The organism is Burkholderia sp. BCC0097, assembly GCF_902832985.1.
Classification (GTDB): Bacteria; Pseudomonadota; Gammaproteobacteria; order Burkholderiales; family Burkholderiaceae; genus Burkholderia; species Burkholderia orbicola.
Window position 1 is genome coordinate 114,437 of record NZ_CADFDM010000001.1, and the last position, 43,551, is coordinate 157,987.

The window sequence follows — 43,551 nt, forward strand, 5'->3', positions numbered from 1 at the left end:
CTGCCGGGCGCCGCGCCGCTGTCGTTCGACACGTTCGCGCGCCGGGCGCTGACCGAGCCATTCGATCTATGCCAGTTCGAATTCGAATCGCAGCCGTGGCGCTTCGACCGCGCGACGGTAAAGCGCCTGCGCGTGCCGATCGCGCTGGCCGCGGCGACGCTCGGCGTCGCGGTGATCGGGATGAACCTGCACTGGTGGAAGCTGTCGCGCGAGCGCGATGCGCTGTCCGCGCAGATCACCGAGACGCTGCTGTCTGCCTTCCCGAAGACGACCACCGTGCTTGATCCGCCCGCGCAGATGCAGCGCCAGCTCGACCAGCTTCGGCTCGCGGCCGGCGAGCTGTCGCCGAACGATTTCCTCGCGCTGTCGAGCGGCTTGTCGCGCTCGATGGGCGCGCTGCCGCTGAACGGCATCGCGTCGCTCGACTATCACGACCGGCGGCTCGACGTCGGCTTCAAGCCGGAAGTCAAGGTCGATCCCGATTTCACGCAGCGCCTCGCGCGTAACGGACTGTCCGGCGAAGTCGACAGCAACACGGGCAAATGGACGATCCGGAGCCGCTCATGAAAACCGAACAACTGAACCAGACGCTGGCCCAGTTCTGGGGCGAGCGCACGCCGCGCGAGAAGACGCTGCTCGGTTGGGGCGGCGCCGTGCTGGCGGTCGCGATCGCGTATTCGGTGCTGTGGTCGCCCGCGCAGGAAGGCCGCGCGCGGATTCAGCGCGAGCTGCCGGCGATGCGTCACGAACTCGCGCAGATGACCGCGCAGGCGAACGAAGCGAAGTCGCTGGCCGCCGCCGCGCAGGGTGTCGCGCCGACCGGCCTCGCGCTGAAGGATGCGCTGACCGCGTCGCTGTCCGATCACGGGCTGCAGGGCGCGCAGGTGCAGATCGTCGGCAACGGCGTGCAGATCCAGATGAAGAACGTGTCGTTCCCGGCATGGACCCAGTGGCTCGACGATGCGCGCCGGCAGTTCAAGGTGCAGGTCGGCGAAGCGCATGCGACGGCGCTGAAGGAAGACGGCCAGGTGGACCTGACGGCCGTGATGCAACCTTCCGTCCAGAAATAGATGACGGCAGTGGATGACGCAAACGAAGGCCGGCCGATGCGGCCGTGGGTGAGACGGCTCGTCACCGTGTTGCCGTGGGTGCTGGCAGGCGGCCTGGCGACGGCGGTGACGCTCGTCGCGCTCGCGCCGGCCGCGTGGATCGCGCCGCAGTTCGCGCGTGCGACCGGCGGCCACGTGAATCTCGCCGATCCGGACGGGTCGCTGTGGCACGGCTCCGGCACGTTGATGCTCGCGCCGGGCGCCGACCAGAGCGCGGCGACGCTGCTGCCGGGCCGGGTCGAATGGACCACGCGCTTCTGGCCGTTGCTGACCGGGCGTGTGCAGATGCGCATGCGGCAGACCGAAGCGATGCCCGATGCGGTCACGCTCGATGCGACGTGGCGCGGCGCGGTGCTGTCGGCGGGCACGATGGCCGTGCCTGCGTCGCTGCTCACCGGGCTCGGCACGCCGTTCAACACGCTCGACCTGCAGGGCGACGTGCGGCTCGGCTGGAGCGACTGGCGGCTCATCGGCAACAACGCGTTCGGCCAGCTGACGGTGACGATCGATTCGATGAGTTCGCGCGTGTCGCGCGTGAAGCCGCTCGGTTCGTACCGTGCGGTATTGCAGGCGAAGGGCGCGGGCGCCGATCTCGACCTGTCGACGACGCAGGGCCCGCTGTTCCTCGACGGGCACGGCAGCTTCGGCCCGGGCCAGGGATCGTTCCGCGGGACCGCGCATGCGGCGCCGGAGCAGCAGGCGAACCTCGCCGGGCTGCTGAACCTGCTCGGCCACCCGATCGGCAACAACCAGGTGTCGCTGATCTTCGGCGACGCGCAGCGCTGATTCTGAACGCGCGCGTCGCCGGCTTCCCTTCCTACTTCTGCGCGAGCGGCGAGGCGACCGACGGTGCGGTAGCCGCGGGCGCGGCCGCACCGGACGCCGGCAAAGGCGCCGGCGCCGCCATGTCGCCGTTCTCGCGCGCCATCTCCGATACGTTCCAGCCGCCGCCGAGCGCCTTCACGAGGCCGACCGACGACACCATCCGCTGCCCGGCGATCGTCGCGAGCTTCTGCTGCGCGGTGAACGCGGTGGTCTGCGCGGTCAGCACGTTCAGATATGCGACCGTGCCGGCCTTGTACTGATTCGTGACGATCGCGAGCGAGTGCTCGGCGCTGTCGACGGCCTGCCGCTGCACGTCGATTTCCTGCGCGAGAATGCGCTGCGACGCGAGATTGTCCTCGACGTCCTGGAACGCGGTGAGCACCGCGAGGCGATAGGCGGCGACGTCCTGGTCGTAGGTGGCGCGCGCGGCATCGGTCTGCGCGGCGCGCAGACCTGCGTCGAACAGCGTGGCCGCGAGTTGCGGGCCGACCGTCCAGAAGCGCGCCGGGAGCGTAAACAGCTGCGACCACACCGAGCTCTGGAAGCCGCCGGAGGCCGACAGCGTGAGCGTCGGGAAGAACGCGGCGATCGCGACGCCGATCTGCTCGTTCGCGGCCGCCGCGCGGCGCTCGGCCGCCGCGACGTCGGGCCGGCGCTCGAGGATCGCGGACGGCACGTCGACCGGCGTGACCGGCGGCTCGGCCGCGAGCGGATTCGGCGGCAGCGAGAAGGTCGACGCGGGCTCGCCGATCAGCGTCGCGATCGCATGCTCGTACTGCGCGCGAGCGACGCCGTTGTCGATCTGCGCGGCCTGCGCGCTCTGCAGCTGCGTTTGCGCCTGGATCACGTCGGCGCGCGCGGCGACGCCCTGCGCGTACTGGTTCTGCGTGAGCTGCAGCGAGCGTTCATACGACTTCACGGTGTCGTCGAGCAGCTTTTGCAGCGCATCGGACGTACGCAACTGGAAATAGGTCTGCGCGAGCAGCGCCTGCTGCGACAGCCGCGCGTTCGCGAGGTCGGCCGCGGCGGCCGCTTCGCCGGCGCGCTGCGCGCTGACGGTGCGGCTCACCTTGCCCCACAGGTCGGGTTCCCAACTGGCGTCGAGGCCGACGCTGTAGCTGTTGTTGATCGACCCGGTCGACCCGCTGCCGAAACTCGACGACGAACCCGACGACAGCGACGTGCGCGGCGTCCGTGCGCGCGAGCCCGAGGCGGTCAGCCCGACGGTCGGGAAATACGCGGCGCGTGCCTCGGTGACGAGCGCGCGCGCCTGCCGGTAGGCGGCCGCCGATTGCGCGATGGTCTGGTTCGACGCGTTGAGCTTGCCGATCAGCGCATCGAGCTGCGGATCGTTGTAGACCGTCCACCACGCGCCGCGGTCGGCGCGATCGGCGGGCTGCGCGACTTTCCAGCCGGCCGGCGCTTCCTTGAACGCGGCGGGGATCGACGTGTCGGGGCGGTGATAGTCGGGCCCGACGGCGCAGCCGGCGAGCAGCACGGCCGTCGCAATGGCGACGGCGGCGCTCAGCGGGCGAACGGCGCGCGGGAGGGAGGCGTACGGCATGGTGGTTTTCCTGTCTGGGCGTGACGGCCGGCGAGCGGCGCCGCGCGATGCGGGCGTCATGCCGCTGGCGGACAAATGGTAACTGACGGCGGGAAAGCTGCGCAGCCCTAAGGGTACGGTGCGCGGCAGCCGGAATGTGTTACCGGCGCGGCCGGCCGGTTTACCGGCCATTACGGCCAGCTTGCGGGAAAGCGGGCGTACGAATGGACGTACAGCACCGGCCGCGCGTGACGCGGCCGGCGATCAGGCGGGATCGTGCGGAGAGCGGCGGGAGTGCTGCGGCGTCAGTGGCAGCGCACGGGCACCGGGACGGGTTCGGCGGCGGCAGCCCGCCATGTCGACGGCTCCGTCGCGGCCGGCTGGCTCGTGCGGCGGGCGGCATTTTTCGCGTTGCGCTGCCGGCGATGATCGAACCAGGCGAACCCGAGTGCCGCGAGCGAGCCGCCAGGCACGACCAGCATCGTCACGTACAGCGCGATCTTCCAGCCGCGGTGCGGCCCGGAGAACACATGATGAGCGGTATCGGTCAGGTTGCGGCGCAGCGCGCCGGCGGCATTTTTCAGGAACAGCATCGCGAACATCCTCGGGTGCCCGGCAGCGCGGGCCAATCGGTCAGAACATAGTCTCCGGCAGTGCAACATGCACGTCGTAACTGGTTGACTTAAATAATATTGACTAAGCAATCATTTTTCAAGATACTGGGCGCGTTTTAATCCGAAACGCACTATTGCTGCGCGCGCAATCGTATGACCGGCGGCCTTTACGATCCCGAGAACATCGCGCTGGAAACGAGCCTCGGCTATTACCTGTCGAAGGCGAAGCAGGCGCTCGTCGAGCGGATGGATCGCGCGCTCGAGCCGTTCGACCTCACCGCGCAGCAGATCGGCGTGATCCTGCTGCTGTCGCGCGGCTACGCGCGCACGCCGTTCGAACTCTCGCGCAAGATGTCGTACGACAGCGGCTCGATGACGCGCATGCTCGACCGGCTCGAACGCAAGGGGCTGATCGCACGGGCGCGCAGCGAGCAGGACCGCCGGATGATCGAGCTGACGCTGACCGAGCGCGGCATCGAAGCCGCCCGCGCGCTGCCGTCGCTGGTCGCGACCGTGCTCAACGCGCAGCTCGAAGGCTTCTCGGCCGACGAACTCGCGACGCTCACCGGCCTGCTGCAACGCTTCATCGCCAACGGGCCCGGTTCGACCGGCTGCCCGAAGTCCGACGAACCCGACTGCTGAGGCGCACGGGGCTCCCATGTCTAGGTTAAACACTCGCTTATTTCTCTGTCTGGGCAGAAGATGACAAGGCACCCGCTCCGCTTTTTCCCTTTTTCATTCCACCCGGCCGGGCCGCACTGCGTCGCGCGCCCGTGCGTTGTGCCGGCGCGTCGCGCGCGCCGCGTCTAGGAGATTCCGATGTCCGCCACCACGGCATCCGCCCCCTCCCCCGCTGCCGAACCGGCGCCGCTGACCGGCGGCGCGCTCGCGCTGCTGACCGTCGGGCTCGCGCTCGGCACCTTCATGGAAGTGCTCGACACGTCGATCGCGAACGTCGCGGTGCCGACCATCTCGGGTAGCCTCGGCGTCGCGACGAGCGAAGGCACGTGGGTGATTTCGTCGTACTCGGTCGCGTCCGCGATCGCGGTGCCACTCACCGGCTGGCTCGCGCGCCGGGTCGGCGAGGTGCGCCTCTTCACGCTGTCGGTGCTCGCGTTCACGATCGCGTCGGCGCTGTGCGGCTTCGCGACCAACTTCGAGACGCTGATCGCGTTCCGGCTGCTGCAGGGCCTCGTGTCCGGGCCGATGGTGCCGCTGTCGCAGACGATCCTGATGCGCAGCTACCCACCCGCGAAACGCGGGCTCGCGCTCGGGCTATGGGCGATGACGGTGATCGTCGCGCCGATCTTCGGCCCGTTGCTGGGCGGCTGGATCAGCGACAACTACACGTGGCCGTGGATCTTCTACATCAACTTGCCGATCGGCGTGTTCTCGGCGACCTGCGCGTATTTCCTGCTGCGCGGCCGCGAGACGAAGACGTCGAAGCAGCGGATCGACGCGATCGGCCTCGCGCTGCTCGTGATCGGCGTGTCGTGCCTGCAGATGATGCTCGACCTCGGCAAGGACCGCGACTGGTTCAACTCGACCTTCATCGTCGCGCTCGCGCTGATCGCGGTCGTGTCGCTCGCGTTCATGCTCGTATGGGAGGCGACCGAGAAGGAGCCGGTGGTCGACCTGTCGCTCTTCAAGGACCGCAACTTCGCGCTCGGCGCGCTGATCATCTCGTTCGGCTTCATGGCGTTCTTCGGCTCGGTGGTGATCTTCCCGCTATGGCTGCAGACGGTGATGGGCTACACGGCCGGCAAGGCCGGCCTCGCGACCGCGCCGGTCGGGCTGCTCGCGCTGGTGCTGTCGCCGCTGATCGGCCGCAACATGCACCGGCTCGACCTGCGGATGGTCGCGAGTTTCGCGTTCATCGTGTTCGCGGGCGTGTCGCTGTGGAACGCGACGTTTACGCTCGACGTGCCGTTCAACCACGTGATCCTGCCGCGGCTCGTGCAGGGCATCGGCGTCGCGTGCTTCTTCGTGCCGATGACGACGATCACGCTGTCGAGCATCTCCGACGAGCGGCTCGCGAGCGCGTCGGGGCTGTCGAACTTCCTGCGCACGCTGTCCGGCGCGATCGGCACCGCGGCCAGCTCGACGTTCTGGGAGAACGACGCGATCTACCATCATGCGCGGCTGTCGGAATCGGTGAGCATCTACGCGCAGAACACGACCGACTACCAGGGTGCGCTCGCGCAACTCGGCATCGTCGGCCAGACGGCCAATGCGCAACTCAACCAGCTCGTCACGCAGCAGGGCTTCATGATGGCGACCAACGACTTCTTCCATCTATCGGCGGGCGTGTTCGTCGCACTCGCGGCGCTCGTGTGGATCACGAAGCCGAAGAAGGGCGCGGGGCCCGCGATGGGGCATTGAGGGCACGACGGGCGGCCATCACGGCCGCCCTTTTCGTTTCGCCGTTCGCCTCATCGCCCGGCGGCCCCCGCCCTCACTGCCTCGCCCGCAATCCCCCGAACGCCAGATCGTCGCTCGGCGCGAGCGGCAGCGTCGCCCGCGCGACGTCGAGCCATGCGCGCGCCGCATGCGACAGGTAGCCCTTCTTCAGCCAGCCGAGCGCGATCGCCCACGTGATTTCCGGCTCGACGATCGGCCGGCACGTGAACTGGCCCGCATCGAGCCGCCGGCAATACGGCTCGGGCAGCAGCGCGATGCCGACGCCCGCATGCACGAGCGCGGCCATGAAATCCCAGTGGCCGCTGCGGCTCACGATCGACGGCGTGAAGCCGGCCTGCCGGCACGCATCGAGCACCGCGTCGTGCAGCGCGAGGCTTTCCGCGTAGAACACGAATGATTCACGCGCGAGATCCGCCAGCGGCACGGCCGTCTGGTCCTCCCAGCGCGACTCGCGCGGTGCGACGAGCCACAGCGGCGCGCGCACCATCGGCAGCCGCTCGAACGTGCCCGGATCGACCGGCTCGAGCAGCCCGCCGAGCTCCAGCTCGCCCGACATCAGCGCGGCCTCGATCATCCGTGCGCCCTGCTCGAACAGCTTCAGCTCGATGTTCGGGTAGCGCTGCTTGTATGCGGCGATGATCGGCGTGAACAGCGAACCGCCGAGCGGCGGGATGCCGATCGTCAGCTCGCCGCGCCCGAGCGTGCCGAGATCGTTCAGCTCCGACTGCAGTTGCGCCTGCGCGGCGAGCACGTCCTGGCCGCGCTGGAACACGATCCGCCCGGCGTCGGTCAGCACCATCTGCCGGCCGTCGCGCAGCAGCAGCGGCGAACCGATCTCGTCCTCCAACGCCTTCACCATCTTGCTGATGGTCGGCTGCGTGACGAACAGCCTGTCGGCCGCCGCGGTGAAGCTCTGCTGGCGAACCACCTCGACGAAGTACCGCAACGCGCGCAATTCCATCGATCACTCCCCAGATTGGTGCGGCTGAATGCAAGCGAATTCCGAATTGGAATGACAAGGATAGAGACAAGTCATTTTATTTATGGTTAGGGGAAACCCTATACTTGCTCCATTGACAGAAACATCTGTATGGAGCCCGACATGAACAAGCCGACCGCCACTGCCGCCGCCCGCCCCGCCGCTTCGGGCAGCCTCGCGCACACGGGCCGGATCGTGCTGCAGGCCACCGCGCTCGGCGTGCTGTGGATGGCGGTCGACTGGGCCGTGCGCACGGTCGGGCTGCCGATTCCGTCCGGCGTGATCGGCCTCGCGGTGCTCCTCGTGCTTTTGTTCTCGGGCCGCGTCGCCCCGGCATGGGTGAAGGACGGCGCGAACTGGCTCTTGTCCGACATGCTGCTGTTCTTCGTGCCGGCCGCCGTCGCGGCCGTGCAGTACGGCGGGCTGTTCCGCGAGGACGGCTGGCGCATCGCGCTGGTGATGCTCGCCGGCACCGCGTTCGTGATGGTTGCGGTGGCCGTCGCGGTCGATCTCGCCGCGAAGCTCGAACGCCGGCTCGCCGCGCAGCGCGTGTTCGCCGAGCGCCGCCGCGCGCGCCTGAGCGCCGTCGCTCACTGAGCGGGAGCCTGCCATGCTCGCCGCGCTATCGAACCTGCCCGCCGACCGGGTGAATACCGCGATCTCCGTCGGCTGCTTCGTGCTGACGATCGTGCTGTATTTCGCGTCGAAGCGGCTCTACGCGTACAAGAAGACGCTGCTGTTCTCGCCGCTGGTGTTCGTGCCGGGCGTGCTGGTGCTGCTCGTGCTGCTGACCGGCATCCCGTATTCGGTCTATTTCCGCGATACGCGCTGGCTGATGTGGCTGCTCGGCCCGGCGACGATCGCGTTCGCGGTGCCGATCTACGACTATCGTGACCTGATCCGCCGCCACTGGCTGTCGTTGTCGGTCGGCGTCGCGGTCGGGATCGCCGCGGGCGTGTGCGGGTCGCTGCTGCTCGCGAAGCTGCTGCACCTGTCGCCCGAGCTGCAGCGCTCGCTGATGACGCGCTCGGTGTCGACGCCGTTCGCGCTCGCCGTGTCGGACAAGATCCACGCGCCGAAGGATCTCACCGCCCTGTTCGTGATCGCGACCGGCATCTGCGGGATGCTGCTCGGCGAACTGGTGCTGGCGCTCGTGCCGATGCGCACGCGGCTCGCGCGCGGCGCGCTGTTCGGCGCGGCCGCCCATGGCGTGGGCACCGCGAAGGCGCGAGAGATCGGCAACGAGGAAGGCGTCGTATCGAGCCTGACGATGATGATCGCGGGCGTCGCGATGGTGCTGATCGCGCCGTTGCTCACGCTGCTGCCGATCTGACGGAAGTGCGGGCGGGCGCCGCTGGCCGCCCTGCCGCGCTTTCCGCCTGATGGCCCGGTTCCCGCCGGCCGCCCCCCGCCTGAGCTTTCCCCCTCTGCGTTCCTGCGCGGCATCGAGCCGGCACCCGGCCGGCCATCGGCTGAGATAGCCGCAATTCCCCCCTCTTTTCCGCCCATCGGCCTCGGCCCGGATGCCGAACAATGCATGCTACGAGACATCACGCACGCATTCACATGGCCACGACTGCAACCCCGACCGCCGACAAGCCGGCTTCGTCCGGCAAGTTCAAGCGCATCGCGCTCATCGCCGTCATCGCGCTGGGCGCGGCTGCCGCCGCCGCCGGCGGCATGTACGTGTTCCTGAACAAGGCGGGCGTCGGCCATCCGAGCGCGCCCGCCGAGCCGGCGCCGCTTGCCGCGCCGGTGTTCTTCCCGCTCGACCCGCTGACCGTGAACCTGCAGTCCGACGATGGCGCGCAGCACTACCTGCGCGTCGGCCTGTCGCTGAAGCTCACCGATCCGAAGGCGCAGGAGCAACTGACCGCGCGGATGCCGGAAATCCGCAGCCGGATCCTGCTCGCGCTGTCGAACAAGCATCCCGAGGAGCTCGCGACGCCGGAGGGCAAGCGTTCGCTCGCGACGGAGCTGCGGGAGCTGATCGAACAGCCGACGCAGCCGGGCAACCAGCGCGCGAAGGTCGACGACGTCCTGTTCACCGAGTTCGTCGTCCAGTAACGCGGCCGAGAAAGGAGCGCGTATGGGTCACCAGGAGTTCATGTCCCAGGAGGAGGTCGATGCCCTCCTCAAGGGCGTCACGGGCGAAACCGATGCAGTCGACGAGCAGCGCGACACATCGGGCGTCCGCCCCTACAACATCGCGACGCAGGAGCGGATCGTCCGCGGCCGGATGCCCGGCCTCGAGATCATCAACGACCGCTTCGCGCGCCTGTTGCGGATCGGCATCTTCAACTTCATGCGGCGCACGGCGGAAATTTCCGTCAGCCAGGTGAAGGTGCAGAAGTACAGCGAATTCACCCGCAACCTGCCGATCCCGACCAACCTGAACCTGGTGCACGTGAAGCCGCTGCGCGGCACGTCGCTGTTCGTGTTCGACCCGAACCTCGTGTTCTTCGTCGTCGACAACCTGTTCGGCGGCGACGGGCGCTTTCACACGCGCGTCGAGGGCCGCGACTTCACGGCCACCGAGCAGCGGATCATCGGCAAGCTGCTGAACCTCGTGTTCGAGCACTACACGACCGCATGGAAGAGCGTGCGGCCGCTGCAATTCGAATTCGTGCGCTCGGAGATGCACACGCAGTTCGCGAACGTCGCGACGCCGAACGAGATCGTGATCGTCACGCAGTTCTCGATCGAGTTCGGGCCGACCGGCGGCACGCTGCACATCTGCATGCCGTACTCGATGATCGAGCCGATCCGCGACGTGCTCAGCTCGCCGATCCAGGGCGAGGCGCTCGAAGTCGACCGCCGCTGGGTGCGCGTGCTGTCGCAGCAGGTGCAGGCCGCGGAAGTCGAGCTGACCGCGAATCTCGCCGAGATCTCGTCGACGTTCGAGAAGATCCTGAACCTGCGCGCGGGCGACGTGCTGCCGCTGGAGATCGAGGACACGATCACCGCGAAGGTCGACGGCGTGCCGGTGATGGAGTGCGGCTACGGAATTTTCAATGGTCAATATGCGTTGCGCGTGCAGAAGATGATCGGCGCGAGCGATTCGATGAAGGAAGGTGGATATGAGTGAGCTGAACCAGACGCCCGACGACGACATCCAGGCGATGGCCGATGCGGCCCTCGCGGCGTCGGCCGCCGACGCGAAGGCGCCGGCCGCGGCCGAGGAAGATCCGGGCATGGACGACTGGGCGGCCGCGCTCGCCGAGCAGAACGAGCAGCCGGTGCAGGCGGGCGCGACAGGCGCCGGCGTGTTCCAGCCGCTGTCGAAGGCCGCGGCCAGCTCGACGCACAACGACATCGAGATGATCCTCGACATCCCGGTCAAGATGACCGTGGAGCTCGGCCGCACGAAGATCGCGATCCGCAACCTGCTGCAACTCGCGCAAGGGTCGGTCGTCGAGCTCGACGGCATGGCCGGCGAGCCGATGGACGTGCTCGTGAACGGCTGCCTGATCGCGCAGGGTGAAGTCGTGGTCGTCAACGACAAGTTCGGTATTCGCCTCACCGACATCATCACGCCGGCCGAACGCATCCGGAAACTGAACCGATGAACGTCGTGATGCCCGGCCGGCGCGCGTGCCGCGCGATTGCGGCGGCGGCGCTGGCCGTCGCCGCGTCGCTCGCGTGCGCGCCGGCCGGCGCCGCCGACATGAACGCGGTGAACCACCCCGGTTCGATCGCGTCGAGCGTGATGGTCGGTTCGGCCGCACCGTCGCTCGGCATCGGCGCGGTGCTGCAGACGCTCGTCGGGCTCGCGGTCGTGATCGGCCTCGTGTTCGCGTGCGCGTGGCTCGCCCGCCGCTTCGGGTTTCAGCCCGCGCGGCGCGGCGGCCCGCTGAAGGTCGTGTCGAGCGTCGGGCTCGGCGCGAAGGAAAGCGCGACGATCGTCGAGATCGGCCACACCTGGCTCGTGCTCGGCGTCGCGCCGGGCAACGTGCGATTGCTGCATACGCTGCCGGCCGGTTCGGCGGCGGCCACCGCGACGGCGACCGCGGGCTCGGCCTCGGCCGACGCGTCCGTCGCCGGCACTTCGTCCGACGCGGGCCTGCCCGGCACGTTCGGCTCGCGGTTTCGCGACGCGCTCGCGGGTGAAGCCGCGAAACGCCTCGGTCGCGGCAAGGACCGCTGACATGGCGCCGCGCCCTCTTCCAGTATCCGCATTCCGATGAAACACGCATTCCTGCGTCACGCGGCGCGCGTCGCGCCCGTGCTGATCCTCGCTCTCGCCCCCGCGCTCGCGTATGCGCAGGCGAACGGCCTGCCCGCGTTCAACGCGAGCCCGGGCCCGCACGGCGGCACCACCTATTCGCTGAGCGTGCAGACGATGCTGCTGCTCACGATGCTGTCGTTCCTGCCGGCGATGCTGCTGATGATGACGAGCTTCACGCGCATCATCATCGTGCTGTCGCTGCTGCGCCAGGCGCTCGGCACCGCGACGACGCCGCCGAACCAGGTGCTCGTCGGCCTCGCGATGTTCCTCACCTTCTTCGTGATGTCGCCGGTGCTCGACCGCGCGTACAACGACGGCTACAAGCCGTTCTCCGACGGCTCGATGCCGATGGAGCAGGCCGTGCAGCGCGGCGTCGCGCCGTTCAAGACCTTCATGCTGAAGCAGACCCGCGAGACCGATCTCGCGCTGTTCGCGAAGATCTCGAAGGCCGCGCCGATGCAGGGCCCCGAGGACGTGCCGCTGTCGCTGCTGGTGCCCGCGTTCGTCACGAGCGAGCTGAAGACCGGTTTCCAGATCGGCTTCACGGTCTTCATCCCGTTCCTGATCATCGACATGGTCGTCGCGAGCGTGCTGATGTCGATGGGGATGATGATGGTGTCGCCGTCCACCGTGTCGCTGCCGTTCAAGCTGATGCTGTTCGTGCTGGTCGACGGCTGGCAGCTGCTGATCGGCTCGCTCGCGCAGAGCTTCAGTTAAGCGGAGGAACACGCGCGATGACGCCCGAACAAGTAATGACGCTGGCGCACCAGGCGATGATGGTCGGCCTGCTGCTCGCGGCCCCGCTGCTGCTGGTCGCGCTCGCGGTCGGCCTCGTCGTGAGCCTGTTCCAGGCCGCGACGCAGATCAACGAAGCGACGCTGTCGTTCATCCCGAAGCTGCTCGCGGTCGCCGCGACGCTCGTGATCGCCGGCCCGTGGATGCTGACGACGATGCTCGACTACCTGCGGCAGACGCTGCTGCACGTCGCGACGCTCGGCGTCGGCTGAGCCGCGCGGCCGGCTCCGGTTCCACGATGTTCTCGGTCACCTATGCGCAGCTCAACGGCTGGCTGACGGCGTTCCTGTGGCCGTTCGTGCGGATGCTCGCGCTCGTCGCGACGGCGCCCGTCGTCGGCCACGCGGCGGTGCCGGTGCGCGCGAAGATCGGCCTGGCCGCGTTCATGGCGCTGGTCGTCGCGCCGACGCTCGGCGCGATGCCGGACGTCACCGTGTTCTCCGCGCAGGGCATCTGGATCCTCGTCACGCAATTCCTGATCGGCGTCGCGATGGGCTTCACGATGCAGATCGTGTTCGCGGCCGTGGAAGCGGCCGGCGACTTCATCGGGCTCTCGATGGGCCTGGGCTTCGCCACCTTCTTCGATCCGCACACGAGCGGCGCGACGCCGGCGATGGGCCGCTTCCTGAACGCGGTCGCGATGCTCGCGTTCCTCGCGGTGGACGGCCACCTGCAGGTGTTCGCGGCGCTCGCCGCATCGTTTCAGTCGCTGCCGGTGTCGGGCGAGCTGCTGCACGCGCCCGGCTGGCGCACGCTGGCCGCGTTCGGCGCGACCGTGATCGAGATGGGGCTGCTGCTCGCGCTGCCGGTGGTCGCGGCGCTCTTGATCGCGAACCTCGCGCTCGGCATCCTGAACCGCGCGGCGCCGCAGATCGGCGTGTTCCAGGTCGGTTTTCCGGTGACGATGCTCGTCGGGCTGTTGCTCGTGCAACTGATGATCCCGAACCTCGTGCCGTTCGTGTCGCACCTGTTCGACATGGGGCTCGATGCGATGGGGCGGGTGTTGATCGGCTGGCGCTAGACGCGCGGCCGGCCGCTGTCGACCCGCTTCGGCGCCTGTCGCCCCGTTCCGGCCCTCCGTTGCTGGAAAACCCCTAAACGAACCGCCACCCCGCGAAAGGTTGCAGAAGGTTTCGCCTCCCTATACTCGTGATGACGATGCGGCAAGCATCGCGCCATACGAATACAACGAAGGAGACGACCCCGATGCGACCCATCCTGCGCACCCTCGCCGTGGCAGCCAGCCTGAGCTGCGCGCTCGCCGCTCACCCCGCTTTCGCCGACGACGGCGGCAAGATCACGATCATGGTCGGCGGAATCGCGAAGCTGATCTACCTGCCCGCGCGGCTCACGCAGGAGCTCGGCAACTTCAAGGCCGAAGGGCTCGACGTCGAGCTGCTGTCGCAGCCGGCCGGCGTCGACGCCGAGAACGAGCTGCTCGCGGGCGCCGTGCAGGGTGTCGTGGGCTTTTACGACCACACGGTCGACCTGCAGAGCAAGGGCAAGGACGTGAAGGCGATCGCCGTGCTCTGCCAGGTGCCGGGCGAAGTCGAGATGGTGTCGACCAAGGCCGCGCCGACCTTCAAGTCGATGGCCGACGCGAAGGGCAAGACGCTCGGCGTGACGGGCCTCGGCTCGTCGACGAGCTTCCTCACCCAATACCTCGCACTGCAGCACGGCGTGCCGTCGACGCAGTACACGATGCTGCCGGTCGGCGCCGACGCGAGCTTCATCGCCGCGATCAAGCAGGGCCGTATCGACGCGGGGATGACGACCGAGCCGACCGTATCTGCACTCGAGAAGATGGGCGACGCGAAGGTGCTGGTCGACCTGCGCACGCTGGAAGGCACGCGCGCCGCGCTCGGCGGCACCTACCCGGCCGCGAGCCTGTACGTGCAGTCGGCGTGGGCCGATGCGCACAAGGCGGAGGCGACCAAGCTCGCGCACGCGTTCGCCAGGACGATGCAGTTCATCCACACGCACAGCGCCGAGGAAATCGCCGCGAAGATGCCGGCCGACTACCAGAAGGACAAGGCGCTGTACGTGGCCGCGCTGAAGGCGTCGCTGCCGATGTATACCGCCGACGCGAAGATGCCGGCCGACGGCCCGGCGCTCGTGCTGAAGGTGCTGTCGGCGTTCAACCCGTCGGTGAAGGGCAAGCACATCGACCTGGCGCGCACCTACACCAACGATTTCGTGAACGCGAAGTAATCGAGCTCGGCAGTCGCGCCGGCGGCGGCGATCCGCCGCCGTGCGTTCCCCGTTCCGGCCCGGCGCCGCCCCGTCGCGACGCCCTCCTCACCCGCAGGATCAATGCGATGAACCAGGCAGTTTCCCCGAGCACGCCGGCGATCGAGTTTCGCAATGTGTCGTGCCGCTTCATTTCGCCGGAAGGCAAGGCCACCGTCGCGCTGCGCGACTTCAGCATGAGCGTCGCGCGCGGCGAGTTCATCGCGATCGTCGGCCCGACCGGCTGCGGCAAGTCGACCACGCTGAACCTGATCACCGGGCTGCTCAAGCCCGCATCGGGCGAAGTCCGCGTGATGGGCCGCCCGGTCGACGGGATCGACCCGCGCATCGGCTTCGTGTTCCAGGCGGACGCCGTGTTCCCGTGGCGCAACGTGATCGACAACGTCGCGGCCGGCCCGCTGTTTCGCGGCCGCTCGAAGGACGTCGCGTACGCGCAGGCCGAGGAATGGATCCGCAAGGTCGGGCTCGACAAGTTCACGAAGCACTACCCGCACCAGCTCTCCGGCGGGATGAGAAAGCGCGTCGCGCTCGCGCAGACCTTCATCAACCAGCCGGAAATCCTGCTGATGGACGAGCCGTTTTCCGCGCTCGACATGCAGACCCGCACGCTGATGCAGGACGAGCTGCTGCAGCTGTGGTCCGCGAACAAGGGCTCGGTCGTGTTCGTCACGCACGATCTCGAAGAGGCGATCGCGCTCGCCGACCGCGTGTTCGTGCTGACCGCCCGCCCCGCGACGCTCAAGCGCGTCGTCGAGATCGACCTGCCGCGCCCGCGCGTCATGTCGGAAGTGCGCTACGACGCGCGCTTCATCGAAATTTCCAGGGAGATCTGGCACGACCTGCGCGAAGAAGTGCAGATCGGCTGACGCATCGCCGCACGGCAGGCTACGGCAAGCCATCGCAAGAAACAGCAAGGACAGGAGCATGACCGACATGACGCTTCCCCCCACCGCCCTTCCGGCGACGACGCTCGAGGACGAGTCGCGCGCCGCTCAAACCCGGCTGCGCCGCCGCCGGCAACTGATCATCGGCCTGCGGATCGCCGTCCTCGTGATCGTGCTGGGCGGCTGGGAGCTCGCCGCGCGGCTGAAGTGGATCGATCCGTTCTTCTTCTCGATGCCGTCGCTGATCTTCGAGCAGATCCAGGACTGGTTCGTGAACGGCACGTCGCAAGGCCCGCTGCTCACGCAGGTATGGGTCACGCTCGAGGAAACCACGATCGGCTTCCTGATCGGCTCGGTCGCCGGCGTGATCTGCGGGATCGTGCTCGGCCGCAACAAGCTGATGGCCGACGTGTTCGGCCTGTACATCCAGATCGCGAACTCGATCCCGCGCGTCGTGCTCGGCTCGGTGTTCGTGATCGCGCTCGGCCTCGGGATGGCGTCGAAGATCGCGCTGGCCGTCGTGATGGTGTTCTTCGTCGTGTTCGGCAACGCGTTCCAGGGCGTGCGCGAAGCCGACCGCTACCTGATCGCGAACGCGCAGATCCTCGGCGCGTCGCGCCGGCAGATCACCACGTCGGTCGTGATCCCGTCCGCGCTCTCGTGGATTCTCGCGAGCCTGCACGTGAGCTTCGGCTTCGCGCTGGTCGGCGCGGTGGTCGGCGAATTCCTGGGTTCCAAGCAGGGGATCGGGCTGTTAATCTCCACCGCCCAGGGCGCGTTCAATGCGAGCGGCGTGTTCGCGGCGATGATCGTGCTGGCCGTGGTCGCGCTGGCCGCCGACTACCTGCTGACGCGGATCGAGAAGCGGCTGCTGAAGTGGCGTCCCGCGGCGTTCTGAACGCCGTCGATCGGCGACTGACATGACACCCCCGACCGCGCCGGCGCCCCCGGCGCGGTTCGGCATTTCGGAGAAGGAGCGCAACAGGATGGCGCACAGCCTGCGCGGGCGGCTCTTGTGGTGGCTGCTGCTGCCGCTCGCGGTGTTCGTGCTGATCGCCGGCGCGATGTCGTACGACACCGCGCGGACCACGGCCGCGCTCGTGCAGGACAGCGCGCTCGTCGCGTCCGCGCGCACGATCGGCGAGGACGTCGAATGGCGCAACGGTCGGCCCGCGGCCGACGTGCCGCCCGCCGCGCTGGAAATCTTCGAATCGCCGTCCGGCGACTCGGTGTTCTACAAGGTGATCGACGGCCACGACCGCCTGCTCACCGGCAATCCGGCGCTCGACCTGCCCGCGCGGCACGGCATCGAGCCGACGCTGTATGACACGTCGCTCGACGGCGTGCGGCTGCGCGCGGTGGCCTACGACCGCCAGCTGTACGACGAGGGGCAGGTCGAGACGGTCACGGTGGTCGTCGCGAAAACGACGCGTTCGTACGGCGCGATGGTCGCGACGATCTGGCGGCCGCAGCTTGTGCGCCTGTCGCTGATGCTGGTGCTCGCGGTGGTGCTCGTCTATCTCGGCCTCACCTTCGAGCTGCGTCCGCTGATGAAGCTCAAGGACGACGTGGCCGACCGCGGGCCGATGGAGCTGGAGCCGATCCGCCCCGAGCGGCTGCAGCACGAGCTGCGGCCGATCGTCGACGCGATCAACCAGTGCATCGCGCGCCTGAACACGCATACGGCCACGCAGCGCCGCTTCATCGCGGATGCCGCGCACCAGTTGCGCACGCCGATCGCGGTGCTCGATACGCAGATCCAGTACGCGCAGCAGCGCGGCAACGACGATCGTGAACTCGCGGCCGTGCTCGACAGCATGCAGCGCAGCAGCCGCAAGATGGCGGATGTGACCGACAAACTGCTGCTGCTCGCGCATGCGGAAGCGACGCCGTCGACCTTGCTCACCCACCGCGTCGATCTCGCAGCCGTGGTGTCGAGCGTGCTGGAAGAGACGATCGTGCTCGCGCAGCGGCGCGACATCGACCTCGGCGCCGACCTCGGCGAGCGGCTCGACGTCGCGGGCAGCGACAGCCTGCTCACCGCGCTGGTGATGAACCTCGTCGACAACGCGGTGCGCTACACGCAGCCAGGCGGCTGCGTGACGGTCTGCGCGCGGCGCGACGGCGACGCGATCGTGCTCGACGTGGTCGACGACGGCCCCGGCATCCCGGCCGAAGCGCGACCGCACGTCTTCAAGCGGTTCTACCGCGTGTCGGCCGATACCGAGGGCTCGGGCCTCGGGCTCGCGATCGTCCGCGAGATCGCGCAGGCGCACGGCGGCAGCGCGTCGCTCGCGCCGGGGCCCGGCAATCGCGGTGTCGTCGTGACCGTGCGGCTGCCCGCTTTCGATTGAAGAGAACGCCGTCATGAAACTTTTGCTGGTCGAAGACAATGCCGAACTCGCGCACTGGATCGTGAACCTGCTGCGCGGCGAGGATTTCGCGGTCGATAGCGTCGGCGACGGCGAACGGGCCGACACGGTGCTCAAGACCGAACGCTACGACGCGGTACTGCTCGACATGCGGCTGCCCGGTATCAGCGGCAAGGAAGTACTCGCGCGGCTGCGGCGCCGCAACGACAACGTGCCGGTGCTGATGCTGACCGCGCACGGCTCGGTCGACGACAAGGTCGACTGCTTCGGCGCGGGCGCCGACGACTACGTCGTGAAGCCGTTCGAGTCGCGCGAGCTGGTGGCGCGCATCCGCGCGCTGATCCGCCGGCAGGCCGGCGTCGGCACGACGCAGCTCGTGTGCGGCGATCTCGTCTATGCGTTCGGCACGCGCGAATTCCGCTGCGGCGACGCGGTGCTCGCGCTGCGGCGCCGCGAGCACGCGATCCTCGAAACGCTGATGCTGCAGCAGAACAAGACGGTATCGAAGGCGCGGCTGATGGACAGCGTGTTCGCGCTCGACGACGAACCGAGCGCCGACGCGATCGACATCTACATTCACCGGCTGCGCAAGCATCTCGCCGGCAGCACGGCCGAGATCATCACGCTGCGCGGGCTCGGCTACATCCTGCGGACGAAGAGCGCGAACGACTGACGCCGCGCGCTCGCACGCCTGCCCATATCAATTCGTAGCACGAATCTTCACCGAGGCCTGCCCGGCATCCGGCAGGCCCGTTTCCGTACGCCTGCCCGATCCGCGATGATTGCGCGTTCGGTGTTTTCACCGATCGGATTCTTTCCTCCGGGAAAGCGGCATGAAGGATTGCCCCTTCTACGATGCTATGCGTCGGCCCTCTCGCTGTGGCCGGCAAGCGTCGGCATACGTTGCGTACTGCCAACCATCAGATTCCAATGCGGCAGCTCGGAGGAGACGATCTTGAAACGAAAAACCCTTGCCCTTTCCATCGCGGCGGCGAGCCTGTGCGCCGGCCACGCGCATGCGCAGTCGAGCGTGCAGCTCTACGGCCTGATGGACCTGAGCTTTCCGACCTACCGAACCCACGCCGACGCGAACGGCAAGCACGTGATCGGGATGGGCAACGAAGGCGAACCGTGGTTCAGCGGCAGCCGCTGGGGCCTGCGCGGCGCCGAAGACATCGGCGGCGGCACGAAGATCATCTTCCGCCTCGAAAGCGAATTCGTCGTCGCGAACGGCCAGATGGAGGACGAAGGCCAGATCTTCGACCGCGACGCATGGGTCGGCGTCGAGGACGAGCGCTTCGGCAAGCTGACGGCCGGCTTCCAGAACACGATCGCGCGCGACGCGTCGGCGATCTACGGCGACGCGTACGGCTCCGCGAAGCTGACGACCGAGGAAGGCGGCTGGACCAACTCGAACAACTTCAAGCAGATGATCTTCTATGCGGCCGGCCCGACCGGCACGCGCTACAACAACGGCGTCGCGTGGAAGAAGCTGTTCAGCAACGGCATCTTCGCGAGCGCCGGCTACCAGTTCAGCAACTCGACCTCGTTCGCGACCGGCTCCGCGTACCAGGCCGCGCTCGGCTACAACGGCGGGCCGTTCGCCGTGTCGGGCTTCTACAACCACGTGAACCACAACGGCTTCCGGAACCAGACGTTCTCGGTCGGCGGCGACTACACGTTCGACATCGTGCGCCTGAATGCCGGCTATTTCCGCTACAACGGCGATCAGGGCCCGCTCGGCCAGCGTCACGACGATTCGTGGACGGTGTCGATGAAGATCGCGCCGAAGGGCGCGCTCGACTACGAGCTCGGCTATCAGCAGATGCGCATCAAGAACGCCGCGAACAACGCGGACGGCTTCACGCCGAACGCGAACCTCGGCGCGTTCAGCCTGACCAACGGCGTCGCCAACGGCTTCAAGGAGACGATCTACGGGTCGGTGTTCTACCACCTGAGCAAGCGCACCGAGGTGTACCTGGCCGGCGATTACATGAAACTGCACGGCGGCTACACGGTATCGTCGACGTTCGGCGCGAAGAACCAGCTCGAACTGACGTCGGGCATCCGCACGCGTTTCTGACCCGAGGCGGTCATTGGGCGGGGCTCGTCGGGCCCTCCCGCACCTTCCTTCCGGGATGCTCCATGCGGGCACGCCGGCGCACAGCGCCGACCGTGCCCTTTTTTTCGCCCCTTGTTCGTCCTTTTCGCGGCGCCGCCGCATGCCCGCCGGCCGCCCCGTGCGACAACCGGCCCGCACCCGCTCGCGGCCCGTCCGGCGGGCGATCGCGGCCGATGCGCGCCTGCTCGGCCCACATCGGCGCTTGACCTGCGCCGACCGACTCGCTAGCGTTTCGGGTTTGCCCGGGCGGCCATTGCCGCCGGTGCCGTGAGTGCGCCCGACGTCCTGGCGCGCGCGGCCGGGCTCCGATGGAAAAGACGATGCAGAAACTCGATGCGGCCAGCCCGCAGGCGATGTCGACGGATTTCACCGCCGACAACGTCGCGCGCCTGAAGGCGCTGTTCCCCGAACTCGTGACCGAAGGCCCGGACGGCGCGTCGGTCGACGTCGACGTGCTGAAGGCGCTGGTCGGCGAGCGCACGGTCGGCGACGCCGACGAGCGCTACGGCTTCCACTGGCACGGCAAGCGCGCCGCGCGCCAGGCCGCGCTCACGCCGTCGACGGGCACGCTGCGGCCCTGCCCCGACGACAGCGTCGCGTGGGACGATACGCGCCATCTCGTGATCGAGGGCGACAACCTCGACGTGATGAAGCTGCTGCACAAGAGCTACGCCGGCAAGGTGAAGCTCGTCTACATCGACCCGCCGTACAACACCGGCAGCGATTTCGTCTATCCGGACGACTTCAGCGACAGCATCCGCCACTACCTGGCGATGACGGGCCAGACCGAAGCCGGCGTGAAGCGCAGCACCAACACCGAGGCGAACGGCCGGTTCCACACCGACTGGCTGAACATGATGTACCCGCGCCTGAAGCTCGCGCACGCGCTGCTGTCCGACGAAGGGCTGATCGCGGTGCACATCGACGAGCACGAAGTGCATGCGCTGGTGCTGATGCTGCGCGAGATCTTCGGCGAGGAAAACGAGCTCGGCGTGGCCGTGTGGGACAAGCGCAACCCGAAGGGCGACGCGCGCGGCGTCGCGTACCAGCACGAATCGCTGGTGCTGTTCGCGCGCAACGCCGAGACGCTGCTCGAACGGGCGCCGCTCAAGCGCCCGAAGCGCAACGCGCAGCGCATGCTCGACGCCGCGCACGACGCGGTGTACCGCAGCGGCAACCCGAAGGACGCGCAGAAGGCGTACCGTGCGTGGATGAAGGCGCAGACCAACCTGTCCGGCGGCGAGGTGATGTACGACCGGCTGTCGCCGGAAGGCCGCGTGTACCGCCTCGTGTCGATGGCGTGGCCGAACAAGAAGAAGGCGCCGGACGAATATTTCACGCCGCTGATCCACCCGGTCACCGGCAAGCCGTGCGCGATGCCGGCGCGCGGCTGGCGCAACCCGCCCGCGACGATGCAGGCGCTGCTCGAGCGCGGCCAGATCGAATTCGGCCCGGATGAAACCACGCAGCCGCAGCGGATCTACTACCTCGACGAGAACATGTACGAGAACGTGCCGTCGGTGCTGCCGTTCGCGGGCTCCGACGACGCGCTGCTGAAAACGCTCGGCATCCCGTTCGACCTGCCGAAGCCGGTCGACTTCGCGGCGGCCGTGATCGGCTGGTGCACGCGCGGCGACGACATCGTGCTCGACTGCTTCGCCGGCTCCGGTTCGACCGGCCACGCGGTGATGCAGGTGAACGCGACCGACGGCGGCGCGCGCCGCTACATCCTCGTGCAACTGCCCGAGGCGCTCGACCGCCGCGACAAGACGCAAACGGCGGCCGCCGATTTCTGCGCGAAGCTGAAAAAGCCGCTGACCCTCGCCGAAATCACGAAGGAACGCCTGCGCCGTGCCGCGCAACAGGTCGCGCGCGACTATCCGGAAAGCTATGGCGACCTCGGTTTTCGCGTGTACCGGCTCGACACGACCAACGTGATCGAGTGGGACCCGCGCCGCGACGATTTCGACCATGCCCTCTTCGCCTCCGTCGAGCACGTGAAGACCGGCCGCACCGAGGACGACCTGCTCGCCGAGCTGACGCTCAAGCTCGGCCTCGACCTGTGCACGCCGGTCGAGCATCACCAAGTGGCCGGCAAGGCCGTCCACCTGATCGGCCGCGCGATCGTCGCGTGCTTCGATGCACGCATTTCACGCGACGACGCGGGCCCGCTCGCGGACGGCATCGTCGACCTGCTCGATGCGACCGGCGCGTCGCACGACGTCACCTGCCTGTTCCGCGACAGCGGCTTCGTCGACGACGTCGCGAAGCTCAATCTCGCCGCGCTGCTCGAACAGCACGGCGTGAAGCGCGTGCGGAGCCTGTGATGCGGCTGCATTTCGAAGCGGATCTCGACTACCAGCGCGAGGCGATCGACGCCGTCTGCGACCTGTTTCGCGGCCAGGAATCGTATCGCGGCGACTTCAGCGTGCTCGCGAACGCCGCGCCCGGCACGACGGCCGCCGCGCAAGGCTCGCTCGGCTTCGCGGTATCAGAGCAAGGCGTCGGCAACCGGCTGTCGCTGACCGACGACGCGCTCGCGCGCAATCTCGCCGACGTGCAGCTGCGCGGCGGCCTGCCGCCGTCCGGCCTGCCCGGCTCGCGCGATTTCACCGTCGAGATGGAGACCGGCACCGGCAAGACCTACGTGTACCTGCGCACGATCTTCGAGCTGAACCGCCGTTACGGCTTCACGAAATTCGTGATCGTCGTGCCGTCGATCGCGATCAAGGAAGGCGTGCACAAGACGCTGTCGATCACCGAGGATCACTTCCGCGCGCTGTACGCGGGCGTGCCGTACGACTATTTCCTGTACGACTCCGCGAAGCTCGGCCAGGTGCGCCACTTCGCGGCGAGCGCGGCGATCCAGATCATGGTGATGACGGTCGCCGCGATCAACAAGAAAGAGATCAACAACCTCTACAAGGACAGCGAGAAGACCGGCGGCGAGAAGCCGATCGACCTGATCCGCGCGACGCGGCCGATCGTGATCGTAGACGAGCCGCAGAGCGTCGACGGCGGCCTCGAAGGGCGCGGGCGCGAAGCGCTCGCCGCGATGGCGCCGCTCTGCACGCTGCGCTATTCGGCCACGCACATCGACCGCCACCACATGGTGTACCGGCTCGATGCGGTCGACGCGTACGAGCGCAAGCTCGTCAAGCAGATCGAGATCGCGTCGGCGATCGTCGAGGATGCACACAACAAGCCGTACGTGCGGCTCGTCGGCGTGTCGAACCGGCGCGGCGCGATCAGCGCGCGCGTCGAACTCGACGTCGCGACGGCGGCCGGCGTGAAGCGCCAGATCGTGTCGGCCACCGACGGCGACGATCTCGAACGCCTGACCAAGCGCGCGCTGTACGCGGGACTGCGGATCGGCGAAGTGCATGCGGTCAAGGGCGCCGAATACGTCGAGCTGCGCCATCCGGAAGGCGAGGCGTTCCTGTCGCTCGGCGAGGCGTTCGGCGACATCGACACGCTCGCCGTACAGCGCGAGATGATCCGCCGCACGATCCGCGAGCATCTCGACAAGGAGCTGCGCCTCGCCGAGCGCGGCGTGAAGGTGTTGTCGTTGTTCTTCGTCGACTCGGTCGAACGCTATCGCCGCTACGACGAGAACGGCATGCCGGTGAAGGGCGACTACGCGCTGATCTTCGAAGAGGAATATGCGCGCGCGGCGCGCGTGCCGGCCTACCGTGCGCTGTTCGACGGCGTCGACGTCGCGCTGGAAGTCGAGCGTGCGCACAACGGCTACTTCTCGATCGACCGCAAGGGCGGCTGGACCGACACGAGCGAAAGCAGCGCGGCGGCCCGCGAAAACGCGGAGCGCGCATACGGCCTGATCATGCGCGAGAAGGAAGCGCTGCTGTCGTTCGACACGCCGCTGAAGTTCATCTTCTCGCACTCGGCGCTGAAGGAAGGCTGGGACAACCCGAACGTGTTCCAGATCTGCACGCTGCGCGACATTCAGACCGAGCGCGAGCGCCGCCAGACGCTCGGCCGAGGGCTGCGCCTCGCGGTCGATCAGGATGGCGAACGCGTGCGCGACCCGGGCGTCAACACGCTCACCGTGATCGCGACCGAGCGCTACGAGTCGTTCGCGGAAAACCTGCAGAAGGAAATCGAGGCCGATACGGGCATCCGTTTCGGGATCGTCGAGGAACACCAGTTCGCGGCGCTGCCGGTGCAGGAAGACGGCGGCCCCGCGCACGCGCTCGGCATCGAGCTGTCGCGCGTGCTGTGGAACCATCTGCACGAGCAGGGCTACGTCGACGCGCAGGGCAAGGTGCTCGACCGGCTGAAGGATGCGCTGCGCCAGAGCGCGCTCGTGCTGCCGGACGCGTTCGAGCGACTGCGCGCGCCGATCGTCGCGACGCTGCGCAAGCTGTCGGGCCGCTTCGCGGTGCGCAATGCCGACGAGCGCCGCGCGATCGCGTTGCGGCGCGACGCGTCGGGCAAGGCCGTCGTGTTCGGCGAGGATTTCCGCGCGCTGTGGGATCGCATCCGCCATCGCACCGTGTACCGCGTCGAGTTCGACAACGCGAAGCTGGTGCGCGACTGCACGGCCGCGTTGCGTGACGCGCCGGACATCGCACGGGCGCGGCTGCAGTGGCGCAAGGCCGAGATCGACATCGGCAAGGCCGGCATCGAGGCGATCGAGGTGGCCGGCGCCGGCACCGTGCTGCTCGACGAAGGCGAATTGCCGCTGCCCGACCTGCTCACCGAGCTGCAGGACCGCACGCAGCTCACGCGCCGTTCGCTCGCGACGATCCTCGCAGACAGCGGCCGGCTCGACGATTTCCGCGTGAATCCGCAGCAGTTCATCGCGGTCGCGGCCGATGCGATCAATCGCTGCAAGCGGCTCGCGCTCGTCGCGGGCATCGCGTACCGCAAGCTCGGCGAGCGCCACGTGCATGCGCTCGAATCGTTCGAGAGCGAGGCGCTGACCGGCTATCTGCGCAACCTGCGGCCCGATGCACGCAAGTCGATCCACGAAGCGGTCGTGTGCGAGACGGACGCAGAGCGCGCGTTCGCCGATGCGCTCGAAGCGCACGACGGCGTCAAGCTGTACGCGAAGCTGCCGGCGTGGTTCCGCGTGCAGACGCCGCTCGGCAGCTATCACCCGGACTGGGCCGTGCTCGCGGAACAGGACGGCGGCGAGCGGCTGTACTTCGTCGTCGATACGCCGAATGCCGACGGCCACGTGCCGAGCGAGCACGAGCGCGCGAAGCTCGCATGCGGCGAAGCGCATTTCCGTGCGCTGGTCGAGGGCGACGGCGCGGCGCGCTTCGTGCGGGTCACGCAGGCCGATGCGTTGTTCGAACCTGCGGCGCCGACGGCAGGCGCGGGGCGGTGAGACGAAGGGCGGCGACGAGCCGCCCTTTTTTATCGGCGTGGCCCGGGCCTTTATCGATCGTGCCGAGTGCCCGCGCGGCGCCTGTTACTCACGCCGGTTTTCGTCCCCTCATCCGCGTGCAAGCAATCCGTGCTCTCGCGGGCGGCTGACGCAGTTACCGCTGGTTGCAAATCGGGTCGGCGCGATGTTTTCGTCCGCACACCCATGTTGCGTTTTCACCATGCAAAAAGGGCGCCGAAGCGCCCTTCTCCTACCTTCACACGCCGCACTTACAGCGTGTGGCCGAATGCATTCCGATGCGAATGATGCGTGGACGTCGACGCATGGGCGGTATGGCCATGCGCGTGCGAGTGACCGCGGCCCGGCTGCGTGCCGGCGCGGTCGGCGATCGTGTCGGAACGGTCGGCCGCGCGCGCGAGGCCCTTGTCGCGGTCGCCCGCGTGCATGCCGTTCGAGTTGCTCAGGGCCTGGCCGCTCATGTGGCCGCCGGACATGCCGCCCGCGTTGCCGCCCGAGCCGCCTGCCCCATGACCGCCGCCGTTGCCCCCGCCATTGCCGCCGGCCGCCGCATGGGCGGACACCGAGCCGAGCGCGAGCAGCGCGGCCGTCAGGACGGACAGATATCGTTGCTGTTGCATCTTGTGCTCCCTGGAGCGCGTTTGTGTGACTGCATTTTATGAACGCGCGAAACTCGCGCCGCACGACGTTGTAAATGATCGTAACGACGCGTTCGGCACGCATTCGTCGGATCAATTCGGGTGTACATGCACGCGGGAGCCGCGGGAACGAAGTACCGGAGCGACGCCACAGCATCGCCCCGGTGACGAGGTTGCTTACTGCGCCGCCTGCATGCCCTGCGCGGCGGCCTTGTGCTGCGCGGCCTGCTCTTGCGCGTGCTTCTTCGCCATGTGATGGCCGACGATACAGCCGCCGACCGCGCCAACCACCGCGTGGTGCCCCGCGTAGTGGCCGGCCACACCGCCGACCACCGCGCCCTTCATGCAGCCCGCCGCGTGCGCGCTGCCGATCGTTGCGAGCGCAACGACTGTGGCGGCTGCGTACCGTCCGATGTGCCGGATGGGATTCATGTGATCACTCTCCTCAGGTCGTCGTGATCAGTGCGCTCGTGAGCCGGTCGCGCTCAGTCCCAACGGCCGCGCCAGCCGCCGCCGTCACGCCAGGCGCGCTCGCGCCACTCGTGCTCGCGCCATTCACGGCGGCGCCACTCGTGTTCACGCCACTGACGCGCACGCCAGTCGTCGTCGCGATAGCCGACCGGCGCGTACATCACCGGCGGAGGCGGCGCGACGTAGACGGGCGCCGGCGCCGTGTAGACGCCCGGCACGCCGATACCGACCGACAGGTCGACGTGGGCCGACGCGACGCCCGAGGCTGCCAGCGCCGCTACACCGAGAACTGCACCGAGAATAAGTTTCTTGCTCATTTCGCGACTCCCTGCACGTGTCGTGCGTCATGTGACTACGGTTCGGAGTCTAGGCACCGGACGCTGACACAGGTGAAACGGGTATGCGAGACAGGTAACGGACGTTTACGGATGCCCGCAAAGCCTGATGGAGCAAGGCACAGGCGGTATTCCACACACCGTTGCGGCGAAGCATCGGGTCGGTAAAAAGGGGGTTTTCGGCACGAAACCGGCGATCGGATCGCACCCGCCGGTGTGCATGGCGAGCGAACCGCCCTCGCCTTCGCGGCGCGAGCGGTTCGCGGCAACGCGCGTTACGCGCGGATATCGTCGACGCTGCGCAGCCAGTGGACGCTGAACAGGTTGTCCGCGTCGGTCCACACGGTATCGGGTTCGAACCCGGCGCGGCGCGCCATCGCATGAAAGCCGTCGATCGTGAACTTGTGCGAATTCTCCGTGTGGATGCGTTCGCCGGCTTCGAAGCGGAACACGTGACCGCGCACATGCACGGTCTGCGCGACGTCGCTGACCAGATGCATCTCGATGCGCTGCCGCCCGCGATCGTAGAACGCGCAATGCGAGAACGCGTCGACGTCGAAATCCGCGCCGAGCTCTGCGTTCGCGCGCGCGAGCAGGTTCAGGTTGAACTGCGCGGTCACGCCCTGCGCGTCGTTGTACGCGTGATGCAGCGTGCGTTCGTCCTTCACGAGATCCGCGCCGACCAGCAGGCCGCCGCCGCGCAGCAGCCGCGCCGCGTCGCGCAGGAACGTGTCGGCCTCTTCCGGCGAGAAGTTGCCGATCGTCGAGCCGGGAAAGAAGCCGATGCGCCGTCGCGGCGTCTCGGTCAACGGCGCCAGTTGCTCGGCCTTCGTGTAGTCGGCCGCGAGCGGCGCGACGTCGAGCCACGGATAGGCCGACCGCAGCCGCGCGGCCGCGCCGTGCAGATAGTCGGCGGAGATGTCGACCGGCACGTAGCGCGCCGGTGCGTTCGCGTAATTGTCCGCGAATGCGTCGAGCAGCACGCGGATCTTCTCGAGCGAGCCCGCGCCGAATTCGACGATGTCCGCGTGCGGGCCGACCCGCCGCACGATCTCGGCCGCGCGATCGCGCAGGATGCCGAGTTCGGTGCGCGTCGGGTAGTACTCGGGTAGTTCGCAGATGCGGTCGAACAGCGCGGAGCCGGCCGCATCGTAGAAGTATTTCGGCGGGATGCTGCGCGGCGTGCGCGACAGTCCGTCGATCAGGTCGCGCTCGAACGCGCTCGGCCGCGAATCGCGGGCGGGTTGCAGGCCACCGCTCGTGGCCGTCAGGTCAGACGTCTCGCGCAAGTCGCACCCCCGTGAATTGCCAGCGTGCCGCCGGCGGAAAGAAATTGCGGTACGTCGGCCGTTCGTGCCCGGGCGGCGTCGCGATGCTGCTGCCGCGCAGGACCTGCTGGCCGACCATGAACTTGCCGTTGTATTCGGCCGCGACCCCGGCGAGCGGCCGAAAGCCCGGATACGGCTCGTACGACGAACGCGTCCACTGCCACACGTGCCCGAGCATCTGGCGGATGCCGTCGGCCGCGAACGCGGTTTCCCATTCGAATTCGGTCGGCAGCCGCGCGCCGGCCCATTCCGCATACGCGGCCGCCTCGTAGAAGCTCACGTGGCACACCGGCGCGTCGGGCGCGAGCGGCTCGACGCCGTGCAGGCCGAACGTGCGCCGCACGCGCGTGGCGGCCGCATCGTCGTCGTCCGGCATCCAGTACGCAGGCCCTTGCCACCCTTCCCGCTGCACCGTGGCCCAGCCGTCGGACAGCCAGAATTCCGGGCGCGTATAGCCGCCGTCGGCAATGAACGCTGCGAATTCCGCGTTCGTCACCAGGCGGTTCGCGATCTCGTACGGCCGCACGAGCGCGGTGTGACGCGGCCGTTCGTTGTCGAACGAAAACGCATCGCCATCGTGGCCGATCTCGACGAGCCCGCCCGGCTGGTGCAGCCAGCGCAACGGGCCGGCGTCGCCCGCGGCGAGCGCGCATCCGGCTTCGTCGCCCGTGCGCGGCCGGAATGCCGGCCGCAGCGGGTTGCACGAGAACGCATGCAGCATGTCGGTGACGATCAGCTCCTGGTGCTGCTGCTCGTGATGCAGGCCGAGCACGAGCTCGGGCGCGATCGCGTCGAGCAGCGCCGCATCGGCGCCGGCCAGCGCGCGCAGCATCGCGTCATCGACGTATTGCCGGTACGCATGCACCTCGTCGAGCGATGGCCGCGTGAGCAGCCCGCGCTGCGGCCGCGGATGGCGCGGACCGAGCGCTTCGTAATAGGAATTGAAGAGGAACTGGAATGCGTCGTCGAACGGCGCGTAGCCGGGCACGCGGCGCATCAGCACGACGGTTTCGAAGAACCAGGTCGTATGCGCGAGATGCCATTTGGTCGGGCTCGCGTCGGGCATCGACTGCACGGCCTGGTCTTCGGCGGACAGCGTCGCGGTCAACGCGACGCTATGGGCGCGCACGTCCTGGTAACGGCGCTGAAGCTGGGATGCTAGGAGGCTCATCGGTTTACCGTTCACGTCGCGATTCGCTGCGTTGCGTTGCCGGAAAAGGGAAAGCCTTGCGCTCGAATGCGCGCGGCTGACGTGCGATTTGCTGCTGCGTCGTCGGGCAGCCGGCGCGCGCGCCGGGCCGCGGATGCGGCGTCAGTTCATCTGCCCGTGCAGAACAGTATGGTCCAGAAATGTGAACGTCGCGAATCGGATTTCCAGTGAAACGAAGGCGAAAGAAAAATGAAAGCATGCATGGTGTGGGCGTCGCGCGTGTAACGAACCGTCGACGCCCGTTGTGGCGCGGTTTGGCCCCGGACGCAATGCGCGTGCCCGCGGCTGCGTGCTACTGACGTCCGGTGACAGCCGCCCGGCGTGCGTGAAAGGTCGATGGCGCGCATTCGTCGAAGGAGTGGCCTTATGCAGCCGATTCGTCAGTCGATATCGCGTCCTTCTCTGTGCCCGCTCGACGGCCCTGCCCTTCGCCTGCCGTCGCTTTCTTTTCCGGCCGCTAAAAATTTTTCGCGTCGATGTCACATGCGCGGGGGGCTCGCTCGTCATATCAGCGGAACCCACACGAAAGGAGAAGGAACCATGACTGCGAAACTCAATCCGTTTGCCGCCGCCCCCGCGCTGATGAAGAGCTGGATGACCGTGTCGGTCGCCGCGGCCGGGAGCCTCGAGCCGACGCTGATCGAGCTGGTCAAGATCCGTGCATCGCAGATCAACGCGTGCGCGAACTGCCTTAACATGCACACCGTCGAGGCGCGCGAGCAAGGCGAGACCGAGCAGCGCATCTACCTGCTGTCCGCGTGGCGCGAAGCGCCCTGCTACACCGACCGCGAACGCGCGGCGCTCGGCTGGACCGAGGCGCTCACGCGGCTGTCGGAGGGCCACGCGGCGCACGCAGCGGCCTACGCGGCGCTGAACGACCATTTCAGCGAGGAGGAACAGGTGAAACTCACGGTGATGATCAACGTGATCAACGGCTGGAACCGGCTCGCCGTCGGCTTCGGGCTGTGGGTCGACCCGGCCGACGCGAAGGCCGCCGCCGCGAAGATGGTGGCCTGATGCCGAACCTCGACCCGGCCGGCTCCAGCGCCAGCGCCGACGATCGGGCCGACGCGGCGGCGAGCTTCGATCCGCTGCGTCGCACGCTGATCCGCGTCGCGTACCGGATGCTCGGTTCCGTCGCGGATGCCGAGGACATGGTGCAGGAGGCGTTCATCCGCTGGATGGACGTCGACCGTACCGAGGTGCGCGTGCCCGAGGCGTTCCTGCGCCGCATGGTGATGCGCATGTGCCTCGACCAGTTGAAGTCCGCGCGGCGCCAGCGCGAGACCTATATCGGCCCGTGGCTGCCCGAGCCGGTCGTCGAGGAAGACGAACAGGACGACGTCGCGCTGCCGCTGCTGCTCGCGCTCGAACGGCTCTCGCCGCTCGAACGCGCGGCGTTCCTGCTGCACGACGTGTTCGGCCTCGAATTCGACGAAGTGGCCACGACGATCCAGCGCGACCCGGCCGCCTGCCGGCAACTCGCCGCGCGGGCCCGCACGCACGTGCGCGAGGCGCGACCGCGTTTTCATGTCGAGAAGCAGCGCGGGATCGAACTGGCCGAAGCGTTCTTCGCGGCGTCACGCAGCGGCGACATGCGTGCGCTCGGCGCGATGCTTGCGGAAGACGTGAGCCTGCATTCCGACGGCGGCGGCAAACGTACGGCTGCGGCCAAGCCGGTGTTCGGCTTCGAGCTCGTGATGCGCGTGCATACGCACCTGGCCGAGCTGTTCGCGACGCATGCGTCGAAGCTCGTGCGGGCCGGGTTCATCAACGGGCTGCCGGGCTTCGTCACGCTGGAAGCCGACGGCGAGCTGCAGACGACTGCGCTCGAAATCGACGACGGCAAGATCGTCGCGATCTATGTCGTGCGCAATCCTGACAAATTGAAGCATCTGCATTGAGGGCGGCGCGAGCATGCGCCGTGTGCGACGTGCGGTATGAATGCATGCCGCCGGTGTCACCCTCTTCTTTCTGCCCTGCATTGCCGAGCGCCGGCTACCGCGATCAGTACGGCATGCCTCCGGCGTTGCCCATCATGAACAGCAGGACGCCGAGCAGCGGCGTCGCGACGGCGAAACCGGCCGCCGCCAGCCAGTTCGTGCCGCCTTGCGCCTCGAGCAGCGCGAGAAACGATTCGCGGGACGTCGCGTTCGGGCGCAGTTTCTCGATCTGACGCTCGACGTGCCGCTTGTAGAGGCCGTTCCCGTACCAGCCGAGCGACACCGCGATCGCGATCGTGGTCGGGTCGAGCACGCTCGATTCGAAGTATCCCGGGAAGTACAGCAATTCGACCAGCGTGATGCCGAGCGTGACGGCGAGCACGGCGGCCGCCTGCCAGTACATGCATCGATACGCCAACCAGACCGGGCCGAGAAAGCACGCGGCCCAGTTCCACGACTGCCGGCTCTTGCGCGAGTCGGCGATCGCCCATTTTCGTTCGAACCAGGCGGCGTTCTTGCCGACGTAAGCGGCGATTTCGTCGTTGCTCGCGGGCGATGCGGCGGTCGTGACCTCGGACATATCGTGGGCTCTCAGTCGCGCGGATCGCGCGTCGTTGTTCTGATGCGATGGAAGTCGGGTGACGGGCGAAGCGGCCACGTCGATGCGCAGACGATTCTACGCGCCGTGCAGCGGCAGTTGTGTGGCGGATCGGATGGTCGATGACGATGCGATGCCGGGCCGTGTATCGCGCAACGCATCGAGGCTTCATGCGTTGCTTTGCGTTGTTTCGGACCGGAAAAGAAAAACGCCACGCGAAGTTGCCGCGTGGCGTTTGTATGTTTGGCGAGCCGCGTTGCCTGTAGGCAAGTCGTGCTGCCGGACCCCTTCATTTTGTTCGTTGGTAGGCTCGATTGGATTCGAACCAACGACCCCCACCATGTCAAGGTGGTGCTCTAACCAACTGAGCTACGAGCCTAAGAAGCCGCGAATTATAGAGAGGGTTTTGGGGGAGCACAAGCCCCTTCATGAAAATTCTTTGAAACGTGCCGCGCGGGGCTCCCGATCGATGTTGCGTGGCGATGCCCGCAGTGTTGGCTTCATTTGTTCGCATCACAGCAAAACGCGTCGATGTGCTGTGGTGTTATCCACATTGCCCTTTGGATAACCGTCCGGGAAGTCTCTGGATTCACAGTGGAGCGATTGAGGATATGTCGGCGCGGCTGCGAATCGACGAAAAGTTGTTCTGTGCTCCCGGACGCTGTTCACGCCGCGCACCCAGGGTTATGCATTTCGGTTCGCGTTGAAGATTCAGTGCGTTACGGAGGTTATCCACTGTGGGGCACAGCGCTTGTTAACTATCACTACGTATATATACGAACCCTGTTAACACCTTTGGATAAGCACAGTCCGTCGACTGTGATCCGCTCAGGATATGCACTGCGTGCAGCGGCTGGATGAACGAAGCGGAACGCTGTGAAGCGCTCGAGCAATGCGTGAGCCGTCATGTCTGTAGAATCGCCGGCGTCCGGGATGCAAAGGCTCGGCGAACGGGCTCACGGCAAGCGATCGATGCTTCATTGGCCCATCTCCAGGCGCTCGACATCGATACCGTCCGTACGCCGGATGCAGCACCATCCGGGCGACATCGCGTTCGAGCAACGCGTGTCGATACCGGAAGCCGAGTTCTTGTGTTGTCGCTACAAGGGCGAGCGATTCAACGTGAGGTTCGATCTCGACTTTGGGGTGTTCGTCGAGCGTGTCGGGGTACTGTCTCGCCAAGAGATCGAAGCGATCATCAGATGGCTCACGACAACGTGAATCGACCGATCTGAGGAGCACAGGCACTCGATCGATTCATTGACTGCGTTGCAGCGCTGGTACGAATCGCACTTTGGCTGCCTCAACGCCGCAGACGAACCCAGGCCCGTGATATCTGGAGAACACCATGAGCAAGTTGAATTTCGGCACGGTCGATCCGAAGCCCGAGGACGCCGTCATCGGCGTGACGTTCGCAGCGAGGATGCCCCCAGGTGTGCGCGGGCTCGGCAACGCGAGTCCGCTCGGGACGTCGATGAAGTCTGTCGTCTCTCCGGAAACCAGCGAGATTCTCAGGGTTTATCTGACCGAGTGACTTCGGAGGCGAAGAGAGTAGTCGGCCTTCGTATGTGGACAACCACGGCACAAAACGATGCGAAACGCTGTGCAGGCAAAAGGTGAGCGTGTGCCCGGATCACAAGCTGGGCACGACTGGACGGAGAGAAGCAAGCCCCGGGAACGGGGTGCATGCGGAACGTGCATCGGGTTTCGTGCGCTGGTCGACAGCCCGTATGTGGACAACCCGCACACCCAACCAGTCGAATCGCTGTGCCGCGAACAGGTGAGCGCCATGCATTCGACGATGTGAATCAGCCTGAACGCCTTGTGGATATCGAGCAGCCAAGGCACTCGAAATCCTGTGCACCCCAACAGGTGAGGGTAAGCGAATTCGGTGACGATGTCCGCGCTACTTCACGATTGTGGAAATCGCGCGGTTCAGACACCGACTCGGCAGGCATCGCGAGAGAAGGCGGCATATACCAGGACAAAGTCGCCCAGCGAGGATGATCGTTCGCTATGCTGCCGGTGACAACGCACCGATTCCCTCCAATACGCATGAGCGCAACTGCACGGACCATTCTCAAAGCCATTCTGAGCATTCCCATTGCCCTTGGGCTCGCCTATCCCCTTGTCTATCCGTCCGAAGACGGTGGCGTTCTCGGCGAAATAGCGGTGCTTGGGACAATCGGAAGCGTTGTCGTCATCGCGGTTTTCCTGGCTCTGGTCTATGCCTACGCGAGCGATCTCAGGACTACCCTGAAATCGGTCGACCGAGGATCGCGTGTGGCCGAACCCAACAGCGTCTGGCTGATGTTCCTCTTGCCCTACAACTTCATCGAGGATTTCTGCATTATTTCCAACGTGGCGAAGTCCCTGGAAGCTGAGTCTCGTATCAATCCGGCGCTGTCGGGTTTGCGCTCGTTCGGCCGGATCAGCGGCATCGGGTGGTGTCTTGCCCAGGTTTTTTCGTTGATACCCAATACCATTGGCGCCATCGCCGGCGGCGTTGCGGTTTTCCTCTGGGTTTGGCACTGGGTGTTCGTGCGGCGAGTGAACAAGATGCTTGCCGGTAGCCAGGTCTCCGTGGCGACTCTACCTGGACGGACAGGATCGTAGCCCACGTTGGAAGCCAGATCGCTTGCCCGTGATCGATGTGGATATCCTGTTTCGCGGCGACTCGAAACTCTGTGATTCCAAAGGTGAGGGCACCGGCGGGGTTCCGGATGTGAATAACAGCCCGGGAAAGTCAGTCGAAACGCTGTGCAAGCGAATGGTGAGCGTGCGTCCGTTCAAGCCCGCCGGGCCGCCGCATATAAGGCGCTGGCGGCCACCATCAACCGCCAGCCTGGCGCGCATCCTACCGCTTCAAGTCTGCTGATCGAGCGCCTGCACGACTGCCTTCTCGCCAAGACTCCCGGCCGGCCCGACCACCGCATAGTTGAGCCCGTTCACCGATCCATACCGCGCCAGTAGCGCGCCATCCACGCGTTGCCCGTTCGGCAACAGCCGATGTTTCGATTCCGCCGGCCGGAGATAGAAGCTCAACGTCCGTCCCGCGTCATCCTCATAGAGCACCATCGCGGCAGTAGCGCCGCTGTCCGTCGTGAACAGCCGCCCACCGATCGGCCTGAACCCCGCCGCGCTCAAATCCGGCAGCTTCGCCGATGCGCCTACGCCTTTGGTGAGCCATCCCTGCAAATCGCCCGCACCGTTCGGCCGGTAATCGACCTTGGCCGTCCGATCGACCACCATCATCTGATAAGCCTTGACCGCATCGCTCATCGGCGCGATGGGCGGCGGCGCGTTCCACCCGCGCGCCTGCCATCCGCCGAACGTCCCGAGCCCCACGCAGAACACGAGCGAGGCCGCCATCGCGAACCGCATCCGCGCGCGCTCGGCCCGCCGGCCGCGAATCGCGGCCGGATCCAGCGCAGGGTTATCGGCCGGCATCCGCACGCTCTCCAGCGCGGCCCGCAACCGCTGCGCGTCCCGCTGCCATTGCTTCACCTGTTCCGCGCGCGCCGGATGCAGCGCGAGATAGCGCTCGACCGCGGCGCGCGCATCGTCGTCGAGCTGGCCGTCGACATAGGCCTGAAGGTCATGTTCGTTCGGAGGCGTGTTCATTTTTTCATCAACCGCAAGGAAGGAGCGGGAAGTTCGCCGTCGCTAAGCTGGCGCAGCGCCTGACGCGCGCGGGAGAGCCGCGACATCACGGTGCCGATCGGCACCTCGAGCAGGTCGGCGACTTCCTGATAGGTGAAGCCCTCGACCGCGACGAGCAGCAGCAGGCTGCGCTGCTCGTCCGAGAGCCGGCCGAACGCTTCGAGCGTCGCGCGCGCCGCGAATTCGCGTTCGGCGGACGGCCAGTGCGCTTCGTCGTCGTCGCGGATGCGGCCGAGCAGCCACGCGTAGCGCTTCGCGCTGCGTTTGCCATCGAGAAATTGCCGGTACAGGATCGTGAACAGCCAGCTGCGCAGCGATGCGTCGTCGCGACGGCTCGTCCAGCGCGACAGCGCGCGCTCGAGCGTCGACTGGACGAGATCGTCGGCCGCGTGGACGTCGCGCGCCAGCCAGAGTGCGAAGCGTCGCAGCCTGGGGATGAGTTCGCGCAATGCTTCGTCGTCGAGGGCGGTGGAGGGCATGGCCGGGCCGGTTGCCGAAAGGGTCGTAGATGCCGCGTAGGACGCCGGCCGGCATCGGTTATTCCCTCCAGCATACGAAAAAATTCTTCGTGGAATAAAGCGGCGTGGGCGGCGTCCTACGCGCGTTCGACAATGATCTGACGATCGGGAGTGCATTCATGAAGCAATCTTCTTCTTCGCCGCAGCGCGCGCCCGGGCGCGGGTGGTGGCGCTGGGCCGTGATCGGCGGCGCGGTGGCCGGCGTGGCTGCGGCGTTCGGGTATGCCGGCGGATGGCTCGCGCCGGCGCGTCTGACCCCGCACCGGCTCGTCGACGCGCTGCAGACCAACAGCGGCATCCATCCCGGCTACCGGCGCAATCACGCGAAGGGCGTGTGCGTGACCGGCTACTTCGAAGGCAACGGCGCCGCGAGCGCGTATTCGGTCGCGCCGTTCTTCAAGGCGGTGCGCACGCCGGTGGTCGGACGCTTCGCGTTGCCGGGCGGGAACCCGTACGCGCCCGACAGCAGCGTGCCGATCCGCAGCCTCGCACTGAAGCTCACCGCGCCGGACGGCCAGCAATGGCGGACCGGGATGAATGCGATGCCGGTGTTTCCAGTAGCGACGCCGCAGGCGTTCTACGAGCAGACGCTCGCGACCCGCCCCGATCCGAAGACTGGCAAGCCGGACCCGGCAAAGGTGAAGGCGTTTTTCGGCGCGCATCCGGAAGCGGGCGCGTTCCTGCAATGGGTGAAGGGTGCGAAGCCGAGCGCGAGTTACGTCACCGAAAGCTATTACGGGCTGAACGCGTTCTACTTCGTCGACGCGGCCGGCAAGCGCCAGGCGGTGCGGTGGCGCGTCGTGCCGGAGCAGACGGCGGGCGCCGGCGACGTCGCGACGGCCGCGGACCCGAACGTGCTGCAACAGGACGTGACGCAGCGCATCGCGGCCGGCCCGCAGAAGTGGAAGCTGCTGGTCACGCTGGCGGAGCCCGGCGACCCGGTGGACGACGCGACGAAGATCTGGCCCGCGCAGCGCACGACGATCGATGCGGGCACGCTCGTGCTCGACCGCGTGGAGGCGCAGGACAGCGGCCCATGCCGCGACGTGAACTACGACCCGACGGTGCTGCCGCAGGGGATTCAGGTATCGGGCGATCCGTTGCTGGCGGCGCGCTCGGCTGCGTATGCGGATTCGTATCTGCGGCGCACGAGTGAAGAGGCCGGCGTGGCAGGCGTGGCGCGAGTGAGTGGGGAGGGACGGTGATGAAGGCTTCGACGACGTTTAGTTTGCCGGCGCGGGTGCTGCACTGGGTGATGGCCGCGATGATCCTCGCGATGCTGTTCATCGGGGTGGGGATGGTGGCATCGGTTTCCGGGCGGCACGAGATCCTGGTGGCGATTCACAAGCCGCTGGGTGTGGCCGTGCTGGTGCTGGTGTGTGTGCGGATCGTGGTGCGGATTCTGTCGAAGCCACCGGCGCTGCCCGAGGACCTGCCGTGGTGGCAGAAGGCGGCCGCGCACGGGTCGCATCTGGTGCTGTATGCGCTGATGGTGGCGATGCCGCTGATCGGCTGGGCGATGCTGTCGGCGGGCGGATATCCGGTGACGCTGGGCGGCGGCGTGCAGCTCCCGGCGCTGGTGTCGGCTGATCCGGTGACGTTCGCGTGGCTCCGGGTTGCGCATCGCGTGCTGGCGTATCTGTTCTTTCTGACGTTCCTCGCGCACTTTGCCGCGGCGCTGTATCACGGGCTGATTCGGCGGGACGGCGTGGTGAGGGCGATGGTGGGGCGGTAATCGACGGAAGGTTGCGTGCGATACGGCGGGGCTGCTCAAGGGCGACCGAGGCTACGCCTGCCGTGTCGTCTATATATGAGCACTGGGAAGTGCTCGGCGGTCTCCGCCATACCATGTCAAAAATATTTCACAAAAGGGGTTGCGGAGACCGGGGCGGATGCATAGAATCACGCCTCTTTCGCGCTAACGGAAACACGGCGCGGGGGAAGAAGAGGGAAGCGGTGCTGTTGAAGTCGGTTTTATCGATTCCAGTGCACGTGAAATTAAACCGCAGTCGTCGCAACGAAGTAGTTAAAAAAGTTGTTGACGAGTCTCAAAAAACGGTTGATAATCTCGCTTCTCTGCTGCTGAAAACGCAGCGCTGCTGAGGGGTTCAAGATTCCTCGCAGAAACGCTCTTTAAAAATTAACAGCCGATAAGTGTGGGCGCTTGATGGCAGCGAGCTGATCCTCGGATCAGATAGCGAAAGTATCAAGAGTCTCACACTAAAGTAAGTCAGGTTTATGAAGTGATTCATATTCCTGTCAGCTTTGAGTGAGCGACCGGTTCTTAACTGAACCGAAAACAGTAACAGGTTTAAACTGAAGAGTTTGATCCTGGCTCAGATTGAACGCTGGCGGCATGCCTTACACATGCAAGTCGAACGGCAGCACGGGTGCTTGCACCTGGTGGCGAGTGGCGAACGGGTGAGTAATACATCGGAACATGTCCTGTAGTGGGGGATAGCCCGGCGAAAGCCGGATTAATACCGCATACGATCTACGGATGAAAGCGGGGGACCTTCGGGCCTCGCGCTATAGGGTTGGCCGATGGCTGATTAGCTAGTTGGTGGGGTAAAGGCCTACCAAGGCGACGATCAGTAGCTGGTCTGAGAGGACGACCAGCCACACTGGGACTGAGACACGGCCCAGACTCCTACGGGAGGCAGCAGTGGGGAATTTTGGACAATGGGCGAAAGCCTGATCCAGCAATGCCGCGTGTGTGAAGAAGGCCTTCGGGTTGTAAAGCACTTTTGTCCGGAAAGAAATCCTTGACTCTAATACAGTCGGGGGATGACGGTACCGGAAGAATAAGCACCGGCTAACTACGTGCCAGCAGCCGCGGTAATACGTAGGGTGCGAGCGTTAATCGGAATTACTGGGCGTAAAGCGTGCGCAGGCGGTTTGCTAAGACCGATGTGAAATCCCCGGGCTCAACCTGGGAACTGCATTGGTGACTGGCAGGCTAGAGTATGGCAGAGGGGGGTAGAATTCCACGTGTAGCAGTGAAATGCGTAGAGATGTGGAGGAATACCGATGGCGAAGGCAGCCCCCTGGGCCAATACTGACGCTCATGCACGAAAGCGTGGGGAGCAAACAGGATTAGATACCCTGGTAGTCCACGCCCTAAACGATGTCAACTAGTTGTTGGGGATTCATTTCCTTAGTAACGTAGCTAACGCGTGAAGTTGACCGCCTGGGGAGTACGGTCGCAAGATTAAAACTCAAAGGAATTGACGGGGACCCGCACAAGCGGTGGATGATGTGGATTAATTCGATGCAACGCGAAAAACCTTACCTACCCTTGACATGGTCGGAATCCTGCTGAGAGGCGGGAGTGCTCGAAAGAGAACCGGCGCACAGGTGCTGCATGGCTGTCGTCAGCTCGTGTCGTGAGATGTTGGGTTAAGTCCCGCAACGAGCGCAACCCTTGTCCTTAGTTGCTACGCAAGAGCACTCTAAGGAGACTGCCGGTGACAAACCGGAGGAAGGTGGGGATGACGTCAAGTCCTCATGGCCCTTATGGGTAGGGCTTCACACGTCATACAATGGTCGGAACAGAGGGTTGCCAACCCGCGAGGGGGAGCTAATCCCAGAAAACCGATCGTAGTCCGGATTGCACTCTGCAACTCGAGTGCATGAAGCTGGAATCGCTAGTAATCGCGGATCAGCATGCCGCGGTGAATACGTTCCCGGGTCTTGTACACACCGCCCGTCACACCATGGGAGTGGGTTTTACCAGAAGTGGCTAGTCTAACCGCAAGGAGGACGGTCACCACGGTAGGATTCATGACTGGGGTGAAGTCGTAACAAGGTAGCCGTATCGGAAGGTGCGGCTGGATCACCTCCTTTCCAGAGCTATCTCGCGAAGTTGAGCGCTCACGCTTATCGGCTGTAAATTAAAGACAGACTCAGGGGTCTGTAGCTCAGTCGGTTAGAGCACCGTCTTGATAAGGCGGGGGTCGTTGGTTCGAATCCAACCAGACCCACCATTGTCTGACGTGTCGGTGATCGTTAGCGCTTTAGCGCTTACGAGCAGCCCATGCCGAAAGGCTGTAGGTACCTGAGGTCATCTGTACTCAATGGGGGCATAGCTCAGCTGGGAGAGCACCTGCTTTGCAAGCAGGGGGTCGTCGGTTCGATCCCGTCTGCCTCCACCAATCCTCAATGACAAGTGTTCGACTTCGTCGAACCTTTGTCATTGGCGATTGAGCCAGTCAGAGCGGTACGAAGTACGTATCGGCTGTCGTTCTTTAACAATCTGGAAGAAGTAAGTAATTTGGATAGCGGAAGCGTCTTGAGATGGACGTGAAAGCTATCCGGGTTGTGATTGTATCGATGTATCTCAAGATGATTCGAACTCTATGTTTGACTCAATTGGAATACGGCACAACGCGAGAACTCAACCTGTAGCGACTGTCGATGAGACAGACTCGTTATAGGGTCAAGCGAACAAGTGCATGTGGTGGATGCCTTGGCGATCACAGGCGATGAAGGACGCGGTAGCCTGCGAAAAGCTACGGGGAGCTGGCAAACGAGCTTTGATCCGTAGATGTCCGAATGGGGAAACCCACTCCTTTTGGAGTATCCATGGCTGAATACATAGGCCATGCGAAGCGAACGCGGTGAACTGAAACATCTAAGTAACCGCAGGAAAAGAAATCAACCGAGATTCCCAAAGTAGTGGCGAGCGAAATGGGATGAGCCTTGCACTCTTTATTTGTATTGTTAGCCGAACGCTCTGGAAAGTGCGGCCATAGCAGGTGATAGCCCTGTAGGCGAAAACAGTATGAAAGAACTAGGTGTGCGACAAGTAGGGCGGGACACGTGAAATCCTGTCTGAAGATGGGGGGACCATCCTCCAAGGCTAAATACTCGTGATCGACCGATAGTGAACCAGTACCGTGAGGGAAAGGCGAAAAGAACCCCGGGAGGGGAGTGAAATAGATCCTGAAACCGCATGCATACAAACAGTCGGAGCCTCGTAAGGGGTGACGGCGTACCTTTTGTATAATGGGTCAGCGACTTACGTTCAGTAGCAAGCTTAACCGTATAGGGCAGGCGTAGCGAAAGCGAGTCCGAATAGGGCGTTCAGTTGCTGGGCGTAGACCCGAAACCAGGTGATCTATCCATGGCCAGGATGAAGGTGCGGTAACACGTACTGGAGGTCCGAACCCACTAACGTTGAAAAGTTAGGGGATGAGCTGTGGATAGGGGTGAAAGGCTAAACAAACCTGGAAATAGCTGGTTCTCTCCGAAAACTATTTAGGTAGTGCCTCGTGTCTCACCTTCGGGGGTAGAGCACTGTCATGGTTGGGGGGTCTATTGCAGATTACCCCGCCATAGCAAACTCCGAATACCGAAGAGTGCAATCACGGGAGACAGACATCGGGTGCTAACGTCCGGTGTCAAGAGGGAAACAACCCAGACCGCCAGCTAAGGTCCCCAAATATAGCTAAGTGGGAAACGAAGTGGGAAGGCTAAAACAGTCAGGAGGTTGGCTTAGAAGCAGCCACCCTTTAAAGAAAGCGTAATAGCTCACTGATCGAGTCGTCCTGCGCGGAAGATGTAACGGGGCTAAGCTATATACCGAAGCTGCGGATGCGTGCTTAGCACGCATGGTAGGAGAGCGTTCCGTAAGCCTGCGAAGGTGCCTTGTAAAGGGTGCTGGAGGTATCGGAAGTGCGAATGCTGACATGAGTAGCGATAAAGGGGGTGAAAGGCCCCCTCGCCGTAAGCCCAAGGTTTCCTACGCAACGTTCATCGGCGTAGGGTGAGTCGGCCCCTAAGGCGAGGCAGAAATGCGTAGCTGATGGGAAGCAGGTCAATATTCCTGCACCATTGTTAGATGCGATGGGGGGACGGATCGCGGAAGGTTGTCCGGGTGTTGGAAGTCCCGGTCGCTGCATTGGAGAAGGCGCTTAGGCAAATCCGGGCGCGTAATTCAAGGGTGTGGCGCGAGCTTCTTAGGAAGCGAAGCAATTGGAAGTGGTTCCAAGAAAAGCCTCTAAGCTTCAGTCTAACGATGACCGTACCGCAAACCGACACAGGTGGGCGAGATGAGTATTCTAAGGCGCTTGAGAGAACTCGGGAGAAGGAACTCGGCAAATTGGTACCGTAACTTCGGGATAAGGTACGCCCTTGTAGCTTGACTGGCCTGCGCCAGGAGGGTGAAGGGGTTGCAATAAACTGGTGGCTGCGACTGTTTAATAAAAACACAGCACTCTGCAAACACGAAAGTGGACGTATAGGGTGTGACGCCTGCCCGGTGCCGGAAGATTAAATGATGGGGTGCAAGCTCTTGATTGAAGTCCCGGTAAACGGCGGCCGTAACTATAACGGTCCTAAGGTAGCGAAATTCCTTGTCGGGTAAGTTCCGACCTGCACGAATGGCGTAACGATGGCCACACTGTCTCCTCCCGAGACTCAGCGAAGTTGAAGTGTTTGTGATGATGCAATCTACCCGCGGCTAGACGGAAAGACCCCATGAACCTTTACTGTAGCTTTGCATTGGACTTTGAACCGATCTGTGTAGGATAGGTGGGAGGCTATGAAACCGGAACGCTAGTTTCGGTGGAGCCGTCCTTGAAATACCACCCTGGTTTGTTTGAGGTTCTAACCTTGGCCCGTGATCCGGGTCGGGGACAGTGCATGGTAGGCAGTTTGACTGGGGCGGTCTCCTCCCAAAGCGTAACGGAGGAGTACGAAGGTACGCTAGGTACGGTCGGAAATCGTGCTGATAGTGCAATGGCATAAGCGTGCTTAACTGCGAGACCGACAAGTCGAGCAGGTGCGAAAGCAGGTCATAGTGATCCGGTGGTTCTGTATGGAAGGGCCATCGCTCAACGGATAAAAGGTACTCTGGGGATAACAGGCTGATACCGCCCAAGAGTTCATATCGACGGCGGTGTTTGGCACCTCGATGTCGGCTCATCTCATCCTGGGGCTGTAGCCGGTCCCAAGGGTATGGCTGTTCGCCATTTAAAGAGGTACGTGAGCTGGGTTTAAAACGTCGTGAGACAGTTTGGTCCCTATCTGCCGTGGGCGTTGGATATTTGAAGGGGGCTGCTCCTAGTACGAGAGGACCGGAGTGGACGAACCTCTGGTGTACCGGTTGTCACGCCAGTGGCATCGCCGGGTAGCTATGTTCGGAAGAGATAACCGCTGAAAGCATCTAAGCGGGAAACTCGCCTTAAGATGAGATATCCCTGGGGACTAGATCCCCTTGAAGGGTCGTTCGAGACCAGGACGTTGATAGGTCAGGTGTGTAAGCGCAGTAATGCGTTCAGCTAACTGATACTAATTGCCCGTAAGGCTTGATCCTATAACAAGTCTGTCTT

At 65.5% G+C, this 43,551-nt stretch carries 40 protein-coding genes, 3 tRNA genes and 2 rRNA genes (1 of these 45 running past the window's edge); 33 read left to right on the forward strand and 12 right to left on the reverse strand.

Annotated features, from left to right (window positions below):
- The 3 genes in view from gspL to HWX07_RS00490 are tightly spaced (at most 36 nt apart) and all read left to right on the forward strand, a layout consistent with a single transcriptional unit that may run on beyond the window.
- Positions 1 to 567, forward strand: the end of a protein-coding gene (gene gspL / locus HWX07_RS00480; RefSeq protein ID WP_175874738.1) for a type II secretion system protein GspL. 807 nt of this gene lie to the left of the window's left edge; 567 of the gene's 1,374 nt are visible here — the last part of the coding sequence; the start codon falls outside the window, past its left edge; the stop codon is at positions 565 to 567.
- Positions 564 to 1,070 carry a type II secretion system protein M gene (locus HWX07_RS00485; protein WP_054928223.1) on the forward strand — a complete coding sequence of 169 codons (507 nt, stop codon included), beginning with the start codon at positions 564 to 566 and terminating at the stop codon, positions 1,068 to 1,070. The genes gspL and HWX07_RS00485 overlap by 4 nt, the downstream gene beginning before the upstream one ends.
- Before the next feature lie 36 nt (positions 1,071 to 1,106).
- A complete protein-coding gene (locus HWX07_RS00490) occupies positions 1,107 to 1,895 on the forward strand; it encodes a type II secretion system protein N (RefSeq protein WP_012327580.1) in 789 nt (262 codons plus the stop codon).
- Between the two features lie 31 nt (positions 1,896 to 1,926).
- Here the strand turns inward: HWX07_RS00490 and HWX07_RS00495 are convergent, their stop codons facing one another.
- Both HWX07_RS00495 and HWX07_RS00500 read right to left on the reverse strand, forming a co-directional pair.
- Entirely contained in the window at positions 1,927 to 3,498 is a 1,572-nt protein-coding gene (locus HWX07_RS00495; protein WP_175874739.1) for an efflux transporter outer membrane subunit, read from the reverse strand.
- Between the two features lie 284 nt (positions 3,499 to 3,782).
- On the reverse strand, positions 3,783 to 4,070 hold the full coding sequence (locus HWX07_RS00500) for a multidrug ABC transporter ATPase (protein WP_011544459.1): 288 nt from the start codon (positions 4,068 to 4,070) through the stop codon (positions 3,783 to 3,785).
- Between the two features lie 174 nt (positions 4,071 to 4,244).
- On the opposite strand from HWX07_RS00500, the gene HWX07_RS00505 reads away from it, so the two are divergent.
- The gene (locus tag HWX07_RS00505) at positions 4,245 to 4,733 is read left to right on the forward strand and encodes a MarR family transcriptional regulator (protein WP_175874740.1); all 489 of its coding nucleotides are present in this window, start codon (positions 4,245 to 4,247) and stop codon (positions 4,731 to 4,733) included.
- Positions 4,734 to 4,910: 177 nt separating this feature from the next.
- Positions 4,911 to 6,473, forward strand: a complete 1,563-nt coding sequence (locus tag HWX07_RS00510) for a DHA2 family efflux MFS transporter permease subunit (RefSeq protein ID WP_011544461.1) — start codon at positions 4,911 to 4,913, stop codon at positions 6,471 to 6,473.
- Between the two features lie 73 nt (positions 6,474 to 6,546).
- Here HWX07_RS00510 and HWX07_RS00515 read toward each other — a convergent pair whose 3' ends face one another.
- Positions 6,547 to 7,473, reverse strand: a complete 927-nt coding sequence (locus tag HWX07_RS00515) for a LysR family transcriptional regulator (RefSeq protein WP_175874741.1) — start codon at positions 7,471 to 7,473, stop codon at positions 6,547 to 6,549.
- Positions 7,474 to 7,614: 141 nt separating this feature from the next.
- Here HWX07_RS00515 and HWX07_RS00520 point away from each other — a divergent pair, with 141 nt between their 5' ends.
- The 17 genes from HWX07_RS00520 to HWX07_RS00600 all read left to right on the forward strand — a co-directional run bounded on the left by HWX07_RS00520 (position 7,615) and on the right by HWX07_RS00600 (position 25,495).
- The gene (locus HWX07_RS00520; RefSeq protein ID WP_012327575.1) at positions 7,615 to 8,088 is read left to right on the forward strand and encodes a CidA/LrgA family protein; all 474 of its coding nucleotides are present in this window, start codon (positions 7,615 to 7,617) and stop codon (positions 8,086 to 8,088) included.
- A gap of 13 nt (positions 8,089 to 8,101) precedes the next feature.
- The gene (locus tag HWX07_RS00525) at positions 8,102 to 8,824 is read left to right on the forward strand and encodes an LrgB family protein (protein WP_011544465.1); all 723 of its coding nucleotides are present in this window, start codon (positions 8,102 to 8,104) and stop codon (positions 8,822 to 8,824) included.
- A gap of 233 nt (positions 8,825 to 9,057) precedes the next feature.
- Positions 9,058 to 9,558, forward strand: a complete 501-nt coding sequence (fliL, locus tag HWX07_RS00530; protein WP_023477391.1) for a flagellar basal body-associated protein FliL — start codon at positions 9,058 to 9,060, stop codon at positions 9,556 to 9,558.
- Between the two features lie 22 nt (positions 9,559 to 9,580).
- Entirely contained in the window at positions 9,581 to 10,579 is a 999-nt protein-coding gene (gene fliM, locus HWX07_RS00535; protein WP_006477232.1) for a flagellar motor switch protein FliM, read from the forward strand.
- On the forward strand, positions 10,572 to 11,060 hold the full coding sequence (gene fliN / locus HWX07_RS00540; RefSeq protein ID WP_011544466.1) for a flagellar motor switch protein FliN: 489 nt from the start codon (positions 10,572 to 10,574) through the stop codon (positions 11,058 to 11,060). Before fliM ends, fliN begins: the two co-directional genes overlap by 8 nt.
- A complete protein-coding gene (gene fliO / locus HWX07_RS00545) occupies positions 11,057 to 11,638 on the forward strand; it encodes a flagellar biosynthetic protein FliO (protein ID WP_175874742.1) in 582 nt (193 codons plus the stop codon). The genes fliN and fliO overlap by 4 nt, the downstream gene beginning before the upstream one ends.
- Positions 11,639 to 11,674: 36 nt before the next feature.
- Positions 11,675 to 12,436, forward strand: a complete 762-nt coding sequence (gene fliP / locus HWX07_RS00550; protein ID WP_175874743.1) for a flagellar type III secretion system pore protein FliP — start codon at positions 11,675 to 11,677, stop codon at positions 12,434 to 12,436.
- Between the two features lie 17 nt (positions 12,437 to 12,453).
- Positions 12,454 to 12,726: a flagellar biosynthesis protein FliQ gene (gene fliQ, locus HWX07_RS00555; RefSeq protein ID WP_006491272.1), complete on the forward strand. Its 273-nt coding sequence runs from the start codon at positions 12,454 to 12,456 to the stop codon at positions 12,724 to 12,726.
- A 26-nt stretch (positions 12,727 to 12,752) separates the two neighbouring features.
- Positions 12,753 to 13,535 (forward strand): flagellar biosynthetic protein FliR, encoded by a 783-nt coding sequence (gene fliR / locus HWX07_RS00560; protein ID WP_175874744.1) that lies wholly within the window; start codon positions 12,753 to 12,755, stop codon positions 13,533 to 13,535.
- A 185-nt stretch (positions 13,536 to 13,720) separates the two neighbouring features.
- Positions 13,721 to 14,725 carry an ABC transporter substrate-binding protein gene (locus tag HWX07_RS00565; protein WP_053525967.1) on the forward strand — a complete coding sequence of 335 codons (1,005 nt, stop codon included), beginning with the start codon at positions 13,721 to 13,723 and terminating at the stop codon, positions 14,723 to 14,725.
- A gap of 107 nt (positions 14,726 to 14,832) precedes the next feature.
- Entirely contained in the window at positions 14,833 to 15,630 is a 798-nt protein-coding gene (locus HWX07_RS00570) for an ABC transporter ATP-binding protein (RefSeq protein ID WP_012327571.1), read from the forward strand.
- Positions 15,631 to 15,688: 58 nt separating this feature from the next.
- Positions 15,689 to 16,546 (forward strand): ABC transporter permease, encoded by an 858-nt coding sequence (locus HWX07_RS00575; RefSeq protein WP_085966429.1) that lies wholly within the window; start codon positions 15,689 to 15,691, stop codon positions 16,544 to 16,546.
- A gap of 88 nt (positions 16,547 to 16,634) precedes the next feature.
- A complete protein-coding gene (locus HWX07_RS00580; protein ID WP_012327569.1) occupies positions 16,635 to 18,002 on the forward strand; it encodes a sensor histidine kinase in 1,368 nt (455 codons plus the stop codon).
- A 13-nt stretch (positions 18,003 to 18,015) separates the two neighbouring features.
- Complete coding sequence (locus HWX07_RS00585; RefSeq protein ID WP_012327568.1) at positions 18,016 to 18,693, forward strand: response regulator; 678 nt, start codon at positions 18,016 to 18,018, stop codon at positions 18,691 to 18,693.
- A gap of 282 nt (positions 18,694 to 18,975) precedes the next feature.
- Entirely contained in the window at positions 18,976 to 20,103 is a 1,128-nt protein-coding gene (locus HWX07_RS00590) for a porin (protein ID WP_175874745.1), read from the forward strand.
- Positions 20,104 to 20,450: 347 nt separating this feature from the next.
- Positions 20,451 to 22,469: a site-specific DNA-methyltransferase gene (locus tag HWX07_RS00595; protein WP_175874746.1), complete on the forward strand. Its 2,019-nt coding sequence runs from the start codon at positions 20,451 to 20,453 to the stop codon at positions 22,467 to 22,469.
- Positions 22,469 to 25,495: a DEAD/DEAH box helicase family protein gene (locus HWX07_RS00600; protein WP_175874747.1), complete on the forward strand. Its 3,027-nt coding sequence runs from the start codon at positions 22,469 to 22,471 to the stop codon at positions 25,493 to 25,495. The genes HWX07_RS00595 and HWX07_RS00600 overlap by 1 nt, the downstream gene beginning before the upstream one ends.
- Before the next feature lie 269 nt (positions 25,496 to 25,764).
- Here HWX07_RS00600 and HWX07_RS00605 read toward each other — a convergent pair whose 3' ends face one another.
- The 5 genes from HWX07_RS00605 to egtB form a co-directional block, all read right to left on the reverse strand.
- Positions 25,765 to 26,133 carry a hypothetical protein gene (locus tag HWX07_RS00605; RefSeq protein WP_175874748.1) on the reverse strand — a complete coding sequence of 123 codons (369 nt, stop codon included), beginning with the start codon at positions 26,131 to 26,133 and terminating at the stop codon, positions 25,765 to 25,767.
- A 195-nt stretch (positions 26,134 to 26,328) separates the two neighbouring features.
- A complete protein-coding gene (locus tag HWX07_RS00610; RefSeq protein ID WP_175874749.1) occupies positions 26,329 to 26,583 on the reverse strand; it encodes a hypothetical protein in 255 nt (84 codons plus the stop codon).
- A gap of 53 nt (positions 26,584 to 26,636) precedes the next feature.
- Positions 26,637 to 26,939, reverse strand: a complete 303-nt coding sequence (locus HWX07_RS00615; protein WP_006477218.1) for a hypothetical protein — start codon at positions 26,937 to 26,939, stop codon at positions 26,637 to 26,639.
- A gap of 293 nt (positions 26,940 to 27,232) precedes the next feature.
- The gene (gene egtD / locus HWX07_RS00620) at positions 27,233 to 28,246 is read right to left on the reverse strand and encodes an L-histidine N(alpha)-methyltransferase (RefSeq protein WP_175874750.1); all 1,014 of its coding nucleotides are present in this window, start codon (positions 28,244 to 28,246) and stop codon (positions 27,233 to 27,235) included.
- On the reverse strand, positions 28,230 to 29,456 hold the full coding sequence (egtB, locus tag HWX07_RS00625) for an ergothioneine biosynthesis protein EgtB (protein WP_175874751.1): 1,227 nt from the start codon (positions 29,454 to 29,456) through the stop codon (positions 28,230 to 28,232). Before egtB ends, egtD begins: the two co-directional genes overlap by 17 nt.
- Positions 29,457 to 30,035: 579 nt before the next feature.
- On the opposite strand from egtB, the gene HWX07_RS00630 reads away from it, so the two are divergent.
- Both HWX07_RS00630 and HWX07_RS00635 read left to right on the forward strand, forming a co-directional pair.
- On the forward strand, positions 30,036 to 30,512 hold the full coding sequence (locus HWX07_RS00630) for a carboxymuconolactone decarboxylase family protein (RefSeq protein ID WP_012327560.1): 477 nt from the start codon (positions 30,036 to 30,038) through the stop codon (positions 30,510 to 30,512).
- A complete protein-coding gene (locus HWX07_RS00635; protein WP_175874752.1) occupies positions 30,512 to 31,399 on the forward strand; it encodes a sigma-70 family RNA polymerase sigma factor in 888 nt (295 codons plus the stop codon). The genes HWX07_RS00630 and HWX07_RS00635 overlap by 1 nt, the downstream gene beginning before the upstream one ends.
- A gap of 103 nt (positions 31,400 to 31,502) precedes the next feature.
- On the opposite strand, the gene HWX07_RS00640 is transcribed toward HWX07_RS00635, so the two are convergent.
- Entirely contained in the window at positions 31,503 to 32,018 is a 516-nt protein-coding gene (locus HWX07_RS00640; RefSeq protein ID WP_175874753.1) for a DUF2628 domain-containing protein, read from the reverse strand.
- Between the two features lie 320 nt (positions 32,019 to 32,338).
- Positions 32,339 to 32,415 (reverse strand) — tRNA-Val (locus tag HWX07_RS00645).
- A gap of 647 nt (positions 32,416 to 33,062) precedes the next feature.
- Here HWX07_RS00645 and HWX07_RS00650 point away from each other — a divergent pair.
- From HWX07_RS00650 to HWX07_RS00660, 3 genes are all read left to right on the forward strand, one after another.
- Positions 33,063 to 33,257, forward strand: a complete 195-nt coding sequence (locus HWX07_RS00650) for a hypothetical protein (protein WP_050780498.1) — start codon at positions 33,063 to 33,065, stop codon at positions 33,255 to 33,257.
- Between the two features lie 127 nt (positions 33,258 to 33,384).
- A complete protein-coding gene (locus tag HWX07_RS00655; protein ID WP_012327556.1) occupies positions 33,385 to 33,570 on the forward strand; it encodes a hypothetical protein in 186 nt (61 codons plus the stop codon).
- 521 nt (positions 33,571 to 34,091) lie between these two features.
- A complete protein-coding gene (locus HWX07_RS00660; RefSeq protein ID WP_244129901.1) occupies positions 34,092 to 34,652 on the forward strand; it encodes a hypothetical protein in 561 nt (186 codons plus the stop codon).
- A gap of 249 nt (positions 34,653 to 34,901) precedes the next feature.
- Here the strand turns inward: HWX07_RS00660 and HWX07_RS00665 are convergent, their stop codons facing one another.
- Both HWX07_RS00665 and HWX07_RS00670 read right to left on the reverse strand, forming a co-directional pair.
- Positions 34,902 to 35,660 (reverse strand): anti-sigma factor, encoded by a 759-nt coding sequence (locus HWX07_RS00665; RefSeq protein WP_175874755.1) that lies wholly within the window; start codon positions 35,658 to 35,660, stop codon positions 34,902 to 34,904.
- A complete protein-coding gene (locus tag HWX07_RS00670) occupies positions 35,657 to 36,178 on the reverse strand; it encodes a sigma-70 family RNA polymerase sigma factor (RefSeq protein WP_006477208.1) in 522 nt (173 codons plus the stop codon). Before HWX07_RS00670 ends, HWX07_RS00665 begins: the two co-directional genes overlap by 4 nt.
- Positions 36,179 to 36,336: 158 nt before the next feature.
- Here HWX07_RS00670 and HWX07_RS00675 point away from each other — a divergent pair, with 158 nt between their 5' ends.
- The 6 genes from HWX07_RS00675 to HWX07_RS00700 all read left to right on the forward strand — a co-directional run bounded on the left by HWX07_RS00675 (position 36,337) and on the right by HWX07_RS00700 (position 43,535).
- Complete coding sequence (locus tag HWX07_RS00675; RefSeq protein ID WP_175874756.1) at positions 36,337 to 37,422, forward strand: catalase family peroxidase; 1,086 nt, start codon at positions 36,337 to 36,339, stop codon at positions 37,420 to 37,422.
- Positions 37,422 to 37,952: a cytochrome b gene (locus HWX07_RS00680; RefSeq protein ID WP_175874757.1), complete on the forward strand. Its 531-nt coding sequence runs from the start codon at positions 37,422 to 37,424 to the stop codon at positions 37,950 to 37,952. Before HWX07_RS00675 ends, HWX07_RS00680 begins: the two co-directional genes overlap by 1 nt.
- Before the next feature lie 578 nt (positions 37,953 to 38,530).
- Positions 38,531 to 40,063: ribosomal RNA gene (locus tag HWX07_RS00685) — 16S ribosomal RNA — on the forward strand.
- A 63-nt stretch (positions 40,064 to 40,126) separates the two neighbouring features.
- Positions 40,127 to 40,203, forward strand: a tRNA-Ile gene (locus tag HWX07_RS00690).
- 92 nt (positions 40,204 to 40,295) lie between these two features.
- Positions 40,296 to 40,371 (forward strand) — tRNA-Ala (locus HWX07_RS00695).
- 282 nt (positions 40,372 to 40,653) lie between these two features.
- A 23S ribosomal RNA gene (locus HWX07_RS00700) occupies positions 40,654 to 43,535 on the forward strand.
- Together the 16S and 23S rRNA genes with 2 tRNA genes alongside form the textbook arrangement of a ribosomal RNA operon.
- Positions 43,536 to 43,551: the final 16 nt, after the last annotated feature.

Coding starts and splice junctions, on each gene's coding strand:
- HWX07_RS00485 (WP_054928223.1), top strand. CDS start 564: ATGAAAACCGAACAACTGAACCAGACGCTGGCCCAGTTCTGGGGCGAG.
- HWX07_RS00490 (WP_012327580.1), top strand. CDS start 1,107: ATGCGGCCGTGGGTGAGACGGCTCGTCACCGTGTTGCCGTGGGTGCTG.
- HWX07_RS00495 (WP_175874739.1), bottom strand. CDS start 3,498: ATGCCGTACGCCTCCCTCCCGCGCGCCGTTCGCCCGCTGAGCGCCGCC.
- HWX07_RS00500 (WP_011544459.1), bottom strand. CDS start 4,070: ATGCTGTTCCTGAAAAATGCCGCCGGCGCGCTGCGCCGCAACCTGACC.
- HWX07_RS00505 (WP_175874740.1), top strand. CDS start 4,245: ATGACCGGCGGCCTTTACGATCCCGAGAACATCGCGCTGGAAACGAGC.
- HWX07_RS00510 (WP_011544461.1), top strand. CDS start 4,911: ATGTCCGCCACCACGGCATCCGCCCCCTCCCCCGCTGCCGAACCGGCG.
- HWX07_RS00515 (WP_175874741.1), bottom strand. CDS start 7,473: ATGGAATTGCGCGCGTTGCGGTACTTCGTCGAGGTGGTTCGCCAGCAG.
- HWX07_RS00520 (WP_012327575.1), top strand. CDS start 7,615: ATGAACAAGCCGACCGCCACTGCCGCCGCCCGCCCCGCCGCTTCGGGC.
- HWX07_RS00525 (WP_011544465.1), top strand. CDS start 8,102: ATGCTCGCCGCGCTATCGAACCTGCCCGCCGACCGGGTGAATACCGCG.
- fliL (WP_023477391.1), top strand. CDS start 9,058: ATGGCCACGACTGCAACCCCGACCGCCGACAAGCCGGCTTCGTCCGGC.
- fliM (WP_006477232.1), top strand. CDS start 9,581: ATGGGTCACCAGGAGTTCATGTCCCAGGAGGAGGTCGATGCCCTCCTC.
- fliN (WP_011544466.1), top strand. CDS start 10,572: ATGAGTGAGCTGAACCAGACGCCCGACGACGACATCCAGGCGATGGCC.
- fliO (WP_175874742.1), top strand. CDS start 11,057: ATGAACGTCGTGATGCCCGGCCGGCGCGCGTGCCGCGCGATTGCGGCG.
- fliP (WP_175874743.1), top strand. CDS start 11,675: ATGAAACACGCATTCCTGCGTCACGCGGCGCGCGTCGCGCCCGTGCTG.
- fliQ (WP_006491272.1), top strand. CDS start 12,454: ATGACGCCCGAACAAGTAATGACGCTGGCGCACCAGGCGATGATGGTC.
- fliR (WP_175874744.1), top strand. CDS start 12,753: ATGTTCTCGGTCACCTATGCGCAGCTCAACGGCTGGCTGACGGCGTTC.
- HWX07_RS00565 (WP_053525967.1), top strand. CDS start 13,721: ATGCGACCCATCCTGCGCACCCTCGCCGTGGCAGCCAGCCTGAGCTGC.
- HWX07_RS00570 (WP_012327571.1), top strand. CDS start 14,833: ATGAACCAGGCAGTTTCCCCGAGCACGCCGGCGATCGAGTTTCGCAAT.
- HWX07_RS00575 (WP_085966429.1), top strand. CDS start 15,689: ATGACCGACATGACGCTTCCCCCCACCGCCCTTCCGGCGACGACGCTC.
- HWX07_RS00580 (WP_012327569.1), top strand. CDS start 16,635: ATGGCGCACAGCCTGCGCGGGCGGCTCTTGTGGTGGCTGCTGCTGCCG.
- HWX07_RS00585 (WP_012327568.1), top strand. CDS start 18,016: ATGAAACTTTTGCTGGTCGAAGACAATGCCGAACTCGCGCACTGGATC.
- HWX07_RS00595 (WP_175874746.1), top strand. CDS start 20,451: ATGGAAAAGACGATGCAGAAACTCGATGCGGCCAGCCCGCAGGCGATG.
- HWX07_RS00600 (WP_175874747.1), top strand. CDS start 22,469: ATGCGGCTGCATTTCGAAGCGGATCTCGACTACCAGCGCGAGGCGATC.
- HWX07_RS00605 (WP_175874748.1), bottom strand. CDS start 26,133: ATGCAACAGCAACGATATCTGTCCGTCCTGACGGCCGCGCTGCTCGCG.
- HWX07_RS00610 (WP_175874749.1), bottom strand. CDS start 26,583: ATGAATCCCATCCGGCACATCGGACGGTACGCAGCCGCCACAGTCGTT.
- HWX07_RS00615 (WP_006477218.1), bottom strand. CDS start 26,939: ATGAGCAAGAAACTTATTCTCGGTGCAGTTCTCGGTGTAGCGGCGCTG.
- egtB (WP_175874751.1), bottom strand. CDS start 29,456: ATGAGCCTCCTAGCATCCCAGCTTCAGCGCCGTTACCAGGACGTGCGC.
- HWX07_RS00630 (WP_012327560.1), top strand. CDS start 30,036: ATGACTGCGAAACTCAATCCGTTTGCCGCCGCCCCCGCGCTGATGAAG.
- HWX07_RS00635 (WP_175874752.1), top strand. CDS start 30,512: ATGCCGAACCTCGACCCGGCCGGCTCCAGCGCCAGCGCCGACGATCGG.
- HWX07_RS00640 (WP_175874753.1), bottom strand. CDS start 32,018: ATGTCCGAGGTCACGACCGCCGCATCGCCCGCGAGCAACGACGAAATC.
- HWX07_RS00650 (WP_050780498.1), top strand. CDS start 33,063: ATGCAGCACCATCCGGGCGACATCGCGTTCGAGCAACGCGTGTCGATA.
- HWX07_RS00655 (WP_012327556.1), top strand. CDS start 33,385: ATGAGCAAGTTGAATTTCGGCACGGTCGATCCGAAGCCCGAGGACGCC.
- HWX07_RS00660 (WP_244129901.1), top strand. CDS start 34,092: ATGAGCGCAACTGCACGGACCATTCTCAAAGCCATTCTGAGCATTCCC.
- HWX07_RS00665 (WP_175874755.1), bottom strand. CDS start 35,660: ATGAACACGCCTCCGAACGAACATGACCTTCAGGCCTATGTCGACGGC.
- HWX07_RS00670 (WP_006477208.1), bottom strand. CDS start 36,178: ATGCCCTCCACCGCCCTCGACGACGAAGCATTGCGCGAACTCATCCCC.
- HWX07_RS00675 (WP_175874756.1), top strand. CDS start 36,337: ATGAAGCAATCTTCTTCTTCGCCGCAGCGCGCGCCCGGGCGCGGGTGG.
- HWX07_RS00680 (WP_175874757.1), top strand. CDS start 37,422: ATGAAGGCTTCGACGACGTTTAGTTTGCCGGCGCGGGTGCTGCACTGG.